This is a genomic window from Chitinophaga agri, from assembly GCF_010093065.1.
Classification (GTDB): domain Bacteria; phylum Bacteroidota; class Bacteroidia; order Chitinophagales; family Chitinophagaceae; genus Chitinophaga; species Chitinophaga agri.
Window position 1 is genome coordinate 692,057 of the sequence record NZ_CP048113.1, and the last position, 57,671, is coordinate 749,727.

41 protein-coding genes (2 of these 41 running past the window's edge) are annotated in these 57,671 nt (G+C 48.3%); 22 read left to right on the forward strand and 19 right to left on the reverse strand.

From position 1 onward, the window contains the following. The 3 genes in view from GWR21_RS02680 to GWR21_RS02690 are tightly spaced (at most 30 nt apart) and all read left to right on the forward strand, a layout consistent with a single transcriptional unit that may run on beyond the window. Positions 1 to 921, forward strand: the 3' portion of a protein-coding gene (locus GWR21_RS02680) for a thiamine pyrophosphate-dependent enzyme (RefSeq protein WP_162330241.1). The gene continues 819 nt to the left of window position 1, outside the view; only the last 921 of its 1,740 coding nucleotides appear in the window; the start codon falls outside the window, past its left edge; its stop codon occupies positions 919 to 921. Positions 922 to 951: 30 nt separating this feature from the next. Then, complete coding sequence (locus GWR21_RS02685; protein ID WP_202929034.1) at positions 952 to 2,199, forward strand: MFS transporter; 1,248 nt, start codon at positions 952 to 954, stop codon at positions 2,197 to 2,199. Continuing rightward, the gene (locus GWR21_RS02690) at positions 2,196 to 3,635 is read left to right on the forward strand and encodes a porin (protein ID WP_162330242.1); all 1,440 of its coding nucleotides are present in this window, start codon (positions 2,196 to 2,198) and stop codon (positions 3,633 to 3,635) included. The genes GWR21_RS02685 and GWR21_RS02690 overlap by 4 nt, the downstream gene beginning before the upstream one ends. 72 nt (positions 3,636 to 3,707) lie before the next feature. Here GWR21_RS02690 and ygiD read toward each other — a convergent pair whose 3' ends face one another. Then, positions 3,708 to 4,586 carry a 4,5-DOPA-extradiol-dioxygenase gene (ygiD, locus tag GWR21_RS02695; RefSeq protein WP_202929035.1) on the reverse strand — a complete coding sequence of 293 codons (879 nt, stop codon included), beginning with the start codon at positions 4,584 to 4,586 and terminating at the stop codon, positions 3,708 to 3,710. A gap of 275 nt (positions 4,587 to 4,861) precedes the next feature. On the opposite strand from ygiD, the gene GWR21_RS02700 reads away from it, so the two are divergent. Next, positions 4,862 to 6,121 (forward strand): hypothetical protein, encoded by a 1,260-nt coding sequence (locus GWR21_RS02700; protein ID WP_162330243.1) that lies wholly within the window; start codon positions 4,862 to 4,864, stop codon positions 6,119 to 6,121. Here GWR21_RS02700 and GWR21_RS02705 read toward each other — a convergent pair whose 3' ends face one another. The 3 genes from GWR21_RS02705 to GWR21_RS02715 form a co-directional block, all read right to left on the reverse strand. Further along, positions 6,122 to 6,709, reverse strand: a complete 588-nt coding sequence (locus tag GWR21_RS02705) for a Crp/Fnr family transcriptional regulator (protein WP_162330244.1) — start codon at positions 6,707 to 6,709, stop codon at positions 6,122 to 6,124. A gap of 101 nt (positions 6,710 to 6,810) precedes the next feature. Beyond that, the gene (locus GWR21_RS02710; RefSeq protein WP_202929036.1) at positions 6,811 to 7,374 is read right to left on the reverse strand and encodes a GNAT family N-acetyltransferase; all 564 of its coding nucleotides are present in this window, start codon (positions 7,372 to 7,374) and stop codon (positions 6,811 to 6,813) included. Between the two features lie 15 nt (positions 7,375 to 7,389). Continuing rightward, on the reverse strand, positions 7,390 to 10,140 hold the full coding sequence (locus GWR21_RS02715) for a glycoside hydrolase family 78 protein (RefSeq protein ID WP_162330245.1): 2,751 nt from the start codon (positions 10,138 to 10,140) through the stop codon (positions 7,390 to 7,392). A gap of 229 nt (positions 10,141 to 10,369) precedes the next feature. Between GWR21_RS02715 and GWR21_RS02720 the strand changes: the two genes are divergently transcribed. Further along, on the forward strand, positions 10,370 to 11,581 hold the full coding sequence (locus GWR21_RS02720; RefSeq protein ID WP_162330246.1) for an MFS transporter: 1,212 nt from the start codon (positions 10,370 to 10,372) through the stop codon (positions 11,579 to 11,581). A 128-nt stretch (positions 11,582 to 11,709) separates the two neighbouring features. Here GWR21_RS02720 and GWR21_RS02725 read toward each other — a convergent pair whose 3' ends face one another. Further along, positions 11,710 to 12,201, reverse strand: a complete 492-nt coding sequence (locus GWR21_RS02725; RefSeq protein ID WP_162330247.1) for a PPC domain-containing DNA-binding protein — start codon at positions 12,199 to 12,201, stop codon at positions 11,710 to 11,712. A 108-nt stretch (positions 12,202 to 12,309) separates the two neighbouring features. Continuing rightward, positions 12,310 to 12,783 (reverse strand): YMGG-like glycine zipper-containing protein, encoded by a 474-nt coding sequence (locus GWR21_RS02730; RefSeq protein ID WP_162330248.1) that lies wholly within the window; start codon positions 12,781 to 12,783, stop codon positions 12,310 to 12,312. A 221-nt stretch (positions 12,784 to 13,004) separates the two neighbouring features. On the opposite strand from GWR21_RS02730, the gene GWR21_RS02735 reads away from it, so the two are divergent. Next, the gene (locus GWR21_RS02735) at positions 13,005 to 14,540 is read left to right on the forward strand and encodes a right-handed parallel beta-helix repeat-containing protein (RefSeq protein WP_162330249.1); all 1,536 of its coding nucleotides are present in this window, start codon (positions 13,005 to 13,007) and stop codon (positions 14,538 to 14,540) included. A 73-nt stretch (positions 14,541 to 14,613) separates the two neighbouring features. On the opposite strand, the gene GWR21_RS02740 is transcribed toward GWR21_RS02735, so the two are convergent. After that, on the reverse strand, positions 14,614 to 15,528 hold the full coding sequence (locus GWR21_RS02740) for a hypothetical protein (RefSeq protein ID WP_162330250.1): 915 nt from the start codon (positions 15,526 to 15,528) through the stop codon (positions 14,614 to 14,616). A gap of 84 nt (positions 15,529 to 15,612) precedes the next feature. Between GWR21_RS02740 and GWR21_RS02745 the strand changes: the two genes are divergently transcribed. From GWR21_RS02745 to GWR21_RS02770, 6 genes are all read left to right on the forward strand, one after another. Then, on the forward strand, positions 15,613 to 16,194 hold the full coding sequence (locus tag GWR21_RS02745) for an RNA polymerase sigma factor (protein WP_162330251.1): 582 nt from the start codon (positions 15,613 to 15,615) through the stop codon (positions 16,192 to 16,194). 56 nt (positions 16,195 to 16,250) lie between these two features. After that, on the forward strand, positions 16,251 to 17,399 hold the full coding sequence (locus GWR21_RS02750; protein ID WP_162330252.1) for a FecR family protein: 1,149 nt from the start codon (positions 16,251 to 16,253) through the stop codon (positions 17,397 to 17,399). 187 nt (positions 17,400 to 17,586) lie between these two features. Continuing rightward, on the forward strand, positions 17,587 to 20,853 hold the full coding sequence (locus GWR21_RS02755) for a SusC/RagA family TonB-linked outer membrane protein (RefSeq protein ID WP_162330253.1): 3,267 nt from the start codon (positions 17,587 to 17,589) through the stop codon (positions 20,851 to 20,853). A 13-nt stretch (positions 20,854 to 20,866) separates the two neighbouring features. Beyond that, the gene (locus tag GWR21_RS02760) at positions 20,867 to 22,381 is read left to right on the forward strand and encodes a RagB/SusD family nutrient uptake outer membrane protein (RefSeq protein ID WP_162330254.1); all 1,515 of its coding nucleotides are present in this window, start codon (positions 20,867 to 20,869) and stop codon (positions 22,379 to 22,381) included. Between the two features lie 21 nt (positions 22,382 to 22,402). Beyond that, complete coding sequence (locus GWR21_RS02765; protein ID WP_238430148.1) at positions 22,403 to 23,260, forward strand: PKD domain-containing protein; 858 nt, start codon at positions 22,403 to 22,405, stop codon at positions 23,258 to 23,260. A gap of 109 nt (positions 23,261 to 23,369) precedes the next feature. Then, entirely contained in the window at positions 23,370 to 24,422 is a 1,053-nt protein-coding gene (locus GWR21_RS02770; protein ID WP_162330255.1) for an acyltransferase family protein, read from the forward strand. 38 nt (positions 24,423 to 24,460) lie between these two features. Here the strand turns inward: GWR21_RS02770 and GWR21_RS02775 are convergent, their stop codons facing one another. The 3 genes from GWR21_RS02775 to GWR21_RS02785 are packed head-to-tail and all read right to left on the reverse strand — an operon-like array spanning position 24,461 to position 29,723. Then, positions 24,461 to 26,620 carry a DEAD/DEAH box helicase gene (locus tag GWR21_RS02775; protein WP_162330256.1) on the reverse strand — a complete coding sequence of 720 codons (2,160 nt, stop codon included), beginning with the start codon at positions 26,618 to 26,620 and terminating at the stop codon, positions 24,461 to 24,463. Further along, positions 26,617 to 27,930, reverse strand: a complete 1,314-nt coding sequence (locus GWR21_RS02780) for an ATP-binding protein (protein WP_162330257.1) — start codon at positions 27,928 to 27,930, stop codon at positions 26,617 to 26,619. Before GWR21_RS02780 ends, GWR21_RS02775 begins: the two co-directional genes overlap by 4 nt. Continuing rightward, entirely contained in the window at positions 27,927 to 29,723 is a 1,797-nt protein-coding gene (locus GWR21_RS02785; protein WP_162330258.1) for a tellurite resistance TerB C-terminal domain-containing protein, read from the reverse strand. The genes GWR21_RS02780 and GWR21_RS02785 overlap by 4 nt, the downstream gene beginning before the upstream one ends. Positions 29,724 to 30,055: 332 nt before the next feature. Here GWR21_RS02785 and GWR21_RS02790 point away from each other — a divergent pair, with 332 nt between their 5' ends. After that, positions 30,056 to 31,390, forward strand: a complete 1,335-nt coding sequence (locus tag GWR21_RS02790; RefSeq protein WP_162330259.1) for an alkaline phosphatase family protein — start codon at positions 30,056 to 30,058, stop codon at positions 31,388 to 31,390. Positions 31,391 to 31,499: 109 nt separating this feature from the next. Here the strand turns inward: GWR21_RS02790 and GWR21_RS02795 are convergent, their stop codons facing one another. After that, positions 31,500 to 31,928 carry a VOC family protein gene (locus GWR21_RS02795; protein WP_162330260.1) on the reverse strand — a complete coding sequence of 143 codons (429 nt, stop codon included), beginning with the start codon at positions 31,926 to 31,928 and terminating at the stop codon, positions 31,500 to 31,502. Positions 31,929 to 32,028: 100 nt separating this feature from the next. Beyond that, the gene (locus tag GWR21_RS02800) at positions 32,029 to 32,526 is read right to left on the reverse strand and encodes a DinB family protein (RefSeq protein ID WP_162330261.1); all 498 of its coding nucleotides are present in this window, start codon (positions 32,524 to 32,526) and stop codon (positions 32,029 to 32,031) included. A gap of 588 nt (positions 32,527 to 33,114) precedes the next feature. Between GWR21_RS02800 and GWR21_RS02805 the strand changes: the two genes are divergently transcribed. Beyond that, positions 33,115 to 41,622 carry a gliding motility-associated C-terminal domain-containing protein gene (locus GWR21_RS02805; RefSeq protein ID WP_162330262.1) on the forward strand — a complete coding sequence of 2,836 codons (8,508 nt, stop codon included), beginning with the start codon at positions 33,115 to 33,117 and terminating at the stop codon, positions 41,620 to 41,622. Between the two features lie 65 nt (positions 41,623 to 41,687). On the opposite strand, the gene GWR21_RS02810 is transcribed toward GWR21_RS02805, so the two are convergent. Continuing rightward, positions 41,688 to 43,346 carry a lectin gene (locus GWR21_RS02810; protein WP_162330263.1) on the reverse strand — a complete coding sequence of 553 codons (1,659 nt, stop codon included), beginning with the start codon at positions 43,344 to 43,346 and terminating at the stop codon, positions 41,688 to 41,690. A gap of 102 nt (positions 43,347 to 43,448) precedes the next feature. Continuing rightward, the gene (locus GWR21_RS31650) at positions 43,449 to 43,574 is read right to left on the reverse strand and encodes a hypothetical protein (protein ID WP_262888482.1); all 126 of its coding nucleotides are present in this window, start codon (positions 43,572 to 43,574) and stop codon (positions 43,449 to 43,451) included. Positions 43,575 to 43,642: 68 nt separating this feature from the next. On the opposite strand from GWR21_RS31650, the gene GWR21_RS02815 reads away from it, so the two are divergent. Together GWR21_RS02815 and GWR21_RS02820 are read left to right on the forward strand one after the other, a co-directional pair. After that, positions 43,643 to 45,112: a PhoX family protein gene (locus GWR21_RS02815; protein ID WP_162330264.1), complete on the forward strand. Its 1,470-nt coding sequence runs from the start codon at positions 43,643 to 43,645 to the stop codon at positions 45,110 to 45,112. A gap of 72 nt (positions 45,113 to 45,184) precedes the next feature. Then, on the forward strand, positions 45,185 to 46,966 hold the full coding sequence (locus GWR21_RS02820; RefSeq protein ID WP_162330265.1) for a cytochrome-c peroxidase: 1,782 nt from the start codon (positions 45,185 to 45,187) through the stop codon (positions 46,964 to 46,966). 199 nt (positions 46,967 to 47,165) lie between these two features. Here GWR21_RS02820 and GWR21_RS02825 read toward each other — a convergent pair whose 3' ends face one another. Beyond that, positions 47,166 to 47,813 carry a response regulator gene (locus tag GWR21_RS02825; protein ID WP_162330266.1) on the reverse strand — a complete coding sequence of 216 codons (648 nt, stop codon included), beginning with the start codon at positions 47,811 to 47,813 and terminating at the stop codon, positions 47,166 to 47,168. Between the two features lie 442 nt (positions 47,814 to 48,255). On the opposite strand from GWR21_RS02825, the gene GWR21_RS02830 reads away from it, so the two are divergent. Beyond that, a complete protein-coding gene (locus tag GWR21_RS02830) occupies positions 48,256 to 48,765 on the forward strand; it encodes a 2'-5' RNA ligase family protein (protein WP_162330267.1) in 510 nt (169 codons plus the stop codon). 59 nt (positions 48,766 to 48,824) lie between these two features. Here the strand turns inward: GWR21_RS02830 and GWR21_RS02835 are convergent, their stop codons facing one another. Together GWR21_RS02835 and GWR21_RS02840 are read right to left on the reverse strand one after the other, a co-directional pair. Beyond that, positions 48,825 to 49,283, reverse strand: a complete 459-nt coding sequence (locus GWR21_RS02835; protein WP_162330268.1) for a peroxiredoxin — start codon at positions 49,281 to 49,283, stop codon at positions 48,825 to 48,827. A gap of 75 nt (positions 49,284 to 49,358) precedes the next feature. Then, on the reverse strand, positions 49,359 to 49,583 hold the full coding sequence (locus tag GWR21_RS02840; protein WP_162330269.1) for a hypothetical protein: 225 nt from the start codon (positions 49,581 to 49,583) through the stop codon (positions 49,359 to 49,361). Positions 49,584 to 49,679: 96 nt separating this feature from the next. On the opposite strand from GWR21_RS02840, the gene GWR21_RS02845 reads away from it, so the two are divergent. Then, positions 49,680 to 51,554, forward strand: coding sequence for a M1 family metallopeptidase (locus GWR21_RS02845; RefSeq protein WP_162330270.1), 1,875 nt, complete (start codon positions 49,680 to 49,682; stop codon positions 51,552 to 51,554). 6 nt (positions 51,555 to 51,560) lie between these two features. Here the strand turns inward: GWR21_RS02845 and GWR21_RS02850 are convergent, their stop codons facing one another. Then, positions 51,561 to 52,481 (reverse strand): AraC family transcriptional regulator, encoded by a 921-nt coding sequence (locus tag GWR21_RS02850; RefSeq protein ID WP_162330271.1) that lies wholly within the window; start codon positions 52,479 to 52,481, stop codon positions 51,561 to 51,563. 157 nt (positions 52,482 to 52,638) lie between these two features. Here GWR21_RS02850 and GWR21_RS02855 point away from each other — a divergent pair, with 157 nt between their 5' ends. Together GWR21_RS02855 and GWR21_RS02860 are read left to right on the forward strand one after the other, a co-directional pair. Next, complete coding sequence (locus GWR21_RS02855) at positions 52,639 to 54,171, forward strand: aldehyde dehydrogenase family protein (protein ID WP_162330272.1); 1,533 nt, start codon at positions 52,639 to 52,641, stop codon at positions 54,169 to 54,171. Between the two features lie 29 nt (positions 54,172 to 54,200). Beyond that, complete coding sequence (locus GWR21_RS02860) at positions 54,201 to 54,566, forward strand: DUF779 domain-containing protein (protein WP_162330273.1); 366 nt, start codon at positions 54,201 to 54,203, stop codon at positions 54,564 to 54,566. A 150-nt stretch (positions 54,567 to 54,716) separates the two neighbouring features. Here GWR21_RS02860 and GWR21_RS02865 read toward each other — a convergent pair whose 3' ends face one another. Further along, positions 54,717 to 56,489, reverse strand: coding sequence for a cellulase family glycosylhydrolase (locus tag GWR21_RS02865; RefSeq protein WP_162330274.1), 1,773 nt, complete (start codon positions 56,487 to 56,489; stop codon positions 54,717 to 54,719). Between the two features lie 194 nt (positions 56,490 to 56,683). Between GWR21_RS02865 and GWR21_RS02870 the strand changes: the two genes are divergently transcribed. Together GWR21_RS02870 and GWR21_RS02875 are read left to right on the forward strand one after the other, a co-directional pair. After that, a complete protein-coding gene (locus tag GWR21_RS02870) occupies positions 56,684 to 57,349 on the forward strand; it encodes an NAD-dependent epimerase/dehydratase family protein (RefSeq protein WP_162330275.1) in 666 nt (221 codons plus the stop codon). A 94-nt stretch (positions 57,350 to 57,443) separates the two neighbouring features. Then, a protein-coding gene (locus tag GWR21_RS02875; protein ID WP_162330276.1) for a DUF1493 family protein crosses the window boundary here: on the forward strand, positions 57,444 to 57,671 show its 5' portion. It continues 81 nt past the right edge of the window; the window shows 228 of its 309 coding nt (coding positions 1-228); it begins with the start codon at positions 57,444 to 57,446; its stop codon lies beyond the right edge, outside the window.

Below are 57,671 nucleotides of genomic sequence, written 5' to 3' on the forward strand. Positions count from 1 at the left end.
GATTTCCCTTACACACAATTTTATCCGGAGAATAAAAAGATCATCCAGATAGATATCAAACCAGAGAACCTGGGACGCCGGGCGAAGCTGGAGATGGGATTGTATGGCGATATTAAGACTACGCTCAATGCGTTACTGCCGTTACTGAAGGAAAAGACAGATAATAGCTTTCTGAACGCACAACTGGAAATCTATCATAAGGTGCAGGAACACTTACAACTCTACGTAAAAGACAAGGGTGCGAAGAATGCGATACATCCGGAAGCAGTAGCGGCGACATTGAACAAGCTGGCGGCAGACGATGCTATTTTTACCTGCGACACAGGTATGTGTAATGTATGGAGCGCGCGTTATATTGATGCTACCGGCAAAAGAAAAATGATAGGTTCTTTTGTACACGGTTCGATGGCCAACGCCATGCCGCATGCAATGGGCGCAGCATTGGCCAGTCCTGGTACGCAGGTGGTGGCTATGTGCGGTGATGGCGGTATCTCTATGTTACTCGGAGATCTTGCAACGATTAAACAATACAGACTGCCAGTAAAACTGATCGTGTTTAATAACCGTTCACTGGGTATGGTAAAACTGGAAATGGAAGTACTGGGGCTGCCGGATTTCCAGGTAGATATGCAGGACCCTGACTTTGCAAAAGTGGCGGAAGCAATGGGGATCAAAGGTATCACCATCAGCGATCCGGCGGAACTGGAGAATGGACTGCGGGAAGCATTTAATACAGACGGACCTGTGCTGGTCAATGTATTTACTGATCCTGCTGCATTGTCGATGCCGCCGCATGTTGAACTGAAGATGGTGAAGGGGATGGCCATTTCCATGACCAAAATGATGCTGGGGGGGAAGTTCGAGGATGTACTGGCTTCAGTGAAGGGCAATTACAAACATTTGTACGAGCTGTTCGATTAATCTTTCATGTACAGCTTAAATCAGCAATCAATGATGAACGTGGACACGAATGATAAGCGCCAGGCTTTTATCTGGGCCTGGGTGATTGGGACGATCTTTTATCTGGTAGAATATGCGGTAAGGTCGTCTCCGGCAGTGATGATTCCTGAACTGGAACAGGTCTTTCATGTAGATGCAGTCGGTATCGGAGAGATCGTGGTGAAGTACTATTTTACCTATTCGGTGACCAGCCTGGTAGCCGGGGTGGCACTGGACCGCTGGGGAGGTAAGGGAGTGATCTCTTTCGGATCGCTGGTATTGGGAGTGGGGTCACTGTTGTTTGCGGTGCCACTTGTGGCAGCAGGAGATATCGGCAGGTTATTACAGGGAGCAGGGTCCGCTTTTGCTTTTACCGGTTGTGTGTACCTGGCTGCACATGGTTTCTCACCTAAGTTCCTGGCGACGGCAATTGGTATTACACAATGTGTAGGTATGCTGGGAGGCTCCGCGGGTCAGTTTGTAACCGGCCCGTTGATCAGCAGCGGGTTTCCGGTAAAGAGCTTCTGGCTGATCATCGGCGTGATCAGTGTAGTCATTGCAGTGATGCTGTATATGACAACGCCGAGGGAACAGGTAAGCGTAAGCGGTAAGACGGCTGGTATACTGGCGCCTTACAGGATTGTTTTTACCAATCCACAGTCTTATCTGAGTGGTGTGATATCAGGATGTCTGTTTGCACCCACCACTATTTTTGCGATGACCTGGGGAATTGCCTTCTTAAAGCAGGACCTGCAATTCTCTAATCAGGCGGCCGTTGTCGCATGTGCAATGGTACCAATGGGCTGGGTAGTAGGTTGCCCCCTGGCAGGGTGGATCTCGGACCGGATGGGTAAACGCAGGCCGGTATTGATCGCCGGTATCGTAGTGATGTTCATTGCTTTTACGCAATTTGTTTTCCTGCCTGCTTCATTACCCAGCTGGCTGACGCTGGCAGTGTTTGGCATTGCGTCGGGCGTTGCGATGATTCCTTATTCAATTATCAAGGAAGCAAATCCGGATGAGGTGAAAGGTAGTGCAACCGGTGGGATCAACTTCCTGGTGTTTGGCGTGACGTCTATATTGGGGCCAATATTTGCAGCTTATTTTGGGAAGACACTTTTTACCGCATCAGATAATACCGCTCATTTCAAGGGTGCAGGAATATTCTTTATTGTCATTATATTGGTGGCATTCTTCCTGAGCCTTGTGATTGGTGAAACGGGTAAAGGTGCGGGATTAAGAAAAGTGCAGGTATCATGAAACAGTTGCTGTTCATTTGTGCCCTTTGTTTGATAACCGGCCTTTCATCCTTTGCGCAGGGTGGCTCTCCAGAATATAAAGATGGCATGCGTATCAAGTTCGATTCCTCCGGGAAGAAGTACATACAGTTTAATACATATGCCACTTTCTGGGCGAGACACACCCGCGCTAACCCCGGAACAGCGATCAATGGTGTGCAGAAGGATAGCTGGACCGATTTCAGCATCCGTCAGTTCAGACTAACGACTTACAGTCAGCTGGGCCCCCGGTATCTGATCGTCGCCAATATCGGTATAGATAACCAGACCTTTTCCAGTGGTGGTAGTAGCGGTGGCGGCAACACGGGGAACGGCAGCGCGCAGTTCCAGGGTACGCTGGGTAAGAAGCCGGAGTTATACGTCCATGATCTCTGGAATGAATATGCAGTGCTGCCTGATCATAAAGACGCCTCCTGCAGGATGAATAACGTGTCTTTGTATGTGGGTACCGGCCTGCATTACTGGATGGGGATCAGTCGTATGACGACGGCCAGTTCATCGAACTACCTGGCTTTGGACGTACCGCTGTATAACTGGCCACTGGTTGATCTGTCAGATCAGTTTGCCCGCCAGATCGGTGTTTATGCAAAAGGACATGTTTATAAACTGTCATACAGGTGGGCGGTCAATAAACCATTTACCGTGCTGAATCAACCAGTGGCTTATCCGGCTGGGGCGCCGGACAGCGGGTATGCCGTAGATAATAATGCGGCAGGTGGATTGTCTACGACCGGTTATGTGGCCTGGCAGTTTTTTGAGCGGGAGTCGGACTTCCTGCCATTTACGGTAGGTACTTATGTGGGTACAAAAAAGGTGCTGAATGTAGGTGCAGGATATTACTACACCGCGTCCGGAACGACCACACAACGGTCTAATACAGCGACAGCTGCATTGCAGGAGCATAACATAGGATTGTGGGCGACGGATGTATTTGCAGACATCCCATTCGGTGGTAATACCAGTAACTGGGCATTCACGGGTTATAGTGTGTACTACAATTATCACTTCGGTCCTGGTTATCTTCGTAATGGTTCCATTATGAATGTGAATGCCGGTGCAGCAGAGCGCTACAATGGCGTGAAGTCACAGGCAGGGTTTGGGAATCTTGCGCCTATTATTGGTACAGGTACTTCCTGGTTTACACAAGCAGGAATTTTACTGCCAAAGACAATGTGGAGGAGTGCCGTAAGGGTACAGGCTTTCGGAGAATATAGCTGGCAGCGCTTCCAGCGTTATGGTAGTAATGCGTTCACGTACTGGAGTTGTGGTTCGAATATTTTCCTGGATGGGCATCATGCGAGAGTGACGCTGAAGTATCAGACACGTCCGGTAGTTGTCGCAGACAGGCAATATACCTCAAGGGGGACGTTTATTGTGGCGACACAGGTGTCTTTATGAGTGATGAATACGATCCGGAGGCTGACTGCCAATGGCGGACAGCCTCCCATGATCATTTGTCTGAGCCAGGCGTTAGCCAATTTTTACTGAGGTCATAGTCAGTGAACCAGCCACCGCCTTGTCGTTAAAGAATGCCACGTTGTCTTTGCTGCTTTTTAATCCGAGTGTGTAAATGAGCGGCAGATAGTGATCAGGTGTTGGGATGGCCAGCGTAGCTTCCCTTCCCAGTTTCTCATAGTTGATGAGTGCTCTGTGATCGTTCTGCTGGATCAGGTATTTGAACTGATCGTTGATCTTTGAGGCCCAGTCGAAGGCAAACTGTTCGTTCAGTCTGTCCCAGGCAGCCATCCGGAGGTTGTGTACCATGTTGCCGCTACCGATGATCAGGACACCTTTCTTACGGAGGGCATATAGTTCCTTTGCCATTTCATAGTGGTACTGCGGATGTTTTGAGTAGTCAATACTGAGTTGCAGTACCGGTATATCAGCATGCGGGTACATATGCCGGATGATGGTCCAGGTACCGTGGTCCAGTCCCCAGTCATGGTCCAGTTCTACCTGTGTGGACTGGATCAGTTTTGCTGTTTCTTTTGCCAGCAATGGATCGCCGGGGGCAGGGTATTGTACGGCGAAGAGTTCCCTGGGAAACCCACCGAAATCATGAATGGTCTTAGGGAAGTCCATGGCGGTGATCCTGGTGCCTCTGGTCAGCCAGTGCGCAGAGACCACCAGTACAGCCTTTGGCGTGGGTGTCTCTTTCGCCATTTGTGTCCAGCGACGGCTGAACTCCGTGTCTTCGATCCCATTCATGGGAGATCCGTGTCCGATGAAGAGTACGGGCATCATGTGCTCGTCTTCAGGGAGATTATCTGTAAAGTTTTTGAATGCGGATAAAGTTGTCATACTAAGAGCTCCTACTGCTATCGATTTAATAAAATTTTTCCTTTCCATCTGAAACAGTCGTTTTAGGCCAGCAACTACTGAGAGATCTTATTAAAAGGACCTTCCAGGCGTCAGTTGGCTGATCGGATAAGCAAAGTTATCAAGGACGCGCGGATTATTTATTGCTTTGGAGCAATAAATCGGGCGCTAACCCGGAGGTAAGTGGTCGCTTGCCTGATGGAGGTAAAGAGCTGCCGGTGTGAGTAGAGAACTATTGTAGATAAGGAAGAATCCGCAATATTCGCTATATTAAGTGCCTGAAATACCATCAACCCGTTATCCTTATGCAGTCTTATACAGAACAATCCCATTTTCGGCAACCATCCAGGGCGATGGCGGTACAGCCGTCTTCCCCAGGTGGAATCTCCATGCCTGCTGTACAACCTTTTCAGCGAATGGTTAGCCCGGCATCAATGAGTGGCGTGGTGCAGCTGGGGAAGAAGAAAACAAAAAAGAATACAGGTGATAACGAACCGGAGCCTAAGAAGGAGAAGAAAGGGGAGGTGGATTCGGATGAGGAAGTGTTACCCACAACTCCACAGGACCTGCTGGTATCTGTTTTAGGCATAGATGAGACTGAGGCACAGGAAATACTTGCTAAGACGGTCATGTATTCAGAACTGGCAGCAAAAAATGCGGACGGTATCAGATTTCTGGCAGGAGACAAGGGCAGACATAAAAGGGCGGAGCTTGAGCTGAATGAGCGTGGGCTTCAAAGGGCAAGGGACACTGTCAGCCGGTTCAATATCCTCCAGGAACGGCTTAATCTGGATGATGATCTTGCCCACTTTGCAACGCATACAGCAGCCGAAACTTCCAGTTATTCGAACGAGGATATGGAGGGATTCGGCAAGACATATAACGATGATGAGGAAAAATGGGAAGATGACCCGGAATTTGACAGAGATGCATTTGTAGCGGCACTGGAAAGGGAGCAGGAGGATTTTCACGCGAACAGGTCAAAAGGAGGTGGAGGTGGTTCCGGAGACTGGGCTTTTGGTAGCGTACGTAATGAAGCTAAAGAGATTGGCAGGTCTGGAGATCAGCAGCTGTTTAAGAACGGCAAATATACCATTCACCATAAAGTATCCCGTTCCAACCTGAAGGGATTGCATAAGAAGATGGTGCAACATGCGGACGTTTCTCAGTCATTTAAGCTGAAGTTGGAGGAGATTGGCACTTCGACATTCAAAGGGGCTTCCAATACACAAAAAATTCTCCTGAATCTGCCTTTCAACCTGGAAGTCGGACCATCTGGAGATAATCGTATCGGTGACCCCGGCAGTGGGGTGGATCTCAATACGGATGAAGATGGCGCAAGGACACCGCGTAGCGAAGTACTTAACGAAATTGACAACGCGATAGGTAATGAAACCCAGATGAACCAGCAGCAATTCTGGGATGCGTTGACGACCAAACTGGAGACACTGCGTAAGCTGCAGAATAGTCAGCTAAAGGCGGATGGACGAGAGGATAATGTGCTTAGTAAGCCTAAAGTAGACCAATGGGAGCCTCAACAGGGAGGGAAATTTCGACGCAGATAGCTACCCCTGCTTCCGGAGTGATAATCTTTTCCGGAGGCGGCTTAGGGTAGCCGGCGTCAGTCCCATATACGACGCGATCATATGCTGAGGTACCCGGTTCACTATCTGCGGGTAGGTATTGACAAAGTGCTGGTATTGCTCTTCCAGCGATAAGTGAAAGGAAGAGGTAAAGCGCTTCTGCAAAGCGATATAGGCATTAGTGATAAGTAGCCGCATATAGGTCTCGTATTTACCCAGTTGTTTCAGTAGCGTCTCGTGAGCGCTTTTACTGATCAGCAGAACCGTTGTGTCTTCCAGCGCATCAATGCTTTGGGTGGCGGGTTCGCCAGTGAGGAAGCTATATAGGTCAGCAATGGTCCAGCCTTCTATGGCGAACTGTGTAATGCGCTGTGTACCATTTTCTTCCGGAAGATACATGCGTAATACCCCATTTTCTACAAAGGCAATATGTTTACTGACCTCACCTTCATGGAGCAGGAATTCCTTCTTCCGTAATGTTTTAGGTACCAGATGCGCTTTTATGATGGCCGTTTCGTCCGTCGTTAGGGGCACCTTTTCATTGAACCGCTGGAAGAATAGATCGTACATAGTTGCTGGTATATCTGACTTAAAAACGAATGGCCGTTGCCGAAGCACATGCATGGGCAGGTGACAGAGGTGGAGGAAGGAGCACTTTTATATACAAATTGTTATAGCAGATCCTTTTCAAAACAAACACTATCCGGCAAACCGATATAAGGCTCATAATTAGGGATACGTTTATACCCAAGACTGGTATATAATCCCAGTGCTTCCTGTTGCTGACTGCCTGTCTCCAGCACGGTTTTACGGAAGCCGATTTCTGTCGCCCAGGTTTCCAGTTCTTTCATCAGTAATTTACTGAAACCCTTTCCTCTTGCCTCGTCGCGTACATACACTCGTTTTACCTCAACAGCATCGTCACTGTAGGATTTGAAGCATCCGCAGCAAACAGGTACATCATTCATATAGATAACGACAGCCGTATCGAGCGGCTGGAGCTTATTGTGCCCGTCGTAGATGTCCATAATATCTCCGTTGCGGCGGCGCAGGTCTGCATCCAGCTCGGTAATGAGCAGTTGGAAGTCCGGAACGGTACTGGCTGTTCTTTTGATGACGATATTATCCATGACGGTACTAAGATAATCATCTGGCAGGAGTTTGTCTGATTTTATGTGGTGATAATTAAAAGGCTCCGGAGAGGTATGTTGCTCCGGAGCCTTTACTACATTCAAAATGAACGTTGATCATTACTGCACCTTTGCTACCGCCGGCTTACCTGCCGTAGCAAAATGATACTGACCGGAAGCCACTTCCAGCTCCATCACTTCCTTTCCTTTATGCTTCACCCTTATCTCTTTCTGATTATCAACAGACAGTCCGCCCTCCAGTACATCGCCACCATCTTTCACCGGAACATACACTGTAGCGGTCGTGTTAGCCGGTATATCCACATCCAGCAGGAACTGCCCGTTTTCCACGCGCCAGGAGGACTTTATATTCCCATAGTAAGTGGCGAGGTTGCCTTCTGCCTTTGTCAGCGATCCGCCTGGATTAGGCCTGATAATGATATGCTTGTACCCCGGTGCGTCTTCTTTTGTGTCAATACCAACGATCACCCGGTACATCCAGTCACCGATAGCGCCATATGCATAGTGGTTGAAAGAGTTCATACCTGGTGTCTCAAAGCTGTGATCAGGCTTTTCCCCATTCCATCTCTCCCAGATGGTAGTGGCACCCATCTTCACCGGATACAGCCAGGAAGGATAACTCTCCTGTAGCAGCAGCGTATATGCCAGATCGGTATAACCGAAGCGGCTTAACACATGGCAGAGGTAGGGTGTACCCAGGAAGCCGGTGGTCAGATGGTTCCCGTAACTTTGGATGTTATCTGACAGTCTGCGGGCAGCCTGGTCACGCAGATTTTCCGGTAGCATATCAAACTGCAGGGCCAGTACGTAGGCCGTCTGTGAACCGGATACCAGTCTGCCACTCGGGGTGACATACTCCCGCATAAATGCGGCCCTGATGCGTTGCAGGAGGTTCGTGTAGTTATCTGCATCTGCTTTATTGCCCAATACTGTTGCGGCATTGATCAGCAGTTGTGTGGAATGAGCATAGAAGCATTGCGCAATGAGGTATTTATCGGTCAGCGCTGCACGGCCATCATTGTCATCATCCGGGCGGTAGAACAGCCAGTCGCCAAAGTGAAAGCCGGTATTCCACAGGTCATCGACGCTCTTGCCGCGCATATATTCCACCCAGGCTTTCATGCTGGGATATTGCTGTTCCAGCAGCCGTTTGTCTGCATAGGCCAGGTACATATTCCAGGGGATGATCGTCGCCGCGTCGGCCCAGCCAGCGGACCCCATTGCGTCATTGCCGAGCACATTGGGTACCACGAACGGCACACTGCCATCAGGACGTTGGTCTGCCGCGACATCCTTCAGCCATTTGTCGAAGAAATTGTTTACCTGGAAGTTGTAGGCCGCTGTTCTGGAAAATGCCTGTGCGTCACCCGTCCAGCCCAGACGTTCGTCCCGCTGCGGACAGTCAGTAGGTACGTCCAGGAAGTTGCCGCGCTGTCCCCATTGTATATTGTGTTGTAACTGGTTGATGAGGGGATGGGAGCAACTGAAACTACCTGTTTGCGGCATATCTGAATACAAGGCAACAGCCGTAAAGTATTCGGGTTTTATTTCGCCTTTGAAGCCGCTTATTTTCACGAAACGGAAACCCTGGAAGGTGAAGTGTGGTTCAAAAGATTCTACGCCGTTACCCCTGAAGATATAGACATCTTTTTGTTTTGCCAGCCGGAGGTTCTCCGTGTAGAAATTCCCTTTTTTATCCAGTACTTCGGCATGCTGTAGTACGATGCTATCGCCTGCACTGGCTTTGATATTTACCTTCACCCAGCCTACGAGGTTCTGACCGAAGTCGATGACCTTTTCTCCGGCAGGAGTAGTGAAGATCTTCACTGGTTTGAACTCCTCATGTTTCCTGATGGGTTCATTGATCGTAGCGATCAGGGTACTTTTAGTTGTATCAGCGCTCAGCCTGACTGCTACCCAGTCTTTGTCATTGTAACCGGCAGTTGTCCAACCCTGTTTTTCTTTTCTGGCATCGATCGTCTCACCATGATATATCTCTGAATAGAGGATGCTACCTGTAGAGGACTTCCAGCTATTGTCCGAAGTGACCAGTTCCTCCGTACCATCCGTATACTGGATATGTAACTGAAACAACAGGCCTATACGGGAACCGAAGTGATTCTTACTGTCTCCCCAGGCCAGGTAACCGGCGTACCAGCCCACCCCCAGCGTCACACCTACAGCATTGTCACCCTGTGTGAGGAGGCTGGTGACATCATATTGCTGGTATTGCAGCCTTTTACGGTAACTCGTCCAGCCGGGTGTAAGATAGGCATCGCCTACCCGTTTACCATTGATAACAGCCTCGTAAAGGCCCCGCGACGTGATATAGGCGGTTGCCGAGCGGACCTTCTTCGACGCGCGGAATGTTTTGCGCAACAGTGGACTAGTCCGCAGAATGCTGTCTTCTGGTGATCCTGGCTCTATCCAGCTGGCTTTCCAGTCAGATGGTTGCAGGAGCGCCATTTGCCATTCAGCCACCGGACTCCATTCGGCGGCTTTGCCTTTCTCATCCCATATCCTGACCTGCCAGTAGTACTGCTTACCCGACTCCAGCGGATTGCCGGCATAGGGGACATGTACGGACTGATCGGAAGAAACCTTACCACTGTTCCAGACAGATTCTTTGCCGGAATTCGATTGTGGAGATGTACTGACGCGTATTTCATAGGCGGATTGCCGGATACCTTTGCGGTCGCCTGTAAGTTGCCAGCTGAAAAAGGGATGTGTAACGTCGACTCCTTTCGGATTGACCTTGTTCTCACAGAGGAGGCTACCGACCCTGGTTTGCCCTGATACATCTGTAAAGAATAGTCCTAATGATAGCAGAATAAGACCTGATTTTGTCATGACGAGGAATTTTGTGTAATAGATCGAAAGAGAAATTTAGGCAAAGCCTGCACTAAACTGTCCTGCACTGTCCTATTGTCTGCTATAGCAATGTGGTACTACGACGCGGGGAGAGCAAAAGGCTGTTCCCGCGTTCTGTGTGATAACCTGTCGGTCAATAAATCCCTCAAATATCATTTTACATTTCCACTAATCTTCCCACCTTTGCAGCGTGAATGGATCATCAGGAATGGCAACAACAGATACACAGATCAATACAAAAGCAGCACGCGGCAGTCTTCGCTTTCGCCGTATTAAAAATAGCATTTTCCTTTCAGGGCTCTCCGTCTTCGCCCAGTTATACCTTTTCCAACCTGTATTGCCGATGCTCTGTAAAGAGTTTGGTGTCACGCCTGCACAAAGCAGCTGGGCCGTTTCTGCGTCCACCATGGGAATGGCAGCAGGACTGTTTATTTTCTCGTTCAAGGCAGATGCCGTACCGCGTAAACATCTCATGGGAGGTGCGATGCTGGTATCTGCGGTATTAACGCTTTTATCGGTTTTTATACGTGATTTTCACCTGCTGATAGCGGTCAACTTTGTCAAAGGAGCGGTATTGTCGGGTGTGACAGCGGTCGCACTGGCGTATCTGTCAGAAGAGGTGGCGACTACTTCTCTGGGGCTGGCCATCAGTTTATACCTGAGTGGAAATGCGATTGGCGGCATGGCGGGAAGGATCGTGGTGATGCTGATTGCCGGATGGGCAAACTGGCGCTGGGCGGCAGGTTGTATCGGAGCGACCAGTCTGATACTGGGTTTGTTTTTTACTAAGCGGTTGCCTGCTTCTAAACATTTTGTCGCTATGCCCATGAATATCGGACAGAAGTGGCAGCAGATGGGTGTCTTTTTCCGGCAGCCGGTTATGGTGCTGGTGTATTTTGCCGCTTCATTACTGATGGGATGTTTTGTCAGTGTTTATAATTATACGGGTTTCCGGTTGGAAAGTCCGCCGTTCTCATTACCTCACTATGTCATAGCAGGGATCTTCCTGATGTATACAGTAGGTGTATTAGGAACGATGGTGGCCGGAAGGTTGTCCGATGGCATACCGCCTGCGCGTGTGATCAGGGTGTTTATTCCTTTGATGGCGGCGGGTTTGTTATTGATGCTCATTCCACAGCTGGTGGCGCTTGCGGCCGGATTGGGTATTTTCACTTTCAGCTTTTTCGCAACACATACCCTGGCCAGCCGGTTGATTTCACAGGAAGCAAAGGAGGGGAAGAGTACGGCTACTTCTTTGTACTGGTTGTTCTATTACGCAGGTTCCTCATTCATTGGTACCAGTACTGGTGTGGTGCTGACAGGATGGGGATGGAGTACATTCATTGCGGCATTACTGGGGCTGGTACTGGCAGGGGGAAGTCTGGTGTTCAGAGCGGGGAGAAGGCCCGTTATAGAATAGACAAATAGTAGATGTCTGCCATTTTGCTAGTTGGGGCCGGAAGCGACGAACTAGCGACGAACAAGCGACGAACAAGCGAAGTGGAAGCGATCAGCAGCAATATGACATTTTGGCCATTTACGTGGCCATTATTCTTCCTCTTTCAGCTGCAGCACATTTGCCCCGATAGACGCGTCCTTTTCTCTCCTGAACCTTTTATTGTGTACGGTGATCATAATTTCCAGTGAACCGGTACTGACCGTAGCCCCGAGCAAATGCCCGCCATAAGCCTGGAATGTACTATCAGTCACTACTCCATGTGCATGGATAGAGACAGTATCCTTTTGCCAGGCGATACTACCCTGCATACTGGCCAGTTCGACATTATCAAAAGACTTCGGGTCGTACGCTTTCGTCTGCTGGTTAAAAAAACCGAATGCAGCGTTGACAAACCCCATACCGGTGAAGTTGGCGGCGGGGATCTTTTCTTTCACCATAAATGCTTCAAGTTGGGCAAAAAGGTCGTCACCCTGACGGAGTACCATCAGGTATCCTGCAGGTACTTTCACATAGCGTGTCTGTGCTTCAGCGGTACTGCCTATAGCCAGTGCCAGCATCATTAAATGGGCTAATTTTTTCATTGGCTCCTTTTAATAGCAAAGAGGAACGAATAACATGCCACAGGTACAAAAAAATCCCGGACGTTTATACCGTCCGGGACCCACATGCAATGTCATATAGGCAACCAGTTACTGGTTGGCTTCTTTTTTCTTTTTAGCTTTATCAACGATCGCACCGATACCAGCACCAGCACCAGCACCTACTACGGTACCGATAGCCGCACCTTTCACGCGGTCGTTCTTATTGATGATAGCACCTGTTACTGCACCAGTACCAGCACCTACAACGGCGCCTTTAGCAGTATGGCTCCAGCCTTTCTTTTTTGTTTCAGTAGTAGAAGCAGTGGATGCCGCAGGAGCACTGTTGTCATTAGTGTTACCATTGCTATGATTTACAGTAGCCGGCGCTTTGCTTTCGCGTGCTTTGTTAACCGCCTTCATGGAATCAATGGTCTGCTGCTTAGCTTCTTTAATTGCATTCACGTTGTTGACGGAATCTACGGCAGCTTGCTTTGCACTTTCAATAGCCTCTTCCTGAGACGCTTTGTTATTACAAGCAAAGAGCACCGTTACAGTGGCCAAGCTCAAAAATAACTTTTTCATATCCTGACTTTTTAGGTTTGTTCAATTATACAGTACAGTAGACAAAACTATGCCATTTTTCGTGAATCTTCCTAATTACGCTGAAAATTAATTTTATGTAGATAGTGTTTTTTTATTATCCGTTTTATTTTCAAATAATTACGCTTTGTGGGCGGTCCTTGTCTGCCGGCCGGATCGTCTTTACCGATGATAATTTTCCCTCATAAATTAAAAAAACCGCTATGAAGAATGCCATTGCATGCCTGTTACTGGCTACCCTGATCTCCTGTAGTAAGAAAGAGCTGATGGAAGAAGATAACAACGTTCATCCCGAACTGGCTATTACCAGTTACTATGTCAACGGAACCTCCGGTAACGATGCCAACACCGGAACTTCTGCCGCAAGTGCTTTAAAGACAATTCAGGCTGCCCTTAACAAAACTACCTCCGGTGCAGGCAGCACTATTTATGTGGCGGGTGGTACCTATAAGGAACGGCTTAACTGGCCCAATTCCGGCGCCTCCGCTACGGAGCCTATTACGCTGACCAACTACAGTGGTGGCACAGTTGTACTGGATGGTGTCGGCGCTACTAACAGCGTACAGAACGCCATGATCAACATCAGCAGTAAAAGCTATGTAAGGATCAACAACATTAGCATTGCTAACAACATCAGGAGCTTCGCGTCAGGCATCTATGTCAGCGGAGCAGGTACTGACTTACAGATCACGTCCTGCCGTATCTACAATATAGGCTGGACGGGTGATTCTACAGCAGTACCATCATCTGCCAATAATGCTAATCCGCTGGTCGTAGTCGGTACCACACCCACTGCCTACTCGCAGATATACGTTGGCAGTAACCAGATCTACGCCTGCAATACTGGTTACAGTGAAGCCCTCACCATGTCGGGTAATGTCAACAATTTCCTCATCGAGAACAATATCGTACACCATATCAGGAACATTGGTATAGACATGACAGGACATTACAGCTGGACGGGGGCTCCCGATAGTGTCAACTTCGCACGAAATGGCAATGTAAAAGGGAATGTTGTTTATAACTGTGTATCGCCGGTGGCTACGAGTGGTGGTATTTATGTGGACGGTGGTAAATGGATCAATATCGAAGGCAATACTTCCTTTAATAACGGGGCCGGTATCACAGTTGGTTGTGAGAATGCGAACAACACAGCGGAAGGTATCAATATCCGCAGCAACTTTATTTACAATAATAAAGAAGCCGGCATTGTGATCGGTTCCAATGCTGCTGGTAGTAAGGTTGCCTGGTCTTCCGCCACCAATAACACCCTGTTTAAGAACTATACAAATGGTGGATGGGGGGGTGAGATCAGTTTACAAAACACTGATCACGTTACACTCTCGAATAATATCGTACAGTCGGCCAGCAATATTGTTGTCATCGCCCTGCTGGGATATACAAGTACCAACCTCACGATGAATTACAACCGGTATTATACATCTTCCGGTACTGCCAATACTATCACGTTTGACTGGGGGGGTATTAACGGTACCACCTATGGTTCGCTGGCTACTTTTAAAAGTGGTACCGGACTGGAAGCAAATGGTACTTATGGCATTCCTTCTTTTGTGAACAGCACACTCGCTACGCTCAACCTGCACCTCGCAAACAGTTCCACCTGTATCAATGCAGGTGATCCTGCTTTTGTACCTGCTTCCGGAGAACTGGATATTGATAAGCAGTCACGTAAGCAGCATAACAGGGTGGATATCGGCGCTGATGAGACATCGTTGTGACACCCCTATCATAGCTTGTAAAGAAAACGGCCCGCCATTGGCGGACCGTTTTTGAATTTATTGGGATGGTAATTTATGCGAATTTACGGATTATAATTTCTGCCATCACTTTTTCTATATACATTCCTTCTGTAATGGCGATTTCTTTCGTCAGCGTTGCGTTATTCCTGTTATCATCATCCGGTTGTTGTTCAAACGTCGATACACTTATAATATTGTTGTCAAGACATTTTGGACAATAATGGACCGTCACTTTGATGACTTCTCTCTTCCGCTTATAGATAGGCGCCAGTTTGCCGTAAAACTGTATCAACGGCAGAAAACGATATTGACGGTTATCTCCTTCTTCACCCAGATGTGTCAGGAAGTGATCAGTTGCGGTTACATATGCTTCCTTGCGCTCATAGAACTTATCACAGCCTTCGCAATAATACTGCCTGTCTTCCCACAGATACGCAACTGGCAACATAAAACCAATGAACTCCACCAGGTAGAACAGTGCTGCAAGCCCCCCACTAAAAGGAAACCTGCCGGCTGTACGATTTAAATGTTCCGTATCTATCTGTACCATACGCCGGGTAATAATCTGTAATGTCGCCCCCGGATTAAACGTTCCTTCCAGGAAAGAAAAGCCATAGTTCCACTGCATGCTGAAAAAACTCCATTGAGCTGACCAGGCTACATAACAAAAAATGATGGACAGAAAGATATTCAGCACATGATGCCTGCTTCTACTATACATCCGCAGGGAGGTATAGGCAATAATACTAAGTAACAGCACCCCGAAGAGCAATATAAAATTCAGGTAGACAAAAGAGAGAAAATCACATAACTTAAAAAATAACCAGCCGATCAGAACGGCCAGCGAGATACCTCCGAATAGGTAGCCTGGGAGTCGTTTGGGTTTTATCAATCCTGAGGACTTGTAAAAAGTACCGGCAGCGTGCATAGGGATATGGTGTTTGTATAAAGATAAATCTGTATGCAAGATAAGAAGGATAAGTATAGTTTTTTTGTATTTTTAGATGGATAACATTTATCCAGCAGCTAAAGGGAAACAGCGGATTTACGCATGCAGCCAGATACCGATAACGAACTGTTACAAAGAATGCGGAAGGGCGATGAATCTGCCTTTCGTCAGCTCTATGACCGCCATAGCAGGCAGGTGGCTGCTTTTGTTTTCCACCTGACCCACTCCGCCGTAGACACGGAGGACATTCTGCAGGATATCTTTCTTAAACTCTGGACCAGCAGGGAACAGTTGCCTCCTGTGGTCAATCCCGCGAACTATATCTTCATCATCGCCAGGAACAAAACGTTAGACCATCTCCGGAAGATCGCCCTGCAGCAAAAGCTGGTCGATCATGTATGGGCCAATATTTCGGCCACTGCCGATGCCCTGGATCTGCAACTGGATGCCCGGGAAAGCCAGCAACTGGTCAATATGGCCCTGTCAAAATTAACAGAGCAGCAGCGTACCATCTTCCGGCTGAGTAAACTGGAAGGACTTGACCATGCTACGATTGCCAGGCGGCTGCACTTATCCAGGAGCCGGGTAAAAAACGTACAGGTAGAGACCCTGCGTTTCATCCGCCACTTTCTGTCCCGGCACTCCGAATTGTTATTGCTGTTGTTCGTATTAAGCAATAGCTGAAAAAAAATCCGTCATCCGCGGTCCTTTTTTCCCTCACATACGTCTTTATGGTTAATATGCCCGATCACAACCAAAGAATCGCTTATCTGGTAGCACGTTATGTAAACCGGTCATGCAGCCGCGAAGAGCTGGATGAGCTGTTTGCCGCCATCGGTCAGGACCATAGTGACGAGATACTTGCGCAACATCTCGATGAATTATGGCACACGGCACAGCCCACTCCGGATCTTGACTATGAACAGATCTATGCGCAGATACAACCTGTCCCTCCGGTTCGAAAGATCCTCCCGCTGAAGATGATCGCCATTGCAGCATCTGTGCTGTTACTGGCAGGTGCCAGCTATTGGCTGACACGTAGTGAACAGCCTGACCGGTCTGCCATGGTCATACAACAGCCTGCTCCGGCAGCGATCCTGCCAGCCAGCAATAAAGCAGTGCTGACACTGGCCGACGGTAGTACGGTGACCTTGGACAGTGCCGGTAATCAGGTGATCCGGCAGGGAAAAGTCGCTATTCAGCAACAGAAGGGACAGCTGTCTTATGCATCGCAACCTGCCGATGGCAGTATTCACTATAATAAGCTGACGACACCCAGAGGAGGGCAATTCAAACTGATACTTCCTGACGGTACCAGGGTATGGCTGAATTCCGCTTCCATGTTACGTTATCCCACCGCTTTCGCAGGAAAGGACCGGATCGTGGAGCTGGAAGGACAGGGATATTTTGAAATCGCTCCTGATGCTCAGCAACCATTTAAAGTGAAAGTGCATGGTCTCGAAGTGCTGGTGCTGGGAACCGCCTTCGACGTGATGGCTTATGGAGATGAATCGTCTGTTAATACGACGCTGGTCACCGGTAGTATCCTGGTAAAGGAAGGTAACACGAAACAATTACTACAGCCAGGACAACAGGCTGTGGTGGACAATCAACATCGCCAGCTGACAGTACATGCAGCTGATATCAGGAAAGTGACCGCGTGGAAGAATGGGTTGTTTGTTTTTAACGACATGGCATTACCCGCCATCTTGAGGGAAGTAGCCCGCTGGTACGACGTAGACATTGTCTATAAGGCCAGCCCCGGAACAGAATTATACGGAGGCGGTATAGGAAGAGACCTGCAGTTGGCCGATGTACTGGCTTTGCTGGAAGGTAACGGCTTTAATCATTTCAGGATTGAGGGGAGAAAAGTAATTGTATTACCATAATTAGTATCAACCACCAGGGTATGCTGATAAACCGGAGATGCTCGCAACACCTCCGGTGGTCATCTGGCATCCTTAATAATCGCTGTAAGACCATTTAAGTACCACCAAACACTGCAAAAGTATGCTTTTCGACTGTTATGTACAGGCCCGCGCTGTTCGCGGGCTATCAACCAAAATTTGCCTGGTTATGAAACTGACCATGTTTCTGCTGCTGTTGACTGTCCTGCATGTGAGTGCTGCCGGATACGCTCAGAAAGTAACACTTACTGCCAGGAATATGCCCCTGCGGGAGGTGTTTGCCGAAATTATTACCCAAACCGGCATCTCCATCGTGTATTCCGAAAAGGTACTGGCCAATACCAAGCCTGTCACTTTCAGCGTGAAAGACTCACCGGTACGCGATGTACTGGACCTCTGCCTCCGCAATCAGCAGGTCATCTATGCGCTCGAAGGAAAGAACTTTGTCATCAAAAAACTGATGCCCGATGGGAATGACTTACTCACATCGCTACAAGAGGATTCTCTGATCACGGTTCGTGGAGTGATCCGCGCTGCTGGTGGAGGTCCGCTGCCAGGTGCAACGGTACTGGTCAGGGGGACCCGGAAAGGCACGCAGACGGATCCCAATGGGCGGTTCACGCTTACCGGTGTGCGAACGCAGGATGTACTCGTGATCAGTAATATCGGGTTCACTACCCGTGAAGTAGCGGCTGCTGAAAATGTCACGTTAGACCTGGCAGAAGATACCCGTAATTTTAATGAGATCGTCGTTGTCGGTTACAGCGATAAAAAGAAAAGCGAACTGACCAGCGCAGTCAGTGTCGTATCCGCAGAGAAACTGAAAGATGTCACCACCAACGATGTCGGTAGCATGCTGCAGGGCAAAGTGGCCGGTCTGCAGGTCGTCAATAGCTCCGGCGTACCTGGTACGGCCGCCGAACTGCGTTTACGCGGTGTGTCTTCTGTCAATGCCTCCCAGACACCGCTGTTTGTCGTAGACGGTATCATCGGTGGCAATTATGATCCCAATGATGTGGAAAGTATTACGGTATTGAAAGATGCCGGCGCTACCGCTATGTATGGATCACAGGCCAATGCTGGTGTCATCATCATTACGACCAAGAAGGCGAAACTGGGAAAGACCCGTTTTGAAGCAAAGATCACTACCGGTTTCCGCAGACCAGACTTTGGCAAGATGCAAATGATGAATGGCAGTGAGTTGTATGAACGTCATAAGGAATTTTACAGAGACTATATTCCGGGGACGGACAACAACTCCTACAAGATCGATATATTAAAATTCTACGGCGAAAGACCAAAGATGCTGCAGGGGCAGGATTACAACTGGCTGACGGCCATGTTTGGTACCGCCGCCATGCAGAATGTCTATGTCTCTGCCAGTGGTACCACCGAGAAGAGTGAGTACTATACCGGCCTCTCTTATTACAATGAGAACGGAACGTTCATGAACACCGGTTATCAGCGTATCAACCTGCGTGCTAATTCCACCTATCATTTCTCAAAGCGTGTTAACGTTACCAATAACATTAACATCAGTGGTGCTACCGGTAAGAGCTATAACTATGAAGACGTGTATTATGCCTACCTGAACATGCCATGGGACAATCCTTATGATGCTAACCGCAATCCGGTATATGTCGATGGTAATGCCGCTTTTAAATGGTGGTCCAGAGATAAGGTCAATCCCATTCATACCATCAAAAATTCCAATCACCCGTATAAGAACTTTGATGTCAACTATGACCTCGGACTTAATATCAACATCACTGACTGGCTCTCTTTCACCAGTAGCAACAGGGCAGCTGTAAGCTATAATAAAGGATCAGATTATTATGCTCCGGTAGTAGCGGGACAGTACAATGGTACTGGTTTTCTGAATGAGCTGAGCACATTGTCCTATGGTATTATTTCCAATGACCTGTTGAAAGTGAACTTCCGCAAGGGAGACCATACGATCAGCGGACTGGCTGGTATTGCGGTCGAGAACAGCAAGACCGAGATCTTAGGCGCGTCTGGTAAGGGATTACCGGAAGGTCTACGGGTACTTAATGTCGTGTCAAATAACCAATTGGTGACAGGTGCATATGATCAGGCGATCATCCAGTCTTTTATCTCACAGGTGAACTATGGCTATAAGGACAAATACTTCCTGACAGCTTCCTATCGGGTAGATGGTTCCACGGCATTCCCTGCCAGTAACCGTTACGGTTCCTTTCCGGCGGTATCTGCTGCCTGGCAGATCAGCAATGAAGAATTTCTCCTGCATAGTAAACTGTTCAGTAATCTGAAGCTGCGTGCCAGCTACGGGGTCACGGGTACGCAGGATATTGGTTCTTCGCGTTACCTGGGGTTGTATGCGCTGAGCAGTCAGTATAATGGCGGTACGGCAGCCACCCCTTCGCAGCTGCCCAGTCCAAATCTTACCTGGGAAAGTAAAAGACAGTTGAATGTCGGTATAGATATCGGTCTGTTCAACAGGATCAACTTAACAGTAGATGCCTATAATAACGTAACAGACAACCTGCTGTTACAGGTACCACAGCCACTTTCTGTCGGCTTTGAACAACGTTGGGAGAATGTAGGTAAGGTGATCAATAATGGTATCGAACTAGGTATCAGTACCATTAATATCAAAACACCTGATTTTGAATGGACAACCGACTTCAACATCAACTACAACACGAATAAGCTGAGAGAGCTGCCCAGCGATATCACCCGTACACAACCTACCTGGAGTATCTCACAGATCTATCGCAACGATGGCAACCTGTACGAATTTTACATGCCTAAATGGCTGGGCGTGAATAAAGAAACCGGTGCCCCGCAATGGGAGGTGATCAACCGGGATGCCAGCGGAAAGGAAATTTCCCGTACACCAACGGCTGACTATGCAAGTGCAACCTATCAGGAAGTAGGGTCCGCATTACCGAAGCTACAGGGTGGTTTAACGTCACAGTGGACATACCGGAACCTTTCCCTGAGTGTAAATGCCTACTATCTGACAGGTAACAAAGTATTCAGCAACAGCCTGCGTTTCGTGATGAATGATGGTAATGAACCTTATTATAACCAGATCAATCTGCCGCATGACCACAAGATCTGGACACATCCCGGAGATGATGCGACAGAACCTAGTCCCCAGAATGCAGCCAATTCCACCGAGACATCCACCCGTTATCTGAAAGACGGCGATTTCCTGGCTATCAGAAATATTTCATTATCCTACAAATTGCCCAAAGCCTGGATGACCCGCTGGCGTATGGAAGGAGTGACACTGGCCCTGACTGCGGATAATGTATACACCTTCACAGGCTTCCTCGGACAAGACCCCGCTACCACAATAACCTCCGGCAGTTATGTAATGCCAGGCGTATCGGATTTCAAGTATCCTAACAACCGCCAGTTTTTGTTTAACATCAACATCAGGTTCTAGTAAAATATCAGTTATGACAACAAGATTCCTTTTCATTATATTGACATTCCCGCTGCTGTTGGGTAGTTGCCTGAAGGATATAAATCCCAGTGACTCACTGACGACCGGCACACTGACGCAGACAGCCCAGGGACTCAGACAGGCGTTAAACGGAGCCTATGCTTTATTTAAAGATCATGTGGAGTTCAATGGTACCACCGATCTGAATAATATGTACCTGCGCCAGTATTTTCAGATGAGCGACTTTGCGAGTGATGATATTGTCTGCGCGCAGACCACCACCGACCCACTGTATTATAGTTTCTCGCTGAATCATACGCCAACGCAGACCAACAGCAGGTATTTCTGGTATATTTCCTACAAGATCATCAATGATGTGAATACTGTGATAGAAGCGGCAGAAGCAGTACCTGATCCGGACGTGGCGATTAAACAACTGATAGGGGAATGCTACTTCCTGCGGGCGTTCTGTCATTTTAATCTGGTGAAGTTCTATGCGCGCCCTTATGCGCTGGATCCTGCCGCTGATGGCATTATCCTGCGCACCTCTACCAGTGATCCCTCCGCGAAAGCGAGAGCATCTGTTGCAGAGGTCTACGCCAGCGTGATAGCAGATGCGGAGAAAGGCGCCTCACTGATGCAGCAACAGCGGGGCGTGCAGTACGCGTCACAGGAAGCCGCCTGGGCACTGCTTTCAAGAGCATATCTGTATAAAGGTAATAACGACAGCACAATCTACTATAGTGATAAAGTGATCAATGCCGGCAGGTTTGGATTAGAGAACGCGGTGGGTTTCCGTTCTATGTTTGCGAACGCTATGGGAAGTAAGGAGACGATCTTTTGCGTGGCATTTACGACGGTCGACGATTATGGCAAAGGCGGGTCTATTGCCTCTATGATCTATTCCGACGGAAATTCCGGATGGGGCGAGGAGTTTGCTTCCCAGTCGCTACGCGATACCATGTCGGCTTATTCGCAGGATGCCCGCTGGTCTTACATCCAGCCACTGAAGGATGGCAATGGTGACCTGCAGAAAAAGAATGGTATTGAGACGTATTATATTCTGAAATTTTCCGGACAGGGAGGTAGCCCTACGCTGAGTTCCCCAATACTGTTTAGACTGTCAGAAATGTACCTGAACAAGGCCGAGGCAGAAGCAAAGGCTGGCAATGCTACCGCTGCCCTGAATGATGTAGACATGATCCGTAAGAACAGGGGACTGGAAAATGCATTGTATAATGGTCAGCTGCCTGCAGGAAAAACAGCGCTGCAAACAGTACTGAAAGAGAGAAGGATAGAACTCGCTTTTGAGGGACATCGTTCCTTTGATGTGTACCGGAATAACCTGTCTATGAACAGGACATACTGGGGCTACCATCTGCCGGGGCTGAAGGAGTCGGATATAGATCTCAGCAAGCGTCCGGCCGGGTACGAGAATATGGTGATCAACCCTGACAACAAGCGGCTGATCTATTTTATTCCGATCGATGAAATACAGACAAACAAGCTCTGTTCACAGAATCCTTAATTCATCTTTAAATGCCTGATCATGATGCAATTCAGATATATTATTTTAAGTATGCTGCTAACTGCAGGTATAAGCAGTTGCAGCAATGACGATAAGGCTGCTCCGGACGCCGACTTATTTTATGAGGTTAGTATTACTGGAAATGACGTAACTTTTAGCAATAAGACCACCGGAGCCGTATCATATAAATGGGATTTCGGCGATGGCACTACCTCTGAAGAAGAAAGTCCTGTGCATACCTATCCGGGTAAAGGTAAGTACGTACCTACCCTCTATGCTACAACAAAGGAAGGTAAGGTGACGGAAGGTTCAACTGTGCTGTATATTGCCAAATCATCACCTGTGAAGATGGATGATAATTCGTTTGCTGACTGGGACGACGTAACGGAATATGAGGTGAATCCAGCTCCCGGCGAAACGTATTTCAGAAAAGCAAAATTCGACTATGATGCAACTTATGTGTATCTCTACCTGGAAGTGAACTCGAAGGTTGCCAACGCTGATATCTACGATTTCTACCTTGATACGGATAACAATGCCGGCACAGGGTTACTGACAGGTGCTTTTGCCGGTGGAGGATATGACGTATTGCTGGAAGGCGCGGTGCTGAGTGACTGGTTCGACGCATTCTATCATAAAGGGGATCAGCAGGCTTTTACATTTGATGCCTCTGGCGTGACAGCGTTTTATACGGTAGGTACCAGGGAGGAGAGTGCCGGGGTCCTGAAGTTTGAATTACGCCTCTCCCGCACAAAGCTGAAAGGGCTGGCAGCAACGACAGGCATGCGGCTGGGCATTCAGGCACTAAAGGGAGACTGGTCGGCTGTGCTGGGCAATGTGCCTAACGGAGCCACTTCGCTGCTGATCAATTTTGAGTAATATGTGAGTGTTTATATAGAATGATGTACATCGTGAGGATTGGGCTTGTCCGCAGGGGGCTTTGGAAAAGGAGCCTTTTGCGGACAAGTATTTACATCAAACAAACGTTATGGAAAAACAGGCAGGCCGCTTATTATCGCTGGATGTCATGCGTGGACTGATCATGATCTTACTGGCGGGAGAAAGTTGCCGGGTATATGAATCGCTACGCGAAGGGCATAACAATATTTTTATCACCCAGTTCTTTCACCATCCCTGGCACGGACTACGCTTCTGGGACCTCGTACAGCCGGCGTTTATGCTGATGGCCGGAACTGCCATGTATATCTCATATGAGAGCAAGTTGCGCAAGGGGATCAGCTGGGGAGAGAATTTCAAACATATTGCTATACGAAGTCTTAAGCTCTTCCTGCTGGGTACAGGATTGCATTGTGTATACGCCGGAAAACTGGTATGGGAACTCTGGAATGTGCTGACACAGCTGTCCGTCACAGGAATGATCGCTTACCTGGTCATCGGCCGCTCCTATACTTTTCAGATCGTTGCCGGGTTCGCACTGATCCTGCTGAATGACATATTGTACCGAACTATACTGATGCCAGGGTTTGATCAGCCATTTGTGGAGTATCATAATTTCGGTGCTTACATGGATACGCTCCTGATGGGTAAGATCAATGAAGACGGGTGGGTGGCGATCAATATCATTCCGACAGCAGCGCATACTATCTGGGGGGTGACGGCCGGTAAGTTGCTGTCTTCAGCGATGGAGAATAAGCGCAAGATCCTTTTGCTGACTATTGCAGGTCTCGGATTACTGGTATTGGGATTCGGAGCAGACATGGCAGGCCTTTCGCCGATTATCAAACGTATCAGTACGGCTGGCTTTGTGATGGCATCAGCAGGCTGGGTATTGCTGATCCTCGCTTTCCTGTATTGGTGGATCGATATAAAAGATCATCAGCGGTATACCTGGATACCAGTAGTGGTAGGTATGAACGCTATCTTCATTTATGTGTTCTTTGAGACGGTAGGTGCGCAGTGGCTGAATGGGGTAGTGGCCATCTTCGTGCCGTGGCATATTGCGGCCGCATTTGTAACATGGATACTGGAGTGGGGATTGTGTTACTGGCTGTATAAGAAGAAGGTGTTTATCAAGCTATAATTAGATGCCGCCTGTATAACAGCAGGCGGCATCTTAATTTATTCTTTGATAACGGTATCATCCATAGCAGGAGTGACCAGCTTTAGTTCAGAGAGGAACGCCGTGGTTCCGGGAATATCGAACGTCGTGTTAAGGACATATTCCACTTTCATTGCCAGTGGTAAGTAGACCCCCCATTTGCTTAAAGGGAAGAATTCCGGCTGCTCTTCAATGTACATGCTTACATGCTGTGCTATACCGGCCAGCTGATGACGCATATTTAAGATCAACTCACCCAGGTCAATCGATTTGTCCGGTATGGTGAGCTTACTTTGCCGGTCATCAACCTCCACATGCTGAATATTAAGTGTTTTGGCCAGGAACCAGAGTGTCCGGTTGATTTTTGTCCCTGTAAAAGTGTAGATGACATATTTCTTTTCTTTCACAATGACCGGACGCACGGAAGACAGGTGATCCAGCTTAAAATCCTTGAACAGCAGCTTCAGTTCGTTGATACTTTCTATAGCGCTGCTGTCAGCTTCATCCGGATGCAGATCTGTATTTAGCAATTCCATCATTTTCAGCCGGATACGTGGATGTACATCTCCGCTACCGCTGTTGTAAACGGGCTTTTTGCCGTCATTCGCAGGAACCACAAATACCTTCCTTGCATTAATATCTACATCTGTGATCTTCCAGATCTTCGCTGCAAGTAGCACATTAGTGTCTACCTCGATCATTGGCGTAAATTCCAGCTCGCCGATGGTATTCCCTGCATATATAACTTTCAGCATGACGGGCGATACGAACATGGAATAGAAGTCACGCGAGGTGGTCAGCTTTTCGCCTGCTACGCCTACGATCAGTTCTTTGCGAAGATCTTCCACATATTCCGCCCCGATCATAAAGTCGAGGAGTGTATCGATCTCCGCTTTGCTGAAATGCCCGAATACGGCATTATGATGTAGTCGCTGCACTAACACAGCCCTGGACAATCCATTTGTTTCCTTCAGTATGGAGAGCGCCTGGTGAAACAACAGATCAAAAGGTTTGGCCTGTCCATAGGCTGGTTCTATAAACGACTCCTTAAATAGTTCCCAGCAGGCGAACGACTGCAGCATAGACCAGTGCTCGGTCGCGTACAACAATAACTGACTTTCCTGGCCTTCCCTTCTGCCACTACGGCCCACCCGCTGAATGAGAGAAGCGATGGAATGAGTTGCATCTATCTGGATAACAGTTTCTACTGTACCAATATCAATACCTAGTTCCAGTGTGGAGGTACAGGCGATACAGAAGTTGTTACGCTTATTGTTCTTTGCAAATTCCTCTACATATTCCCTCACTTCCTTATCTACTGCAGAGTGATGAGAGAAATAATAATGGTGCCCTTTTTTCCGCTCGGAAGTTTTTTTCAGTTTGACAGCCAGTTCTTCTGCATTGCCACGACTATTCGGGAAGATCAGCACCTTACTGTCCTTCACATGCCCGTATAGTTCATCTATAAAAAAAGGGTTGTATTCCGCATCATTGTCTTTGCTGAACATGAACCGGGCATGGATCCCTTTCGCTGTACCGTCCACGAGCACCTTTGTATTCGGTACATCTCCCGTAAAGCGTTTGAGCTCATCATAGTCTCCTACTGTTGCCGATAAACCTATGATACGTGCCAGCTTATCCGTTGCCAGATCGTTGATCCTCGACAATAGCGACCGTAGGTGCATTCCTCTGTCGCTCCCCAGAAAGGTATGGATCTCATCTATGACGATGAATTTTAGTTTGGAGAATAGCCGTTGCGCATGGTCCGGATGATTTGTGAACAGCGCCTCGATCGATTCCGGCGTGATCAGTAATACTCCTTCCGGTTGCCTTATTAACTGCTTTTTAGCCGCCACATTCGCCTCGCCATGCCAGCGGGTGACGGTGACATCCATATAGCGGCAAAGGTCTTCTACACGTATAAACTGGTCATTGATAAGGGCGATCAGCGGAGAGATGTATAATACCTGCACCCCCTCGTCGTTAAAGTTCACTTTGGAGAGGATAGGCAGGAAAGCGGCTTCCGTTTTACCGGAGGCTGTCCGGGAGACCAGCATATAGTGACCTTCGGTGCCCAGGATCCGTTTGATAGCGGCGGCCTGGATCGGTCGCAGGGCTTCCCATCGTTTGTCATTGATATATCGTCGTATAGGCTCCGAGAGCAATGAAAACTCACTCATATCTCTTTGATGTTTTCAAGGTCTTCCTCCACAGGTCTTTCGTCTGTTACCTCTACATCGGCAAACAGTTTCGCTTTGTCCATACCCGGGTGCTGACGGAGAATGCTCAGGATATTCAGGAAATCCCTGATCACTTCGCGCGGCGTGAGGAACTCATTGGCCCCGGGTCTGTTGAACAACTCTTCCATAAAGAGCTGGATGTCTTCGCTTGTGATATCAATATTTGTTTTATAGTTCAGGTCAAACACCTGTTTCAGTTGCTGTAACAGCACATAGATCTCTGTAGCATTCAACGGCATCAGACGGATCACCGGTTGTGCGAAGTCCCTGATCTCCTGAGATTCGAACTTGTTTGTCGCCAGCCTGGATTTCAGCGCCTGGTAGCTGAACAGCCCTCTTCTTTCATTTTCCAGGAAATCCCGGGTGCCGGCGAAGTTAAAGAACAGGTTACCGACTTTGCCCTGGAAACAGTCATTGTAGATATGCAGGATCTTCTCATAGTTCTTTTCCCGCATAGCGGCAGTCGGGATCTTGTAGAGGTTGATCGCTTCATCGAGGTTGACCATGAATCCGCTGTAGCCGATACTGACAAACAGTTTACAGAAATTCTTCAGCATATCATAGTAGTTATCATCACTGATGATATCTCTTACACCCAGTTCCTGCCGGGCTTCTGTTTTGGTATGATATTCCCCTTTTAGCCAGCGTAGGGCGTTCTTGCGGAGCTGTTCATCGTCTTTGATATAACCCAGATAGTATTTCATAATGACCTGACCGAAGTCGAAACCGCCTACGTCTGTCAGTTCATTGATCGTACGCTGAATATAGTTCAGGATCAGGTTCTCGTACTTTTCATCCCTGATATCTGTTATAGCAATATTATTTTCCTGCGCAGCTTTGGTGATCACCTGCTCTATCCATTTTTCCAGCAGGGTAGAGAGGGCGCCTCCTTCCGGCTTGGTTTGTATGGCGAGGTTGTCGATGATGGCACTGTACAGCGCCAGCGATTTACCATCGTTGGCATATAGCCGGTTCTGCGGTGTGAAGTCTGCATTGGCCACCACAAATTTCTGTTTCATAGCAACTGTATTCAGCAGGTGCATCATAAATGATTTACCGGAGCCGAAGTCGCCGATCCAGAATTTAACCATGCTATGCCCGTTCTTTACATCTTCCAGTGCGGTAAGGAATGCCTGAATCTCGGCGGAACGGCCTACCGTTATATGTTGTACACCGGTTTTCGGAACTACGCCGCCTAACAGCGAATTAATAATCGAAGTGGCTTCGCGGGGTTTAATGTTTTCTATCATGCTATAATGTTTTGAAAGTATTTTTCGGTGATGGTGTAAGTATCGTCATATTCTTCTATCAGCAGATCATCCAGTATTTCATAGCAGCTGCTGTTAATGCTTTCGATCAGCTGGTCCCGGAACAACTTTCTTTCCTTTGCGAAGGAACTGACGGTATCAGCAGGTAATGATAAGGTGTGGTCGCGGAACATGGTCAGTAGTTCCTGTTGATGAGTATTGAGGATGATCCCTGCTGCAAAGGCGATCTCATTGCCGGTTTTGATTTCAACTACAGGAGGCAGCAGGGTGATGGAAACACTTGCGGCTGGCGGCGGAGGCGCTTCTTCCGGCTCTTCGTCCTGTAGTAGCTTATTAAGGTTGTTAACTGTTTCATTATGGGCAGAGATCACAGCTTCAATCGCGGCCGTGTCCAGTTGTACCGTCCTTCTTTTTTTAACAAAAATGCCAGGTACCTCTTCAAGGGCGGCTTTCAGATTGACAGTCTGGATGAGGTTATTGGCAACAAGTTCAAAAGATTGTCTTTCCTGTTCTGTTTTGAACAGGCTTTTATGGATGGTTTTAGGTAATTGTTTGCGATCCGCTTTTTCAGAACGGAGGTCGGCATGCAGGTATTTCAGATAGAACCTGACGGCGTCTTCCCGGTCATAGGCAGCGAACAGTTTGGATGCTTCAAAGAAAATGTTCTCTTTCTGTGGATTGTTGATATTCAACGCCGCCAGCTGCACTACTTCCGATATACATTCCGCATAGTTCTGTTTGTTTACCCTGGCTTCGATCTGCTCGAAGAACAGGCGCCAACGGGTGTTGTTCTGTGCGTTCAGCTGGATTTCTGTCACGCGGTCGGCAGGTGGAATAGCTTGTTCCTTGCTGAGGATAGCGGCGGCTACACGCTGACCCAGCTGCTCTTCGAAGTATTCGCTGCAGGCATTATAAGGGAAATCTTCCGTTAGCTTTCTTTTCTGTGCATATTTCCCGCGTACAGCGTTTTCGGCCCGCTTGAATACAGTGAGGTAGATATCGCTTTTTATTCGTTCCCGGTTATAGTCCGCATCACCTCTGGACTTATCCGGATATACCTGATCCATCAACTGATCCGCGAGTCGGCCAACATGGTCGTCAAAAGCACTTCCCTGTTGTTTCAGGTCTTTGTCTATCGTTTTGATGGCCGCCAGGTAAAGCCGTATAACGGCAATGCAGCAACCTTCGACAGACAGGAACATGTTATCCGGGTTCCAGAATTGATTGAGCCATTCCACTTCCCGTACGTTCAGATAAAGCTTGTCTTTGAAGCGATTCCCCAGTTTAGCGGTCTCGTCGTAGTAACTGGGCGTCCGGTCCGGCGGCGCCGTGACAGGCGATGCGGCGGGCCGCATATCACTATAGTCTATGAGACTTCCCTCGTTACTGATATCAATGATATCTACGCCATTGTATACAGATGTGGTGGTAGTAACAGGTGGGACAGACCCGCTAAACTGCTGCCGGTCCTGATGATACCGGATAATGTTTTTGTATACCGGTAGTAACTGCCGTTCATTTAGCTGATCATTGAGTAACAGTTGTAATACTCCTTCATACAGGCAGTCATATTCATAGGGAATGACCCTTACAGGGGCTATACCAGTATACACCTCTTTATCAGAGAGCGCCTTGTTCAGATGGGCGGCATCATCTCTGTCAAGCAGGGCCATCGTATTGTTGGCGATCTGGTAAAAGTGCTCGTTTGGGTTGCTTAGAAAACCATAAGATTTAAGGTAGCTTGTCCATTCCTCCTTAAAGTATCCTTCCATCATTGCGCATCACGGGTAAATAGTAAGGGATTATTCGTGTTGACACTACATTACAAACAGGTGTCTTTTGTAGTGCTAGTTTAATATTTATTTCTGAGTAATTCGTTAATAATCTGTTAATGAACTGTGAAAGTGGCAACAAGCAGAATGAATAACATATGCGACTATATTGAAAATTGTTGTGTCGGTCACCGCATTGATAAACTATACTTAAGACCGCACCCGCCTGACAGGATAAACCAGGGAGTTGTAACAGTGCGTAACAATTTCTTAACCTCCCTTGCTGACGGTACCCACTTCATTTTCCGGTTCTCTACATAAACATAACAGCCAAAATGAAGCGTTTATATGCATTTGCCGGTGGACTGCTGTTCACATTGTCAGCCGCCGCCCAACAGGTCAACCACGTGGTACTGATCACTATTGATGGCTTCCGGCCCGACTTCTACCAGGATGCCTCCTGGAGTATGAACAACCTTCGTATGATGAAGGATAGTGGTGCGGCTGCCGAAGGTGTGAATTGCGTGTTCCCGAGCGTCACTTACCCGGATCACACGACTATCATCACCGGTGTGAAACCAGCTAAACACGGTATTTATTACAATGCGCCGTTCGAAGAGGGAAAGGCCAGCGGCGAATGGTACTTCTACTACAAAGCGATCAAGGTGCCCACCTTGTATGATGCGGTACATGCCGCGGGAAAAACCAATGCCAATGTGATCTGGCCGGTGTCTGTCGGTGCACCTGTAGACTATAACATCCCCGACGTGTGGCCGGTGGGCAAGAAGACAGACAGGAGAGACGCTACCGCTGCCGCCACTACGCCTGCTTCTCTCTGGGAAGAGATCCAGGAGAATGCAACGGGTAAGTTAGGGCCTGAAGATTTCACAATGGTGAGAGAAGAGCTGACAATGGACGAGAATGTAGCCAGAATGGGCGCCTACATGATCACTAAATATAAGCCTGCATTTACTACGCTGCACCTGGCATGTACCGACCATTATGAGCACATGCAGGGACGTGATGGTCTGCTGGTAAGAAAAGCAGTGGCTGGTGCTGACCGCGCCATCGGTACTATCCTGGAAGCACTGATCAGGGCAGGGATCAAAGATAGCACAGCCATTATCGTTACAGGCGATCATGGTTTTGTAGACATCAGACAGTCATTCTCCCCGAATGTGCTGCTAGTGGAAGCGGGACTAATTAAAAATATAGACAAAGGCGACTGGAAAGCCCGTTTTCATACCTCCGGCGGATCGGCTTTCCTGCACCTGAAAGACAGGAATGATACACAGTCACTGGAAAAAGTGAAAGAGATACTGGCACACCTGCCAGCTGAACAACAGCAAATGTTTAAAGTGATTGATCGCAAACAGCTGGAGGCGGTCGGTGCAGATCCGAATGCAGCCCTGGCGCTGGCAGCTGCAAAAGGTGTTACCATTGGTGGCGGTGTAAAGGGAGCATTGATAAAGGATGCAAAAGGCGGTACACACGGGTACTATCCTGATTTCAAAGAGATCCAGACCGGCTTTGTAGCCTATGGTCCTGGTATCGCGCAGGGCAAGAACCTGAAAGATATTGACCTGACAGATATAGCACCTGTTATTGCAAAACTGCTTGGTCTGAAGCTGGACACCGACGGACATATCCCTGCCGGCCTGCTGAAGTAATTCCCTATCTGAGAAAGACCCTGATACAAAACGCCTCTTTTATACGATGCTGATCGTTCTACTGAGGATCAGCATCGTATAAAAAGGCGTTCTCATTTCATAGCGTCTTCTATGCAGCAGGATTTACATCCATACTGATCATCCAGTTAACACCGAATTTGTCCTTGAGCATGCCGAACAGTGGCGCCCAGAACGTTTTTTCCAATGGCATAGTGATATTGCCACCGGCCGATAGTCCGTCAAAGACCCTCCTCGTTTCTTCTGCTGATGTGGTGGTTAGCGCAATGGAAAAGTTATCTCCTGATTTGACACCCTCCATACCCGGACCACAATCACTGCCCATCAGTATGTTTTTATCGCCCACTGGTAATGCTACATGCATGATCTGTTCTGCTTTGTCGGCAGGTAGTTCTTCGCCGCCCGGCATCTCTTTGAATTTTGAAGACATTTGGAATTCTCCGCCAAACACTGATTTGTAGAAATCAAATGCTTCGCTGCAATTGCCGTTGAAGATGAGATAAGGATTAAGTGAAGCCATACCCGTTTTTTTGAGAGTTATACAATGATTCAAATGTAGACAGATATACAGTGGCCGCAGGTGGGCAGATAAGACATAAATAAGGGGAAGACAGGACAAGTTACGCCCTGTCCCAGAATGGAGGTGGTTCTATGCCTAATGCCCGCAGGTAAACATATCCCTGACCCCTGTGATGGATCTCATTGTCAACGAAATAAAATAACGTAAACTGGATCGTACCTTCATACTGACCAAAAGCGACGTCTACTTCATGGAACCGCTCTGCCGGTATTTCAGGCCACAGGCGATTAAGCTTTTCCGTTAGTTCGTCCCAGAGAGCCAGCAGTGCTTCTTTTGTGGTAGGACGACCTCCTTCATAAATCGCTTCGAACGTAGACCACTTACCGGTTAACATGCCATCTATACCCGGCATACCCATGGCGATCATTTCCAGTGCCAGTTCAGAAAAGGGCCGCATGCCGCCAACAGAAAAACTAAAGAGTTCCTTTTCAGGAAAGGCTTCAATGACCCGGCGGGTAAGTCTGCGATGTCCCTGCCAGTGTTCCAGCATTTCCGCTGGAGTAATAACGGCTTTCGTGCTGATGGTTTCCTGTGTCATGTCCAATATATTTTGTTGGTGAGTAATGTATGATGATACAAAGAAAATCAGGGGGAGTGACAGCCCTATGTCAGCAGCATTCCGGAATAATGAAAAAACAATGAAGCGTGCTATCCGGTTCACCCGTGCCGGCCAAAATGAGGATTTGCCTACTCATTACTCCGTCTGCCTGATTATAAATGAGTTGAGGTGTTTTTTGCAGATTCACGCCTCGGAAGCCTTTTTTGTCACAATGTGGATAACTTCAATTGTGGATAACTTTTAATATATCTCTTTCAGCTTTTTGCCGCGAGGTAAACCGCTGACTATCAGATTCGACTACCAGAGCTCGCTCATATTCTATACGTAGAGGCTATATTATATTATAGTACGCATTTTTAATAGTTTCATATTATTTATACTTTTAATCTTAGAATAGAAATATTTTTTAGCTATACTACTTATGCCTATGATGACTTTATACATGTCCTGTTACTTGTTCAGGAAGGTAGAAAAGAGGGCTTTTTCAAACATTAAAACCTTGTCCGTCAGCTAACAGCGGGTTCCTCAGGACTCATCTGTTTCAGACTATTCACGAAATCCCTATTGATGAAAAAGCTTCTAATACTCTTATGCCTGTTATTGGGTTGCGCATTTGAAATGGTGCACGCTCAGACAGTGTATGTAAATGTGCCGGATACGGTATGTATGTCGACCACCAATGCGACAGCTAATCAGCAGAAGTTCACCAGTATGAATGCCAACGTAACCGGTACCGGTATTACGGTTGTTAAAAAGGCAACGTGGAAGATCACGTCGCCTAACAACACAGACGCTGATTACGAAGTGCTCTACTCCGAGAATACAGCTGCCGACAAGCCGACCAAGCTTACGAACACGTCCATGCTGACATTGCAGTTCATTGTGCCTGGTACCTATACTTTCGACATTACCCTGACCTATACAGATGCTGGTGGTGTGGAAAGAACAGTGACAAGGACCAACAAACTGTATGCAGAGAACTGTACCATTACCACCTGTGGTGATGGCTCAGGTACAATGGCTGGGTTTTCGGAAGACTTCGGCGCACTGGCAGAAGGAGTGAACCGCAGGAATTATCCGGTAGATGGCGTGATCTCCTATAACTACCAGCCTAGCGGTCCATTATTAGAAGATAATTATGCGATTTCAAATAACCCCAGTCTCATTAAAAGTGACTGGGCCAATAAAACAGACCATACCGGCGGCTACCGTGGTGGTATGCTGGTAGCTAACTCATCCCTCACTCCCCGTCAGTTCTATAAAAAGACTGTGAGCGGTCTGTGTCGTGGCTCTGTATATAACTTCAGCGCCTGGCTGATGGACCTGAATACCGCTGCCTCCATGAATGCCTGTGGTAATTATCAATATGCAGGGGTGACCTTCAGGGTGGTAGATGCAAAGACACCTACAAGGGTACTGAACCAGTTTAACACCCGGTCATTATCCATGATGCTCGGGTCCAAAGGGCCCACCTGGCAGCGCTACGGGGGTACCTTTACGGTTCCGTCTGATGTTGACTCCGTTACTGTATTTATAATAAATAATAAACCAGGTGGTTGTGGAAACGATATCGCGATTGACGATATCGAATTTTCGTATTGTAGCCCTAACATCATCGCTGAGATCGCAGGAGATAAGGAAAGTCTGCAGGAAGTATTATGTGAAGGTGCTCCTATCACCCTGGTATCTGCTTATACGCCGACTAACTATTTCGTTGACCCGGTGTATCTGTGGGAGATGAGTGATGATGAAGGTAAGACCTGGGTACCTGTACCTTTCAGTGTGAACAATGCCAAAGAACTGGTGATCGCGGAAGGCGAACTGAAAGGCACAAGGAAAGTAGCTTCGGACTATCTCTTCCGCGCGCAGATCTATGAGAGGGGGAGTGACCAGTATACCTGTGCGTCTCCATCGTCTGAGATCAGGCTGACTATCCTCCCAATGCCGAACCTTAATCTGACGGGAAGTGAAGTGTGTGCAGGCGCGAATGTGGAACTGGAAGCTTCCGGCGGATTTGACTCCTATTCCTGGAAAGACCTGCCGGGATTTGATGGCACCAATCGTTCTATCGTTGTAGATAAAGATACCACCATTACTGTATTTGGTTATGTTAACTATGCTGATGGCCATACCTGTCAGGATGAGAATAGCATCTTCATCAGTGCGATCCGCTCTCCGATGATCGACGTCGCTGTATCCGACAGTAACGTCTGTCTGGGTGATGCGATCGACATGAGAGTGAACAGCATCCTGAATGGTTATGACATCCAGTGGTTCAGAGGTCCGGATGTAAATGGTGTAAAAGTACACATGCCTGAATTTGATGGACTGACCGAAGTAACACAGTTGCAGATCACTTCTGCTGCTGATAGTGTATACAGCGTAACCGTGAGCGATCCAATCAATGGTTGTGTGGTATCGTCCAAACCTGTTATTGTAAGGACTTCTATTACACCGACAACGACCCTGAAACCTAACCAGACCGTCTTCTGTGCCAGCTCCAACTCTACCGGTAACTTTACCGTAGAAGTAAATGCGGTGCCAGGAGCGACCGGTACCTGGAGAGTAGAAGAGATCTACGGTCCGGCAGTGACGGATGATGTAATAGATGACTATGTGAAGATCCTGCTGCCTTCAGCTGCAAGGACGAGGGTAACTATCAAGAAGCCTGGTACTTCTGTAGTACTGTCCTGGACACTTAGAAGCGGTACCAATACAACCTGTACTACCGTTGTACTGGATACACTGAGCCTGCTGACAGATCCTACCTATGCAAATGCTGGTCCGGATACAACACAGTGTGGTACAGATAATATATTTACCATGAACGCCAGCAAACCGGCTCCTGAAACAGAAGCTTACGGTCCCGCAGCAGAAAGAGGTTTATGGAAACTGGTTTCCGGTAATGCAACCATTGCTTACGATACCGCTTATAATACAACGGTCACCGCACTCGATGCACAGGGTGATATCGTCCTGACCTGGACCATTACCAACGTAGGCGGCTGCGTGGCTAACATAGATACTGTGATCCTCCATAAGATCGGCCGACCTGTCATCAGACTGGCCAGCCCTGTGGCAGGATGTACAAGCAAAGGGTTCTTTATGCTGGATACTTTGTCCACTAAAGGAACGCCTACCTTATATTCAGTGACAGCAGGCACACCTGCAATGCCAGGTTTTGTTCCGGTAACGGATCAACCACTAAGCTGGCCGCTGAAAGTAAATATTCCGGCGACAGTCCTCCCTGGTACTTATAATTTTAATCTTAGCTACAGAACAGCTAAATCAGGCTGTGATTCTACCATTCCATTTACGGTGAATGTGGAAACCGGACCTACTGCTGCTACCAGCATCTCCTCCAGCACGACTGGGGTATGTGGTAATGGTTCCGCTACGCTGACAGTGAACGGCGGCTCCCTGGGTCTGAAGGCTGATGGTGTTACACCAAATGCGGTATGGGCGTGGTACAAAGGCGGTTGCGGACAAGGTGCCCGCATCGGTACTGGTACTACGATCACGGTTCCTATGACTGCTGCTGCTACTTTCTATGTAAGAGCGGAAAGCCTGGGTACTTGTGATACGACTGCCTGTGTAAGCACTACTGTTACCTTTACGGGGATGCCGGCTACAATATATGCTGGTCCGGATCAGTCCAAATGTAACAGTGCTTCCTTCACCATGAACGCCAGTGCGGCAACACCCGGTACTGGTCTGTGGGTATTGCCGGCAGGTACTTCGGCCACTGTCACAGCTGGTCAGGCCAATAATCCGGCGGCAGTTATCAACGTGCCTGCTGGTGTAAGCGTGCAGGCGATCTGGAGAGTGTCTAATGGTACCTGTACCATCGCCGATACTGTGTTGTTGACGAATGCGGCTCCGCCTACGGTCGCCGCTGCTGGTCCTGATATGACGCAATGTAGTGTGACTGCCTTCAGAATGTCTGCCAATGCACCTGTTATCGGTACTGGTAAATGGTCGCTGCCTGCGGGAACAACTGCCACTATTCCCGTAGCGGATACCAGTAACCCGAATGCCACGATCACTGTACCGTTGGGTGTGACCGTCACTGCTACCTGGACGATCACTAATGGTCTTTGTGTATCTTCTGATGCTATAGTACTAAAGAATGTAAATGGTCCTACGCCGGCGAATGCCGGCGCTGATATCGCTCAATGCGGTAATAATAATTTCACGATGCAGGCGACTCCGGTAACAAGTGGTACTGGTACCTGGACATTACCTGCTGGTAGTGCTGGTACCATCACAGCCGGACAGGCGAATAACCCGAATGCGGTGATCACCCTCCCGGTGAACGCCAGCACCATCGCCATATGGACTACCTCAAACGGTAACTGTACCACTATAGATACAGTGCTGCTGAGCAATGGCATGGCGCCGACTACAGCTGCTGCTGGTGCTGACATGTCCCAGTGTGGTAACGGTACTTTCACATTAGGGGCCAATACGCCAGCCTTAGGCAGCGCTTCCTGGAGCGTTGTATCTTCTACACCTGCTGGTTATGTATTACCTGCTGGTACTGCAAATAATCCGGCTGCCACACTGAGCCTGCCGGCTGGTTCCGTAGTGGTATTACGCTGGACGATCTCCAACGGTGGCTGCTCCAGCACAGATGATGTGACCCTCAGTAACAGCATTGCGCCTAATCCAGCTGCCGCTGGTCCTGATCAGTCCAAATGTAATACAGCTACCTTTACCCTGGGCGCCAATAGCGCTGCTGGTGGTACAGGTAAATGGGAGGTGATCTCTCCAATAGGATTTACATTCCCGGCAGCGCAGGTAAATAATCCTGTCGCTAATATTAATATACCTGCTGGTACAACACTGGCACTGAAATGGACGATCGCCAACGGTGGTTGTACTACCAGTGATACAGTCGTGCTGACTAATAACATGCAGCCCAATATCGCGGCTGCCGGCGCTGACCAGTCCCTGTGTTCCGGCCTTGATTTCATCATGAAGGCCAACAAGCCGAATGTAACGGGTGCCATTGGTACCTGGACCGTCGTAAGTGGTACTGCTACCATCACACCTGGTCAGGAGAATATGGACACGGCTCACATTATATTACCAACTGGTGCAACTGCGGTTTTACGTTGGACGATCTCCAACGGTGGCTGTACCAGCTCAGATGATATTACTTTAACAAGCATTCCTAAACCTACAACTGCAACTGCCGGCCCTGATCAGCAACACTGTGAGAACGCAGTGTTCAACATGGTCGCCAACACACCTGTAACAGGTACCGCTTCCTGGCGTCTGCCGGCAGGAACTACTGCCAGCATCGCCGCGGGCGATATGAGTAACCCTTCAGCTACAGTGAATGTACCGGTAGGTACCGCTGTAACGCTGGCCTGGGTGATCTCTAACAGCACCTGCAACTCCGTGGATAGCATCACTCTGACTAACAGCGTGATGCCGAACGTCGCCGATGCAGGTGCTAACCAGGTACATTGTGATGATCCGATGTTCATCATGAATGCCAATAATGCTTCTCCGGCAGCAGCTATTGGTACCTGGACCATTGTAAGTGGTACAGCTACTATTGCTGATATACATAGTGCCACTACCTCCGTGAACGTACCTGCTGGTGCAACTGTCACCCTCCGCTGGTCCATCACGAACGGTTCCTGTGCAACCGCTCCGGATGATGTAGTGCTGACAAACCAGCCCGCTATCCAGGGGAATACGATCACTGCTGACCAGGTACTCTGTGCCAGCGATGTTCCTGCTACCCTCAGTGGTGGTACAATCACCGGTGGTACCGGTACTTATACCTACCAATGGCAGGTGAGCACCACAAATGCGATCACCGGCTTCATGAACGTAGCCACCAATGGTACCAACGAAACCTTCACACCACCATCTATCAGCCGCAATACCTGGTACAGAAGAGTGGTGATGTCGGGTGCCTGTACCGGTAATATCAGTAATGCTGTCATGCTGACCCTGATGAACATTCCTCCGGTAGTGATCTCCGTGCCCGGTCCGAAATCTATTGATTGTGCAGAGGCAACCGATCCCGCTACGCTGTTCGGTACCCCGGTATTCAGCCACGCACCTTATGATAATGAATCGCTGACAATCACCTACAACGATGTAACGTCGAATGTAGATGTCTGTACGAAGACCGTTACCCGTACCTGGACGGCGGTTGACCGTTGCGGTCTGGCAACCCAGGCACAACAGGTGATCACGATCACCGACAAGATCAGGCCAGTGTTCACCACGAAAGCACCGGCTAACGTTACGGTGAGCTGTGACGCCGTTCCTGCTGCTATAGACATGACGGCTACTGACAACTGTGCCGGTACGCTGACTGTTGCTCCAATCGAAGAAAGACAGGATGCGGGTGCAAGCTGCCCTAGCAACTATCTCCTGGTGCGCAAATGGATCGCCATTGATGCCTGTGGGAACAGAAGTGATACCCTGATGCAGATCATTACCGTAAGAGATATGACGCCTCCGGTATTCGCTGGTACATCTCCGGCTAATATCACAGTTGACTGTGACAAGGTGCCTGCTGGTGAGATCATGACGGCTACTGATAACTGTACGCCTGGTAGTATTATCGCTGCGCCGGTAGATACGCGTAAGGCGATCTCCAGCAGTAAGTGTGCTGACTACTACCAGATCGTCCGTACCTGGACGGCTACTGATCTTTGCGGTAACAAGACCGTACTGACGCAGACCATCACCGTACAGGATACGATCAAACCAAGATTCTCTGTCATCGTACCTGCCGCTATCACGGTAGATTGCGATCAGATCCCTGGTGTCGAAACGGTAACGGCCACTGACAACTGTACGGCTAATGTACCAGTGAAACTGACTGAAACCAGACAGAACCTCTCCACCTCCTGCCTGAACAGCTATAAACTGACCCGTACCTGGACGGCCTCCGACAATTGTGGTAATACCGCCACCATGCGACAGGTCGTAACTGTACAGGATACCACCAGGCCGACATTCGTCGTAATGCCTCCAGGTGATACCACTGTAAGCTGTGATGCTATACCTGGTGCACCGACCAACCTCAGAGCCAGCGATAACTGCGGTACCGTTAAAATAGGTTACACCCAGACCCGCGAAACTGTACAGGGTGGTTGCGCAGGTAGCTATCGCCTGATCCGTACATGGACAGCGAAAGACGCTTGTAACAATGCAACTGTTGCTCGTCAGATTATCACCGTGATGGATACAACGGCTCCTGTGATCGACAAAGCGCCTGCCGATATCACTATCAGCTGCAGCGATCAGATACCGGGTGCGGCAACACTCTATGCGGTGGATAACTGTGATGTGAACTTCCCTAAGAAAGTGAACATGGTACAGGATCCGTTCGTGGTAGATAAATGTAATGGATATACCATCATAAGAAGGTGGAACATTGCCGATGCGTGCGGTAACGCGGCCATCGAAAGAGTACAGACGATCACCGTAGAGCCTTGTCCGAAGCCAGCGCTGGAAACCAGCCTACCGGCCAACTGTTCTTCTAATACCAAATTTGCAATACGCTTAAAGAATAAAGTCACCAGACCTAAATTCGTCCTGGTGAGCGTAGTACCTGCTACAGCCGTAGCGACACCACTGGCACAGAGCAGCAACGTGTTTGACCTGAACGGTGCAACACAGGCTTCCTTCGCCGTGATCGATGGTACTACAGGTTGTTCTTCCGACACCGTTACCTACGATCTGCAGTATATCCAGAAACCGGTCGTAGAACTGGGTGACGATATCAATGTCTGCAATGGTGAATCCGTAACACTGGATGTAGGGGCTGCAAATGCTGCTTACAATATCCGCTGGTCTACAGGTGCAACTACGTCAACTATTACCGTAAATGAACCGCGTACTTATCACGTGACAGTATCTAACGACATCTGTTCTACGATAGATTCCGTGAAGCTGATCGTGAATAATCCGCCGGTGATCGATATGGCCGATACTACCATCTGTGAAGGCACAACGCTTAAACTGGGTACCAGCATTCAGGGCGCGACCTATGTATGGTCTACCGGTGAAACTTCTCCGACCATCGATGTATACATGCAGGGTACCTACACTGTAGATGTAACATTGAATGGCTGTACCACGCACGATGAAGTCGATGTAGCGGTTGCTACTGCTCCATTGATAACGCTGACAGAAGATACTGCGATCTGTCCGGGTGAATCAGCTATGCTGACCGTTGACCCTGATGGTGGTAGCGTACGCTGGAGCAATGACGACATCACGCAGTCTATCGTAGTGACAAGACCAGGCGACTACTGGGTAACGGTAACACGCAACAACTGTGTGGTAACTGATACTGTAAGAGTAACATTGAAATCAGAACTGGATATCAACATCGGACCTCAGAGAGACATTTGTGCAGGTGGCCGTGTGGTACTGAATGCGACCAATGACGACGCCGTATCCTATATGTGGAACGACGGCGATACGAATCCGATCAAAGAGGTAACACAACCTGGAAGATATACAGTCTCTGTGATGGACAGGTTCTGTTCTCAGATCACCATGGACAGCGTAGACGTGATCGTAGCGGGTATTCCGGAATTTAGCCTCGGTCGTGACACCACGCTTTGTCTCGATAATACCCTGGTACTGAAAGTCGATCCGGGTACCGGTAACAAGGTGCGCTGGACGGGTGGTACCACAGAGAGTACCGCAAACTCCTATAACGTGACCAGCACCGGCTACTACACCGTGACTGTTTACAACGATTGTGGTTCCATGTCAGACGATATCGCGGTGACCTTCAAACCTTGCGAACCCGAACCAGGATTCCCGACTGCCTTCACTCCAAACGGCGACGGTAAGAACGATGTGTTCAGACCACGTGCCAAAGGCCCGATGTATGAATATGAACTACACGTTTATAACCGTTGGGGACAAATGGTGTTCTTCTCCAAAGATGAGAAGAAAGGATGGGATGGAAGATATGTTGGACAGGTAGTGGAGAGTGGCTCTTATATCTGGGTGATCAGTTATAAGACGAAAGTAGGAGGAGCTGTGACCATTCAACAGGGACAGGTAACCGTCCTGAAATAAGAAGAAGTGTAAAGTACAATAGGCAAAAAGGCGTCCCACCATATGGCGGGGCGCCTTTTTTTATTTTATTGGTTGATCCTGAATTTCTCCGTTGCGCCAATCGTCATTCGGTTACAGGTCATGCGTAAGACACCATCCTCGGCCGACAGATAAGCCCCGTTACTGCCCCGGAAAGATACACTGCCATCGCTGTTGGATACCCAGTCAAACTGTTCCCATGGACCGATAGCGGTACGGTTACAATTAACCGGCTGTGTACCGTTCTCAGAGCATACATAGTTCCCCTGATTGCGCAGCGCTACTTTACCGCCACCAGCATCTACTACCGTGAACTGTTCCCATGACTGTGCTACGGTACGGTTACAGATCATTGGCTGGGTATTGCCTTCACTGCATACATACAGGTTATTGGCACCTTTAAGTGTGACTGTCTGCCCGATCGGGATAACCGTGCCACCAGGTATGGTTGGTGTAGGGCGTACAGCTGTCAGCGCGATCTGTCCTTTCAGCATACGGCCGCCATCGCCGGTCAGGCGCAGGTAGTAGTCCGAAGAACAGGCCGTACCATCTTCGTCAAGCGTACGGAACGCAGAACCTGCCGGTATCTGGCTGATATTTTCAGCAGTCTTGGCGATCTGGTTACCCTCATTGTACTCATCAAACATGGAGACGTAAATACCCTGGCAACCCAGTCTCACCATATTATAGAACTGCCGCCACATAAAGTCGCCATGTGCGCGTTGCCGCTCCTGCAGGTCTCCCGGCAGTACACAGGGTTGATAATCTATTCCATTCGCATTGCAATAGACCTGGTCAGGTGTATTGACATTGGTATAGAAGTAATCGGCATCATTGACATTACCGATACGACCTACCATCCATGGAGAGATCATGTTGAACGCCTTATAGGTGTTCAGGAAAGCTGGGCGTGAATCGCTCACCTCATTCAACCAGTGAGTAGGAACCCCCCCAATCACGTAACAACCCTGGTTTTTGAACCAGTTGATCACGTCCAGACATACCGCTGCTGACCAGGGATGGTTGTCATCGTTGAAACCAAAACCCCAGATGCATACTACAGGTTTACCATTCTGATAAGCGTAGGCAGTAGAGGAGGTGTAGGCGGACATTTTGTTCGTCCAGTCAGTTTTGATCTCAGACTGCATATTTGTCCAGCCACTAACATCGTACATGATGTAGAACTTGCGGCCATACGTTTCGGCCGCTGTCTTTACCTTGGCGGTAATAGCATCCCTGATGGGCCCTTCCTGTCCATTTGGATTGAAGCGTTGCAGTGCTGCGACATCAATGTTGTTTTGCTGCATCCACAGAAAGTGAGTGTTGACCGTCTGGTCAGTAAAGGAGGAGAACAGCTTTGCCGGCTGTCCGTTGTTCAGGGCCGGCCAGGCCGTCGTGTAAGTGCTGGCATAGTCCCTTACGTCAGGCCAGGACTTGATGCCATTGTTGGAGGACGACGGAGACTGACTCCAGTTCTGCGTCCAGTGCCACCAGGCATTAATAGGAGAGCCATCTCCTGTGCAGGCAAACCAGCCCTGGTAGCCAACTGTGATTTTCCCGACCACATCGCCTACCGGTGATGCCTGGGCGTTCGCCAAACTGTTTTTAGTGCCGGAGAGGGTCGCCTCATTCAGGAGGCTTTTCTTGGTACAGGCCATAGCAAAAAGGAGACTGATCGCTACGAGTACACGATTGCTGATTTTCATAGTATGTGTGTTTTGTTCGGAATGTTCCGGTAATGGATTTTGAGAACGAGGGTTTAAAAGATTTTAATGAAAGTATATGGCTACAACGTGAACGATGGAATACTATGATGCGAATACTTTAACGGTGGCAGCTGAGAGATTATTGTAAGCGGAATAAATTACTGCCGATCGCACTGCCGCACTGCCGATATGGAACTGCACATTGTAAGCGGTTTCCTTCACATTCATTTAACCCCGGGTTAACATTCTGGCAATATGTGTAAAAGATATTGTGTCCACAAATCTATCGAACCCATATGAAGCTTAACTCATTTATGCCAGGTATCAGTCCGCTGCTGGCTGCGGTACTGCTGACCGGCTGTAGTAACAATGACAATCCGTCCACACCTGAATCCGGACTGGCCATTAAGACACAATCTGTTACACCTTCCCTTGTAAAAGCCCTTTCAGGTTTTGACAACCTGAAGATCTATCCACTGATCAGTAGTGATGATACATTGTCTGGCTCTCCCGCCTTCAGGTATGGTGCACAGCCGGATGGCGCAGGTATGATCAAAAATCCTAACGGTGAAGGGTACGTGATGATCACGAATCATGAGATCCTGTTCTCCGTATCACGCGTATTCCTGGATGGCAACCTCAAACCAGTGAAAGGTGAATACATTGTAGACGCCGAAGGCGGCGCCATGCGTCTTTGCTCAGCTACCATGACCACCATGGAAGAGCACGGCTTCGGTCCTATGTTCCTGACTGCCGGTGAGACCGATGGTGAATCCATGATCCATGCGATCAATCCAATGAGCTCCGCCGATATAAGGAAATCCAACCGGACGATTCCTGCATTGGGTAAATGCAGTGCAGAGAATGCAGTGCCGTTGTCTAAGAATGCCTTCCCCGGTAAGACCGCTATCTTCATCGGTGAAGATGAAAGCAGCCGCCAGGGCTTAGGTCAGGTGAATCTCTACCTGAGTAATAAAGTAGGTGATCTGCAGAATGGCCAGCTGTATATGCTGCGACGTGTAGACCAGAACATTGTAGAGACGGACATGGAAGTAGGCAAATCCTATGACGTGGAATTTGTTACCTATGATGATGTAGTGACCAGCACTGGCGCTGAACTGGCTGCGCAGACCGTTGCAAAGAAAGCGATCCAGTTTGCCCGTGTGGAAGACCTGGATTATGGTAAAGGTTCTGTAGATGCTAACCGCAAACTGTATTTCACGGCTACTGGTGTGAGCCAGTCCGACAAGAAAACGCCTGTTGCCGGTCTGACTATGTGGGGCCGTGTATACGAGCTGGTACTGGATGCGGCTAATCCGCTGAAAGGTAAGCTGACGCCGCTGGTAGATGGTAACGTCGATCCGGGTAACAGCCTGGTGAATCCTGACAATGTATGTGTGACTGAACACTATGTATACATTCAGGAAGATGGGGACTCTTACTATGCGGAGAACAAGCATGACGGTCGTATCTGGCAGTACAACATCGCTACCAAAGCGCTGAAGCCAATGCTGGAAATGGATCACCGCAGGAATGAAGCTGCATTCAATAATAAATACAATCCAGCTAATGATACCCGTCTCGGCTCATGGGAATACGGTGCAATGTATGATATCTCTGACCTGATCGGTAAGCCCAATACATTTGTAGTGAATATTCACCCGCATACCTGGACTGACAGCAAGTTTGCTAACGCTGATGGTAGCGGACTGACCACTAACAAGGAAGGCGGCCAGACAGTGATCATCACTGGTATTGAGAAATAAACCGTCGAAGCCACTGTTTTTATAGTTAAGTTTCCCTCTTCACCGGGGGAAACTTTTTCATTACAGCATCACATGAAGATCAGGAATTGTTTACTGGTAGCCATCGCAGGAATAACCTCCTGGATAGCATGTACGAATACCCATACATCCGCAGCAGATTTTGATAAGACCATTCACCAATGGCTGACCATACATATCGATTCACTGGAAGCAGGAGCGGAGCGCCTGCGGGCCCTGGCTGCCGCACGCGCACCAGAGCAGGAGCTGCGTAATGCCTTTAAGGAGTGCAGGCGGTCATTCAAACAGCTGGAGTGGTTCAGCGTGTACTATGCGCCCGCTACTTCCCGCCAGCTCAACGGCCCGCCATTACCAGAGATCGAAGTAGAGGAGAATAAACGCTCAGATCCCACGGGACTGCAGGTAATGGAGGAGATGTTATTCCCTTATGATACAGCTGTATCGGCCGATCTGCTGAAAGAGGCGAGGGGACTGATCTCCAGTCTGATCCCTTTAAGACATACCATCGAAAATACCCGCTTCGATACCGCCCACGTTTTTGATGCCTGTAAGATGGAGGTCTTCCGTACAGAAGCATTAGGCATCAGCGGCTTCGATACACCCTTATCCGGTTGGGGAATAGAAGAAACCGGGGTGGCCCTGCGTGCAGTAAAGGATATAATGGCCCTGACGGGCGCACCTGATACGCTGTTGTCCCGTTTCGACAAGACGATCGCTGTGACAGAAAAAACTGTACCGGCAGGCACCTTTGACTACGCAGCATTCATGGCAGAACAGCTGAATCCATTATCTGCTGCTATGACCGACTGGTTTTATGCCGCCGGACTGCCGCCCATTAAGTACCCACAGGCACTGAAGAACACGGCCCGTACGTTGTTTGACAGCAGCGCTTTCAATACCGCCTATTTTGTACATAATGCAGATGCGATACCTACACCTCAAAAGGTAGCCCTGGGTAAAATGCTCTTCTATGACAACAGACTGGCAGGTAACGGTCAGCGTAACTGCAGCAGCTGCCACCAGCCTGAGAAGGCATTTACCGACGGACTGCCTAAGAACGTGGCACTCGATGGTTCTTCCCGCGTATTACGCAATACGCCAACGCTACTTTATGCAGGCCTGCAACAGGCACAGTTCTACGACATGCGCTCTCCTACATTGGAAAATCAGGTGCTCGATGTCTTACATAACGAAGCAGAGATGCATTCTTCCCCCGAAAGCGTAGCCTCCTGGCTCAATAGTGACAGTGTCCTGAAATCACAATTTAAGGCCGCTTTTCCGGACATGCAGGATACTATACTACCCAGGCACGTGATGCGGGCGATCGCGGCTTATATAAGAGAATTACACCCTTTCCGTTCTGATTTCGACCGGTATATGCGCGGAGATGCGACGGCACTGACGACCACACAAAAGAAAGGCTTGAACCTGTTTATGGGAAAAGCCCGTTGTGCTACCTGCCACTTTATGCCATTGTTCAATGGCACCGGGGCTCCTTCCTTTGCTACGTCAGAGTCAGAAGTGCTGGGCGTATTAAGATCGCCAGGGATAGCGGAACTCGACCCCGACATGGGCAGATATACACATACCCAGCTGGATGAGCTGAAATATGCCTTTAAGACACCGACATTACGGAATATCGGTCTGACAGCCCCCTACATGCATAACGGCGCCTACAGGACACTGGAGGAAGTGATGACCTTCTATAACAAAGGCGGCGCTGCCGGTTATGGCATTACTTTGCCAGGGCAGACCCTGTCAGCAGATTCGCTGCGGTTATCAGCGGAAGAAATGAAAAGCATAGTAGCATTTATGGAAGCACTGACGGATAAATAAAAGAGCCCTGGGAACAGGGCTCTAACATATAGATTAACGTAAACAGATAGTTGAATATTTTTATCTGAAATAGCTTTGTATTTGGCTGAAAGGATGCCGCCGTAACGGCTTTCCGGACAGCAAATGTATATGTTCTTACCATGCTGGTCAATCACCTAAATCGGGGAGTAGCAGACAGCTCTCCACGATAACTGAACGACTACACCAGCCGCTGATTAATAGCCAGTGCAACCGCTTCTGTCAGCGACGCCACCCGTAACTTCTCATAGATCTTTTTCACATGACTTCTCACCGTCTCATAGCTGATGCTCAGCTCTGACGCAATCATTTTATAACTCATACCATTCACCACACAGGTCAGCACTTCCTTTTCCCTGGCAGTCAGGTTATAGTTATCGTTGCTCGGTTCCGGTTTCTGTATAGCCGATTTTTGTAACAGATTCAGTACCCGGCGTGCAATGGAAGGACTCATGGGGGAACCGCCGGTTTGCAGTTCCTGTATGGCATCTGTCAGTCGTGTATCCAGGTCGTCTTTCAGAATATAACCGGAGGCACCGGCGCAAATAGAGTCAAAGACCCTGTCATCGTCTTCAAAGGCCGTCTGCACCAATATCTGTACATGCGGCAATTCGTTTTTCAGGAGTCTGATCGCCTCAATACCATTCACCTCCGGCATCTCTATGTCCAGCAGCACGATCCCGGCGTCACAGTCCCGGACATCGTCCACACAGCTGCGGGCATCGCTGAACACACCCGCCACGGCTATAGAAGGGGCGGTACGCAATAGCTGACAGATGTTGTCGCGGATATCCTGGTTGTCGTCAAAGATGGCAACGCGTATACTCATGGTTTGTTTTTTTGTAATTACCCTGGTTAATCAGGTAAGATCACCCGTGTCCGGTCATTCCTGCACCAAACCATATACATCCCTGTTTTCCTGCAGCTGCAGTTGAACCTTAATATGGGAAAAAGCCCGCTTTGCACTCCTCAGCGTATTGAAAAGTTGTCTGTTACTTGCGCTTTAATGGTTTGGGTTAACATGATCATTGTTACCGGCACTGGTAAGTTTTTCTCATGACAGGTTTTAACACTGTTGACTTTGTTGTGTGATCAAAATTACGCGTTTAATAATATTAAATTGTAACCAGTTGCTCATTTTTTCAGTATAATAAGGTAATTTTTTATACGTGTTGTAACACGTGGTTTTTCGTCATCTTCGTCTGGAACGGATTTCCGCTTGTTTTTGTTACACAGAATCGTTTAATATTGAGTAGACTTTAACATAAAAAATGAGTAATATCCTGATCGTCACGCTGGAGATGGAAGAAGTGTATCAACGACATTTTAATGAACTGCGTACACGTTACTTTCCCGCTCACGCCAATTACCTGGATGCACATATTACGTTGTTTCATCATTTACCCGCGGCGGAGCCGGCTATTACAGCCGCGTTGGAAGCAGCTGCACAGAGACAGCCGTTAATGCTGACGGTAGCAGGGATCGTACATTTTGGGAACGGAGTAGCCTACAGACTGGTATCTGACGCATTACAGACAATGCACAGCCGTCTGCAGCAAACTTTTGAGCCCTGGCTGATCCGACAGGACAAGCAACCGCTGCGCCCACATATAACTGTGCAGAATAAAGTGACGGACTTCAAGGCGAGACAATTACATGAAACATTGTCTGCAACGTTTACGCCTTTTGAAATGAAAGCCGTGGGATTAAAGACCTGGCGTTATCTGCACGGCCCATGGAAAGCGGAACAGTACTTTGCATTCGATGCGTTGGCCGAATAGCAGGGGCCTTACGTGAAAAATGCCCGTATAAAGTATAAACCTTATACGGGCGATATTATTTACGCAGTGGCATGCAGGAGGGAAAGCATCTTCTGTGCATGTGCCGCCCCGTTAAGGAAACCTCTGAAAGAAGCGGCGATCTTTCCGTCCAGTCCTACCAGGAACGTTTCACGACCTGTCAGGAACAATACATTCCTGATACCAAACTGTTTCAGTACCTTGTTACCCGGGTCGCTTAACAGTGTAAAGGGTAGACGGTGATGCTTTTTAAAAGCATGATGACTCTCTACGCTGCCCGCGTTGATGCCGATCACTTCTACTCCCTCATCTGTAAAATCTGCATAGCTATCCCGGAATGAACAGGCTTCTTTCGTGCAGACTGCACTTTCATCCTTCGGATAAAAGTAGATCACCAGTTTTTTCTTACCTATATAATCACGGATGTTCACTGTCTTGCCATCCTGGTCCTGTAATGTAAAATCAGGAATACGGTCGCCTATACCTAATGTATTTGCCATTGCTGTTTGTTTTACGTTGTTTGTAAATGGTACAGCAAAGCTACCTGACCCATCGCAGAAAGATTTTAACCCAGGTTAATTTTCGGCTTTTGCCAGGTAATTATCTATCGCTTGTCCGATTTCCTTTGTTTCCGGTGTTTCATTGTCTGTTCCATCTTCAAACCAGTGGTTCGCTCCTTCATTGTCCTGCTTCAGGAAAAGAACGATGGTCCTGCCGGGTAACGCTACCTTAAAACGACGTTTGTCAGACTGTTCAACGGTTAACTGACTGTCTTTGTGATCAATGGTGAAAGTACTCATGTTGACTTGTTTTATGATGAGTGGTACAATCATTATGCCTGTTTCATCCTACTGTTATGAGGGGACCGTATCTTTGCCGACATCTAAACATTACTTATGACCAGGATCTTACTCGCACTGACGCTGATGCTCGGCTATGCCGGCGCGGCTTCAGCACAGGAGCTGTACATGCCCCGCAATGTTAAAAAAGCCTACGAAAATAAAACACGTGCCAGGAACGGCCTTCCCGGAGAACGTTACTGGCAGAACAAAGGCCGCTATGATATACAGCTGAAAGTAAACGCGCCCTCCGGTGTGGTGTATGGTGCTGAAAATGTCCGTTATATCAACAACAGCCCCGACACCCTGAAAAGGCTTGTTATCCGCCTGATCTGTAACCTCCACAAGGTGAATGCGCCCCGGTCCGGATATGTAAGCCGCGATTTCCTTACGGAAGGGGTTACCATTGACACGTTCCTGGTCAATGGTACAAATGTGCCTTTTGACAATGATATTGCGACCGTTGGTATGGTAAACCTGCCAAAGGCGCTGAATGCAAAGGACAGCCTGGACCTTCATATCAGCTGGCACTACACCCTCTCTCAGCAGAGTGGCAGGGAAGGTAAGATCGATAGCTCCACCTTCTTCCTCGCGTACGCTTACCCGCGTGTATCCGTATATGATGATTATAACGGCTGGGACCAGATCGAACATATGGACAGGGTTGAGTTTTACAGCGATTTTAATGACTATAACGTAGCTGTGACGGTGCCCGGGAACTATGTAGTATGGGGTACCGGCGTACTGCAGAATGCAGCAGCCGTTTTACAGCCGGCAATCGCCAAACGCCTGAATGATTCCTATACATCCGACCAGCTGATACATATTGCCAGCAAGGAAGAAATGCGCGCGGGTAAGATTACACAACAGAATGACTGGAATACCTGGAAGTTCACCGCTTCAAACATCGCTGATGTAACCTTCGGTACCAGCAGCCATTATGTATGGGACGCCGCGAGCGTAGTGGTAGATAGCACTACTGGCAGACGTGCCAGTGTTCAGGCTGCTTATGACGATGCTGCCGCCGACTTTCATCATTCTGTGGATTTTTCACGCTACGCACTGGGATGGTTCTCCCGCAACTGGCCTGGTATCCCTTATCCCTTCCCGACAATGACCGCCTTCCAGGGGTATGCCGATATGGAATATCCGATGATGGTCAATGATGCGACCCTGGGTGACCAGTTAGGTTTCGCACAACTGGTACAGGACCACGAGATCGCACATACGTATTTCCCTTTCTACATGGGCATCAACGAAAGCCGTTATGCCTTTATGGATGAAGGCTGGGCAACCACCTTCGAATACCTCATCGGTATTGCAGAGAAAGGGAAGGAAGCGGCAGACAACTTCTATAAGTCATTCCGTGTAAAATATTACATCAGTGATCCTTCCGGCGAAGAAGATCAGCCCATCATTTCTCAGTCGCACCAGGTAAGTGGCGCCGGTTACGGCAATAATGCCTACGGTAAGCCTTCCCTGGCGTATCTGGCCCTGAAAGACATGCTGGGAGATGTGGTGTTTAAAAAGTCGCTGCACGCCTACATGAACAACTGGAACGGTAAACATCCGACGCCATGGGACTTCTTCAATTCCATGAATACCGCTTCCGGTCAGGACCTCAACTGGTTCTGGAATAACTGGTTCTTCAGCAATAATTATATTGACCTGGAACTGGTAAGTGTAAAAGCTAAAAAAGACAACGCAGCAATAGCGATTGCCAATAACGGCGGATTTGCCATTCCATTTGATGTGGTGGTGACCTTTGAAGATGGTACGACAAAATCCGTACATCAGACGCCTGCTGTATGGAAGAACGGTATTAAGAATATCACGGTAAATGTGCCTGTCAATAAAGCTATCGCCTCCGTAAAACTGGACGGTGTGATCTACATGGATTACACACCTGTAAATAATGTATGGAAAAAATAAAGCAGACTATTCCTGTGCAGACTGGTACGCTTTAGGTGTAGTACCTTCCAGTTTCCGGAATACCCTGATAAAATAGTTCACATCAGTAAAGCCGCAGAGTTTACTTACATCATAGATGGAGTGCTGCGGCTTTGCTAATAGCTCTTTCGCCAGCTTTATCCGCTCATTGTTGACATACTCCAGCGGCGTGATGCCAAACTGCTCCCTGAACCATTTAAAGAACAGGTTCCTGCTCAGATAAGCCTTCCTGCTCAGTGCATCCACCGCTATTTTTTCCGTCAGATGCTCCCTGATATATTTTAGCACGAAATTCAGCCGGTTGCCATTACTATCAGCAATACTGCCTTCAACCGCCTGTCCCAGCTGCTGGCTTTGCAGTAACCGGATCAGCAGTTCCTTTAGCTGCAGATCTGCATAGATGTTCTTTGACCGGTCCTCACTCGTACAGATCCGGATCAGTTTATTGATCAGTTCAGTAACCTCATGATTATTCTCAAAGTGATACCGCTGGAAGGAGAGCTGCCAGTTCTGGCGTCCTTCTCCGCTGTTATAGTAGTTGTTCAGATAGTCCACCGTTTCCCGGATATAAATATCATCGATGGCCAGCGCGATACACTGCGTAGGATTATCAACGGTTGCCTCCGGGAAATCAATGATCATGGTCTCGTGTGGTGGCACAATAACAGTTTCACCCGGGAGGTAATCAAAAGAAGGTTTATCGGAAAGATGCATCACTTTTTTACCCCTGATCATACTGGTGATCACCAGGTCATTAAAAGTGAGCGGCACGTGGTAGGCCTGCTCATAACTTTCGAAGATATTCAGTTCACAACTCCGCAGATTGAACACACGCCTGTTCTCTACCAGTGTTTGCAACTCACGTGGGACCGTAAGGTCTATTTTCTGCAAATAATTTTTTACTTGCATAGGAATAATCTGTTTACTATTAACAAGTTAACCAAATTTTACTCCTTCTCAAAATTAAGGTACGATCGTGCTATAAATAAGTACAAAAATATCCGCGTCTTGTGGTGAGTTCATGATCTTAGCAGTATTATTTCACGTTAAACCAAATTCCACTATTATGAGCATTGCAACATCTGCTGCCCCTTCGTCAACCCTGGCAGCACGCCCTGAATTTAAATCAAGGTATGATCACTTCATAAACGGTGAATGGGTGCCACCATCCAGCGGTGAATATTTCGATAACATTTCTCCAATAGATGGTAAAGTATTTACCCAGGCTGCACGGGGAAATGCTGCGGATATTGACAAAGCCATAGATGCGGCGCATGCCGCTTTTGCCTCCTGGGGTAAAACAGCCGCTTCCTACCGGAGTAACCTCCTGCTGAAAATTGCACAGATCGTGGAAGATAACCTGGACTACCTGGCTGTTGTCGAGACAATAGATAATGGTAAGCCACTGAGAGAGACCAAAGCGGCCGATCTGCCTTTGGTAATAGATCATTTCCGCTACTTCGCCGGCGTTATCCGCAGTGAAGAAGGGACTATCAGTGAACATGATGAAAATACCGTCAGCATCAACCTGCACGAGCCGATCGGCGTGGTCGGTCAGATCATTCCATGGAACTTCCCCCTGCTGATGGCTACCTGGAAGATCGCGCCTGCACTGGCTGCCGGCTGCTGCGTAGTGGTGAAACCAGCTGAACAAACGCCGACCAGCATTATGGTGCTCATGGAACTTATCGGACACGTATTACCGAAAGGTGTCCTCAATATAGTGACTGGTTTTGGTGTGGAAGCTGGTAAACCACTGGCATCTTCGCCAAAGGTGCAGAAAGTCGCTTTTACCGGCGAAACAACTACCGGCAGACTCATTATGCAGTATGCCTCTGAAAATCTGATTCCTGTTACGATGGAACTGGGTGGTAAGAGCCCGAACATCTTCTTCGAAAGCGTTGCTGACGCTGATGATGATTTCTTTGATAAAGCGGTGGAGGGTGCCGTGCTTTTTGCGCTCAACCAGGGAGAAGTATGTACCTGTCCCAGCCGTATTCTCGTACACGAGCATATTTACGACCGTTTCATGGAACGTGTCATAGAACGTACCAAGGCGATCAAAATGGGTAATCCGCTCGATGCCACTGTCATGATGGGGGCACAGGCGTCAGAAGACCAGTACCAGAAGATCCTTAGTTACCTTGATATCGGTAAACAGGAAGGGGCGGAGGTACTCGTTGGTGGAGCTGCCTATCAGCAGAACGGTGGTCTGGAAAACGGATATTATATCCAACCGACCCTGCTGAAGGGACACAATAAGATGCGGGTATTCCAGGAAGAGATCTTCGGCCCCGTTGCCTGCGTAACCACTTTTAAATCCACTGAAGAAGCAGTAGCTATCGCCAATGACACCCTCTATGGTCTGGGTGCCGGTGTATGGACGAGAGATGCGCATGAGCTCTATCAGATACCCCGTGCCATTCAGGCCGGCAGGGTGTGGGTGAACTGCTACCATGCGTATCCCGCACACGCGCCATTTGGTGGATATAAGAAGTCTGGTTTTGGCAGGGAAACGCATAAGATGATGCTGAATCACTACCGGCAGACGAAAAACATGCTGATCTCCTACGGGAAACAGAAATTAGGATTCTTTTAGTGCAATTCCTGATCAACCATACTATTCTGATGATCTTTCGAATCATAGCAACCGACGAAGCCATATCCTTGATCAATGAGCTCCGTCACAAGCACGGCCCCCTGATGTTTCACCAGAGTGGGGGCTGTTGTGACGGCTCACAACCGATGTGCTTCCCGGACGGGGAATTTAAAGTAGGCGCATCGGACATATGTCTCGGCGAGGTCGCCGGATGTAAGTTTTATATGAGCGCGGACCAGTTTGAATATTGGAAGCATACGCAGCTGACCCTGGACGTAATTAAGGGGCGTGGTAGCAGCTTTTCACTGGAAATCCCGCTAGGAGTGCGGTTTCATATAAGATCAAGAGTATTCAGCGAAGAAGAAATAGCTGAATTATCCAGAACCGCAAATTGAATGAGGAATTAGGAATTGGGAATTGTTCAGCAAGCCGTTGCATATACTGATCCTGGCAGTTTTATAATCACGCCCGGACCGCACATAGCAATGAGATGCTATCAGGGGCTGAAGGCTAACCAATTCCTAATTCCTGATTTCCTGATTATTTTATGGTATTGGGGATTTCTCAAAACGGATGGCCTTCAGGTCAAATCCTCCCGTTTCGGCGGATAACCGGACGGTTTGGCGGCCATTCCTGACGGGTATGTTACGCAATGTATAGGTTTGCCATGCACCATCCTTCTGCTCTTTCGCAGGAATAACCGTCACTTTGCCGACCGGTTTACCCTCAATGCTGATCGCCAGTTTACCTGGCGTCTTACCCGGCGCCGCTATGATAGCGATGTTGTATTTACCCTTCTGTAATACGCTCACCGTGTATTGCATCCACTCGCCGGTCGCAATATCTGTCACATAATAACTGTCCGTCTCCTTCGCATCTGCTTTAATGTCAACACCATCATTGCGATATACCCGGCCACTGTTGCCACCCACCCATTTGGGATTTGTCGTGCGGTAATTAGCCGTATCGGTATCGAAGTAGGCGGCACGTAAGGCGCCCAGGTCATAATCCACTGCCTTGATCTCCGCTTTATTGTTGATCGCATTCGCTTTAAAGGGTAGCGTCTTGCTGCTGAACGGCTGACGGATCATCGCGTCAATCACATCACGATGCAGGATGTTGCGGTTAATATTGGCATCCCGCGCTACCTGCATCAGCCCTTCATAGGCAATATCCGCAGAAGGCGCGGCCGCTTTACCGCTGATATAATCAATAACGCGCATGTATTTTTCGTTGGATTTTATCTCCAGCGGATTATTCGCGCCCAGTTTCTTCAATGGCCACCAGGACCATCCGATATTGTTCTTTTCAAAAAGGCGGATGGCTTCAGTGAACCATACATTCGAGTTTTCGCCTGTTTCACCCAGCCACACAGGGATGTGGTATCGCTGCCGGAAGTCCAGGAAGTGCTGGATAGATCTGGCGTCATTCAGGTTCCAGTATTTGTGGAAGCTCAGGACCATGTTTTTATCCCACGGCGGCAGGATGCCATTATAGTTATTGCCCCAGCCATTTCCTTCAATGATGATGATATGGCGGTCGTCTACTTCGCGGATCGCTTTGGTTATATCCTGCATCAGTTGTTTCAGCAGCACATTATTCTGCTCCTTCAGTCCGTTCTTGTCATTATCCGGGTCTTCAAAGCCATAATTGGGCTCATTCAGAATATCATACGCGCCGATATAGGGCTCTTTTGCATAACGTTCCGCCAGTTTCCTCCAGAGGGCGATCGTTTTCAGGCGATCGGCCTCATTTTGCCACAAGGAAGGCTTTGTACCGTCACGGTCGGAGATGTTCAGGTCATTGCCTTGTCCACCGGGAGCTGCATGCAGGTCCAGGATCAGGTACATCTGGTTGGCCTTACACCACGAAAGCAAACTATCCGTTAGTACAAACCCTTTTTCAAGCCAGGTGTTTTGTCCGGCTACAGGCTCTTTGTCTGACGGTAACGTATACAGGTTAAAGTGCATGGGTAAACGAACAGAATTGAACCCCCAGGCTCTCATGGAGTCGATATCGGCTTTGGTAGTATGATTGTCCAGCCAGGCATCGTAGAACTCCTGTGTCTTTTCGCGGCCTATGATACTTTCGATACCCGCCCGGATCTTATGTTGCTGACCCTGACCATTTACGCGCAGCATATAGCCTTCCTGCAGCATCCAGCCTCCGAGGCCAATGCCACGTAACAATACATTTTCCCCTTTTTGGTTGACGATCTTTGTGTCCTGTGCTTTCAGGAATCCCTGGCTCCAGCTTTGTAATGGGTGCAGGCTCATAGAAGAGAGTAGCAATAGCGAGACGCTTTTGAGTAGTTTCATAACAAATTATTGGGCTAAAATTGACTGGTAGTCAAAATAGGGATTTATGGCAAGAAAAGGAAACAATATATACCTCTTCAACGGTATTCTATCCGAAGGAACTGAAACTGTTGAATAAGAAGTATACTATCTGAGAAAACCCGGTCAACAGTCTTTTTATAATCCTTTTTGTTTTATTATATTATATTGGTTGTATGAAAATAAGAGCCATTATTACCGGTGCTACAGGGATGGTAGGTGAGGGTGTGTTGCTGAAGTGCCTGGAAAGCGCTGATGTTGAATCCGTGTTGGTCATCAATCGGAAGCCCTGCGGTGTGACACATCCTAAGTTAAAAGAGATCATTCACAAGGATTTTATGAATGTGGAACCTATCCGTAGTCAGCTGAGTAACTACAACGCCTGTTATTTTTGCCTGGGCGTATCGTCGGTAGGGATGGATAAGGATACCTATTACCAGATGACGTACACGCTGACCATGCATGTCGCCCGTGTATTGAGTGAGCTGAATACTGATATGACCTTCTGTTACGTTTCCGGTGGCGGGACAGACTCCACGGAGAAGGGAAGACAACACTGGGCGAGAGTGAAAGGGAAGACGGAGAATGATCTCATGCAATTGCCGTTTAAGGCAGTGTATGCATTTAGACCTGGGTTTATTAAGAAGGTAAAGGGGCAGAAAAATGTGCATCCTTTTTATAGGTATATTAACTGGGTATTTCCGGTTGGCCGGTTGATATACGCTCCCGCGTTTTGTAAGATGGAAGAGTTGGCGCGTGCGATGATGCAGGTGACGTTAAGGGGGTATGAAAAAAACGTGCTGGAGGGGAGGGATATTATTGAGATGGGGAAGGAGGTATAGGGCTGTGATCATAACCATAACTAGTCGCCCCGGCGAAGGATACACAATGTCGGGCCAGGTTCGGTTATTATTTTAAGCAGATAAAAGATGGAATATGAAAGAAGAGCTATTAAATGATTTAGTTGCTTTTATACATCAGCAATCAAGGCATTTTGATATTCCGGTTACGACAGGCACTTCAATAGAGAATGATCTTGGTATAACCGGTGATGATGGTGAGGACTTCATAATACAGTTTAGCAAAAAGTACAGTGTAGATATTAGTAGTTTTCATTTCACGAAATATTTCTATCCTGAACCATCTATGTTGCTTATACCAAAG

Coding starts and splice junctions, on each gene's coding strand:
- GWR21_RS02685 (WP_202929034.1), top strand. CDS start 952: ATGATGAACGTGGACACGAATGATAAGCGCCAGGCTTTTATCTGGGCC.
- GWR21_RS02690 (WP_162330242.1), top strand. CDS start 2,196: ATGAAACAGTTGCTGTTCATTTGTGCCCTTTGTTTGATAACCGGCCTT.
- ygiD (WP_202929035.1), bottom strand. CDS start 4,586: ATGGAAAGGAAAAATTTTATTAAATCGATAGCAGTAGGAGCTCTTAGT.
- GWR21_RS02700 (WP_162330243.1), top strand. CDS start 4,862: ATGCAGTCTTATACAGAACAATCCCATTTTCGGCAACCATCCAGGGCG.
- GWR21_RS02705 (WP_162330244.1), bottom strand. CDS start 6,709: ATGTACGATCTATTCTTCCAGCGGTTCAATGAAAAGGTGCCCCTAACG.
- GWR21_RS02715 (WP_162330245.1), bottom strand. CDS start 10,140: ATGACAAAATCAGGTCTTATTCTGCTATCATTAGGACTATTCTTTACA.
- GWR21_RS02720 (WP_162330246.1), top strand. CDS start 10,370: ATGGCAACAACAGATACACAGATCAATACAAAAGCAGCACGCGGCAGT.
- GWR21_RS02725 (WP_162330247.1), bottom strand. CDS start 12,201: ATGAAAAAATTAGCCCATTTAATGATGCTGGCACTGGCTATAGGCAGT.
- GWR21_RS02730 (WP_162330248.1), bottom strand. CDS start 12,783: ATGAAAAAGTTATTTTTGAGCTTGGCCACTGTAACGGTGCTCTTTGCT.
- GWR21_RS02735 (WP_162330249.1), top strand. CDS start 13,005: ATGAAGAATGCCATTGCATGCCTGTTACTGGCTACCCTGATCTCCTGT.
- GWR21_RS02745 (WP_162330251.1), top strand. CDS start 15,613: ATGCAGCCAGATACCGATAACGAACTGTTACAAAGAATGCGGAAGGGC.
- GWR21_RS02750 (WP_162330252.1), top strand. CDS start 16,251: ATGCCCGATCACAACCAAAGAATCGCTTATCTGGTAGCACGTTATGTA.
- GWR21_RS02755 (WP_162330253.1), top strand. CDS start 17,587: ATGAAACTGACCATGTTTCTGCTGCTGTTGACTGTCCTGCATGTGAGT.
- GWR21_RS02760 (WP_162330254.1), top strand. CDS start 20,867: ATGACAACAAGATTCCTTTTCATTATATTGACATTCCCGCTGCTGTTG.
- GWR21_RS02765 (WP_238430148.1), top strand. CDS start 22,403: ATGATGCAATTCAGATATATTATTTTAAGTATGCTGCTAACTGCAGGT.
- GWR21_RS02770 (WP_162330255.1), top strand. CDS start 23,370: ATGGAAAAACAGGCAGGCCGCTTATTATCGCTGGATGTCATGCGTGGA.
- GWR21_RS02775 (WP_162330256.1), bottom strand. CDS start 26,620: ATGAGTGAGTTTTCATTGCTCTCGGAGCCTATACGACGATATATCAAT.
- GWR21_RS02780 (WP_162330257.1), bottom strand. CDS start 27,930: ATGATAGAAAACATTAAACCCCGCGAAGCCACTTCGATTATTAATTCG.
- GWR21_RS02785 (WP_162330258.1), bottom strand. CDS start 29,723: ATGATGGAAGGATACTTTAAGGAGGAATGGACAAGCTACCTTAAATCT.
- GWR21_RS02790 (WP_162330259.1), top strand. CDS start 30,056: ATGAAGCGTTTATATGCATTTGCCGGTGGACTGCTGTTCACATTGTCA.
- GWR21_RS02795 (WP_162330260.1), bottom strand. CDS start 31,928: ATGGCTTCACTTAATCCTTATCTCATCTTCAACGGCAATTGCAGCGAA.
- GWR21_RS02800 (WP_162330261.1), bottom strand. CDS start 32,526: ATGACACAGGAAACCATCAGCACGAAAGCCGTTATTACTCCAGCGGAA.
- GWR21_RS02805 (WP_162330262.1), top strand. CDS start 33,115: ATGAAAAAGCTTCTAATACTCTTATGCCTGTTATTGGGTTGCGCATTT.
- GWR21_RS02810 (WP_162330263.1), bottom strand. CDS start 43,346: ATGAAAATCAGCAATCGTGTACTCGTAGCGATCAGTCTCCTTTTTGCT.
- GWR21_RS31650 (WP_262888482.1), bottom strand. CDS start 43,574: ATGAATGTGAAGGAAACCGCTTACAATGTGCAGTTCCATATCGGCAGT.
- GWR21_RS02815 (WP_162330264.1), top strand. CDS start 43,643: ATGAAGCTTAACTCATTTATGCCAGGTATCAGTCCGCTGCTGGCTGCG.
- GWR21_RS02820 (WP_162330265.1), top strand. CDS start 45,185: ATGAAGATCAGGAATTGTTTACTGGTAGCCATCGCAGGAATAACCTCC.
- GWR21_RS02825 (WP_162330266.1), bottom strand. CDS start 47,813: ATGAGTATACGCGTTGCCATCTTTGACGACAACCAGGATATCCGCGAC.
- GWR21_RS02830 (WP_162330267.1), top strand. CDS start 48,256: ATGAGTAATATCCTGATCGTCACGCTGGAGATGGAAGAAGTGTATCAA.
- GWR21_RS02835 (WP_162330268.1), bottom strand. CDS start 49,283: ATGGCAAATACATTAGGTATAGGCGACCGTATTCCTGATTTTACATTA.
- GWR21_RS02840 (WP_162330269.1), bottom strand. CDS start 49,583: ATGAGTACTTTCACCATTGATCACAAAGACAGTCAGTTAACCGTTGAA.
- GWR21_RS02845 (WP_162330270.1), top strand. CDS start 49,680: ATGACCAGGATCTTACTCGCACTGACGCTGATGCTCGGCTATGCCGGC.
- GWR21_RS02850 (WP_162330271.1), bottom strand. CDS start 52,481: ATGCAAGTAAAAAATTATTTGCAGAAAATAGACCTTACGGTCCCACGT.
- GWR21_RS02855 (WP_162330272.1), top strand. CDS start 52,639: ATGAGCATTGCAACATCTGCTGCCCCTTCGTCAACCCTGGCAGCACGC.
- GWR21_RS02860 (WP_162330273.1), top strand. CDS start 54,201: ATGATCTTTCGAATCATAGCAACCGACGAAGCCATATCCTTGATCAAT.
- GWR21_RS02865 (WP_162330274.1), bottom strand. CDS start 56,489: ATGAAACTACTCAAAAGCGTCTCGCTATTGCTACTCTCTTCTATGAGC.
- GWR21_RS02870 (WP_162330275.1), top strand. CDS start 56,684: ATGAAAATAAGAGCCATTATTACCGGTGCTACAGGGATGGTAGGTGAG.